The organism is Chloroflexota bacterium, assembly GCA_040902225.1.
Classification (GTDB): domain Bacteria; phylum Chloroflexota; class Limnocylindria; order QHBO01; family QHBO01; genus CF-167.
Window position 1 is genome coordinate 795,763 of sequence record JBBDXT010000004.1, and the last position, 56,504, is coordinate 852,266.

At 69.2% G+C, this 56,504-nt stretch carries 52 protein-coding genes, 4 tRNA genes and 1 pseudogene (2 of these 57 only partly in view); 19 read left to right on the top strand and 38 right to left on the bottom strand.

The genetic code is table 11. The annotated features are described in order from the left end of the window. The 20 genes from WEB29_06290 to WEB29_06385 form a co-directional block, all read right to left on the bottom strand. Positions 1-92, bottom strand: partial view of a LemA family protein gene (locus tag WEB29_06290; protein MEX2136555.1) — the beginning only. It extends 520 nt beyond the left edge of the window; 92 of the gene's 612 nt are visible here — the first part of the coding sequence; it begins with the start codon at positions 90-92; its stop codon lies beyond the left edge, outside the window. Positions 93-165: 73 nt separating this feature from the next. Then, complete coding sequence (locus WEB29_06295; protein MEX2136556.1) at positions 166-942, bottom strand: hypothetical protein; 777 nt, start codon at positions 940-942, stop codon at positions 166-168. Between the two features lie 244 nt (positions 943-1,186). Further along, a tRNA-Val gene (locus tag WEB29_06300) sits at positions 1,187-1,263 on the bottom strand. Positions 1,264-1,324: 61 nt separating this feature from the next. Next, a tRNA-Leu gene (locus WEB29_06305) sits at positions 1,325-1,409 on the bottom strand. Between the two features lie 10 nt (positions 1,410-1,419). Continuing rightward, positions 1,420-1,507, bottom strand: a tRNA-Leu gene (locus WEB29_06310). An 81-nt stretch (positions 1,508-1,588) separates the two neighbouring features. Continuing rightward, entirely contained in the window at positions 1,589-1,810 is a 222-nt protein-coding gene (secG, locus tag WEB29_06315) for a preprotein translocase subunit SecG (GenBank protein MEX2136557.1), read from the bottom strand. A gap of 44 nt (positions 1,811-1,854) precedes the next feature. After that, entirely contained in the window at positions 1,855-3,399 is a 1,545-nt protein-coding gene (gene gpmI / locus WEB29_06320; protein ID MEX2136558.1) for a 2,3-bisphosphoglycerate-independent phosphoglycerate mutase, read from the bottom strand. Next, a complete protein-coding gene (tpiA, locus tag WEB29_06325; protein ID MEX2136559.1) occupies positions 3,396-4,181 on the bottom strand; it encodes a triose-phosphate isomerase in 786 nt (261 codons plus the stop codon). The genes gpmI and tpiA overlap by 4 nt, the downstream gene beginning before the upstream one ends. Next, the gene (gene whiA / locus WEB29_06330) at positions 4,178-5,059 is read right to left on the bottom strand and encodes a DNA-binding protein WhiA (protein ID MEX2136560.1); all 882 of its coding nucleotides are present in this window, start codon (positions 5,057-5,059) and stop codon (positions 4,178-4,180) included. The genes tpiA and whiA overlap by 4 nt, the downstream gene beginning before the upstream one ends. Before the next feature lie 12 nt (positions 5,060-5,071). Then, entirely contained in the window at positions 5,072-6,391 is a 1,320-nt protein-coding gene (locus tag WEB29_06335; protein ID MEX2136561.1) for a gluconeogenesis factor YvcK family protein, read from the bottom strand. Then, positions 6,388-7,335, bottom strand: a complete 948-nt coding sequence (gene rapZ, locus WEB29_06340; GenBank protein MEX2136562.1) for an RNase adapter RapZ — start codon at positions 7,333-7,335, stop codon at positions 6,388-6,390. Before rapZ ends, WEB29_06335 begins: the two co-directional genes overlap by 4 nt. A gap of 39 nt (positions 7,336-7,374) precedes the next feature. After that, positions 7,375-8,349, bottom strand: a complete 975-nt coding sequence (locus WEB29_06345) for a histone deacetylase (GenBank protein ID MEX2136563.1) — start codon at positions 8,347-8,349, stop codon at positions 7,375-7,377. 5 nt (positions 8,350-8,354) lie between these two features. Continuing rightward, positions 8,355-9,065 (bottom strand): twin-arginine translocase subunit TatC, encoded by a 711-nt coding sequence (tatC, locus tag WEB29_06350; GenBank protein MEX2136564.1) that lies wholly within the window; start codon positions 9,063-9,065, stop codon positions 8,355-8,357. 55 nt (positions 9,066-9,120) lie between these two features. Further along, positions 9,121-9,339, bottom strand: coding sequence for a twin-arginine translocase TatA/TatE family subunit (locus WEB29_06355; GenBank protein ID MEX2136565.1), 219 nt, complete (start codon positions 9,337-9,339; stop codon positions 9,121-9,123). Between the two features lie 51 nt (positions 9,340-9,390). Then, positions 9,391-10,221, bottom strand: coding sequence for an orotidine-5'-phosphate decarboxylase (gene pyrF, locus WEB29_06360; protein MEX2136566.1), 831 nt, complete (start codon positions 10,219-10,221; stop codon positions 9,391-9,393). After that, positions 10,218-12,002 carry a single-stranded-DNA-specific exonuclease RecJ gene (gene recJ / locus WEB29_06365; GenBank protein MEX2136567.1) on the bottom strand — a complete coding sequence of 595 codons (1,785 nt, stop codon included), beginning with the start codon at positions 12,000-12,002 and terminating at the stop codon, positions 10,218-10,220. Before recJ ends, pyrF begins: the two co-directional genes overlap by 4 nt. Positions 12,003-12,073: 71 nt before the next feature. Beyond that, positions 12,074-13,165, bottom strand: a complete 1,092-nt coding sequence (gene secF / locus WEB29_06370; GenBank protein MEX2136568.1) for a protein translocase subunit SecF — start codon at positions 13,163-13,165, stop codon at positions 12,074-12,076. Between the two features lie 4 nt (positions 13,166-13,169). Continuing rightward, positions 13,170-14,504, bottom strand: a complete 1,335-nt coding sequence (secD, locus tag WEB29_06375; protein ID MEX2136569.1) for a protein translocase subunit SecD — start codon at positions 14,502-14,504, stop codon at positions 13,170-13,172. A 115-nt stretch (positions 14,505-14,619) separates the two neighbouring features. Beyond that, positions 14,620-16,599 (bottom strand): excinuclease ABC subunit UvrC, encoded by a 1,980-nt coding sequence (gene uvrC, locus WEB29_06380; protein ID MEX2136570.1) that lies wholly within the window; start codon positions 16,597-16,599, stop codon positions 14,620-14,622. Beyond that, positions 16,596-17,774: an LCP family protein gene (locus WEB29_06385; protein ID MEX2136571.1), complete on the bottom strand. Its 1,179-nt coding sequence runs from the start codon at positions 17,772-17,774 to the stop codon at positions 16,596-16,598. The genes uvrC and WEB29_06385 overlap by 4 nt, the downstream gene beginning before the upstream one ends. Positions 17,775-17,886: 112 nt before the next feature. On the opposite strand from WEB29_06385, the gene WEB29_06390 reads away from it, so the two are divergent. From WEB29_06390 to WEB29_06415, 6 genes are all read left to right on the top strand, one after another. Further along, complete coding sequence (locus WEB29_06390; protein ID MEX2136572.1) at positions 17,887-18,708, top strand: UvrD-helicase domain-containing protein; 822 nt, start codon at positions 17,887-17,889, stop codon at positions 18,706-18,708. Positions 18,709-18,922: 214 nt separating this feature from the next. After that, positions 18,923-19,426, top strand: coding sequence for a cupin domain-containing protein (locus WEB29_06395; GenBank protein ID MEX2136573.1), 504 nt, complete (start codon positions 18,923-18,925; stop codon positions 19,424-19,426). 128 nt (positions 19,427-19,554) lie between these two features. Then, on the top strand, positions 19,555-20,262 hold the full coding sequence (locus tag WEB29_06400) for a hypothetical protein (protein MEX2136574.1): 708 nt from the start codon (positions 19,555-19,557) through the stop codon (positions 20,260-20,262). A gap of 65 nt (positions 20,263-20,327) precedes the next feature. After that, a complete protein-coding gene (locus WEB29_06405) occupies positions 20,328-21,968 on the top strand; it encodes a phosphotransferase (GenBank protein MEX2136575.1) in 1,641 nt (546 codons plus the stop codon). A 1-nt stretch (position 21,969) separates the two neighbouring features. Next, entirely contained in the window at positions 21,970-22,452 is a 483-nt protein-coding gene (locus WEB29_06410) for an isochorismatase (protein MEX2136576.1), read from the top strand. A 100-nt stretch (positions 22,453-22,552) separates the two neighbouring features. Continuing rightward, positions 22,553-23,356, top strand: a complete 804-nt coding sequence (locus WEB29_06415; GenBank protein ID MEX2136577.1) for an MOSC domain-containing protein — start codon at positions 22,553-22,555, stop codon at positions 23,354-23,356. Between the two features lie 436 nt (positions 23,357-23,792). On the opposite strand, the gene WEB29_06420 is transcribed toward WEB29_06415, so the two are convergent. After that, positions 23,793-25,175, bottom strand: coding sequence for an FAD-binding oxidoreductase (locus WEB29_06420; GenBank protein MEX2136578.1), 1,383 nt, complete (start codon positions 25,173-25,175; stop codon positions 23,793-23,795). 539 nt (positions 25,176-25,714) lie between these two features. Next, the gene (locus WEB29_06425) at positions 25,715-26,131 is read right to left on the bottom strand and encodes an SRPBCC family protein (protein MEX2136579.1); all 417 of its coding nucleotides are present in this window, start codon (positions 26,129-26,131) and stop codon (positions 25,715-25,717) included. A 124-nt stretch (positions 26,132-26,255) separates the two neighbouring features. Here WEB29_06425 and WEB29_06430 point away from each other — a divergent pair, with 124 nt between their 5' ends. Beyond that, positions 26,256-26,378, top strand: coding sequence for a hypothetical protein (locus WEB29_06430; protein ID MEX2136580.1), 123 nt, complete (start codon positions 26,256-26,258; stop codon positions 26,376-26,378). A 53-nt stretch (positions 26,379-26,431) separates the two neighbouring features. Further along, positions 26,432-27,520: a UvrD-helicase domain-containing protein gene (locus WEB29_06435; GenBank protein ID MEX2136581.1), complete on the top strand. Its 1,089-nt coding sequence runs from the start codon at positions 26,432-26,434 to the stop codon at positions 27,518-27,520. A gap of 462 nt (positions 27,521-27,982) precedes the next feature. Here WEB29_06435 and WEB29_06440 read toward each other — a convergent pair whose 3' ends face one another. Further along, a complete protein-coding gene (locus WEB29_06440; protein MEX2136582.1) occupies positions 27,983-28,831 on the bottom strand; it encodes an alpha/beta hydrolase in 849 nt (282 codons plus the stop codon). Between the two features lie 228 nt (positions 28,832-29,059). Here WEB29_06440 and WEB29_06445 point away from each other — a divergent pair, with 228 nt between their 5' ends. Further along, positions 29,060-30,745, top strand: coding sequence for an ATP-dependent helicase (locus WEB29_06445; protein ID MEX2136583.1), 1,686 nt, complete (start codon positions 29,060-29,062; stop codon positions 30,743-30,745). Here WEB29_06445 and WEB29_06450 read toward each other — a convergent pair. The 9 genes and pseudogenes from WEB29_06450 to polA form a co-directional block, all read right to left on the bottom strand. Beyond that, complete coding sequence (locus WEB29_06450) at positions 30,709-31,272, bottom strand: HD domain-containing protein (GenBank protein ID MEX2136584.1); 564 nt, start codon at positions 31,270-31,272, stop codon at positions 30,709-30,711. The genes WEB29_06445 and WEB29_06450 overlap by 37 nt on opposite strands. Before the next feature lie 8 nt (positions 31,273-31,280). After that, the gene (uvrA, locus tag WEB29_06455) at positions 31,281-34,208 is read right to left on the bottom strand and encodes an excinuclease ABC subunit UvrA (protein ID MEX2136585.1); all 2,928 of its coding nucleotides are present in this window, start codon (positions 34,206-34,208) and stop codon (positions 31,281-31,283) included. 46 nt (positions 34,209-34,254) lie between these two features. Further along, entirely contained in the window at positions 34,255-34,782 is a 528-nt protein-coding gene (locus tag WEB29_06460; protein MEX2136586.1) for a hypothetical protein, read from the bottom strand. Then, positions 34,779-35,339, bottom strand: coding sequence for a uracil-DNA glycosylase family protein (locus tag WEB29_06465; protein ID MEX2136587.1), 561 nt, complete (start codon positions 35,337-35,339; stop codon positions 34,779-34,781). Before WEB29_06465 ends, WEB29_06460 begins: the two co-directional genes overlap by 4 nt. Positions 35,340-35,443: 104 nt before the next feature. Next, positions 35,444-36,052 carry a hypothetical protein gene (locus WEB29_06470; protein MEX2136588.1) on the bottom strand — a complete coding sequence of 203 codons (609 nt, stop codon included), beginning with the start codon at positions 36,050-36,052 and terminating at the stop codon, positions 35,444-35,446. Positions 36,053-36,249: 197 nt separating this feature from the next. Then, positions 36,250-38,202 (bottom strand): annotated as a pseudogene (gene uvrB / locus WEB29_06475) (excinuclease ABC subunit UvrB). Positions 38,203-38,247: 45 nt separating this feature from the next. Beyond that, entirely contained in the window at positions 38,248-38,820 is a 573-nt protein-coding gene (gene coaE / locus WEB29_06480) for a dephospho-CoA kinase (GenBank protein ID MEX2136589.1), read from the bottom strand. Continuing rightward, the gene (gene mutM, locus WEB29_06485) at positions 38,817-39,728 is read right to left on the bottom strand and encodes a bifunctional DNA-formamidopyrimidine glycosylase/DNA-(apurinic or apyrimidinic site) lyase (GenBank protein ID MEX2136590.1); all 912 of its coding nucleotides are present in this window, start codon (positions 39,726-39,728) and stop codon (positions 38,817-38,819) included. Before mutM ends, coaE begins: the two co-directional genes overlap by 4 nt. 3 nt (positions 39,729-39,731) lie before the next feature. Continuing rightward, the gene (polA, locus tag WEB29_06490; GenBank protein MEX2136591.1) at positions 39,732-42,626 is read right to left on the bottom strand and encodes a DNA polymerase I; all 2,895 of its coding nucleotides are present in this window, start codon (positions 42,624-42,626) and stop codon (positions 39,732-39,734) included. A gap of 43 nt (positions 42,627-42,669) precedes the next feature. Between polA and WEB29_06495 the strand changes: the two genes are divergently transcribed. Then, positions 42,670-43,182 (top strand): J domain-containing protein, encoded by a 513-nt coding sequence (locus WEB29_06495; protein ID MEX2136592.1) that lies wholly within the window; start codon positions 42,670-42,672, stop codon positions 43,180-43,182. Here WEB29_06495 and WEB29_06500 read toward each other — a convergent pair. Both WEB29_06500 and WEB29_06505 read right to left on the bottom strand, forming a co-directional pair. Further along, positions 43,179-43,874 carry a hypothetical protein gene (locus WEB29_06500; protein MEX2136593.1) on the bottom strand — a complete coding sequence of 232 codons (696 nt, stop codon included), beginning with the start codon at positions 43,872-43,874 and terminating at the stop codon, positions 43,179-43,181. The genes WEB29_06495 and WEB29_06500 overlap by 4 nt on opposite strands. Beyond that, entirely contained in the window at positions 43,871-44,500 is a 630-nt protein-coding gene (locus WEB29_06505; protein ID MEX2136594.1) for a sigma-70 family RNA polymerase sigma factor, read from the bottom strand. The genes WEB29_06500 and WEB29_06505 overlap by 4 nt, the downstream gene beginning before the upstream one ends. 176 nt (positions 44,501-44,676) lie before the next feature. Here WEB29_06505 and WEB29_06510 point away from each other — a divergent pair, with 176 nt between their 5' ends. From WEB29_06510 to WEB29_06535, 6 genes are all read left to right on the top strand, one after another. Then, positions 44,677-45,852, top strand: coding sequence for an NEW3 domain-containing protein (locus WEB29_06510; GenBank protein MEX2136595.1), 1,176 nt, complete (start codon positions 44,677-44,679; stop codon positions 45,850-45,852). Continuing rightward, positions 45,849-46,880 carry an ABC transporter ATP-binding protein gene (locus tag WEB29_06515; protein ID MEX2136596.1) on the top strand — a complete coding sequence of 344 codons (1,032 nt, stop codon included), beginning with the start codon at positions 45,849-45,851 and terminating at the stop codon, positions 46,878-46,880. The genes WEB29_06510 and WEB29_06515 overlap by 4 nt, the downstream gene beginning before the upstream one ends. Beyond that, positions 46,877-47,896, top strand: a complete 1,020-nt coding sequence (locus WEB29_06520) for an ABC transporter permease subunit (GenBank protein ID MEX2136597.1) — start codon at positions 46,877-46,879, stop codon at positions 47,894-47,896. Before WEB29_06515 ends, WEB29_06520 begins: the two co-directional genes overlap by 4 nt. A 52-nt stretch (positions 47,897-47,948) precedes the next feature. Next, positions 47,949-48,035: transfer RNA gene (locus tag WEB29_06525), tRNA-Leu, on the top strand. A 15-nt stretch (positions 48,036-48,050) separates the two neighbouring features. Continuing rightward, positions 48,051-49,079, top strand: coding sequence for a class I SAM-dependent methyltransferase (locus WEB29_06530; GenBank protein ID MEX2136598.1), 1,029 nt, complete (start codon positions 48,051-48,053; stop codon positions 49,077-49,079). 350 nt (positions 49,080-49,429) lie between these two features. Further along, positions 49,430-50,125, top strand: a complete 696-nt coding sequence (locus tag WEB29_06535) for a zinc ribbon domain-containing protein (protein MEX2136599.1) — start codon at positions 49,430-49,432, stop codon at positions 50,123-50,125. Between the two features lie 6 nt (positions 50,126-50,131). Here the strand turns inward: WEB29_06535 and WEB29_06540 are convergent, their stop codons facing one another. Together WEB29_06540 and WEB29_06545 are read right to left on the bottom strand one after the other, a co-directional pair. Then, positions 50,132-50,986 (bottom strand): carbon-nitrogen hydrolase family protein, encoded by an 855-nt coding sequence (locus tag WEB29_06540; GenBank protein MEX2136600.1) that lies wholly within the window; start codon positions 50,984-50,986, stop codon positions 50,132-50,134. 75 nt (positions 50,987-51,061) lie between these two features. After that, on the bottom strand, positions 51,062-52,132 hold the full coding sequence (locus WEB29_06545; GenBank protein MEX2136601.1) for an aromatic ring-hydroxylating dioxygenase subunit alpha: 1,071 nt from the start codon (positions 52,130-52,132) through the stop codon (positions 51,062-51,064). Between the two features lie 115 nt (positions 52,133-52,247). Between WEB29_06545 and WEB29_06550 the strand changes: the two genes are divergently transcribed. The 3 genes from WEB29_06550 to WEB29_06560 all read left to right on the top strand — a co-directional run bounded on the left by WEB29_06550 (position 52,248) and on the right by WEB29_06560 (position 54,898). After that, positions 52,248-53,183, top strand: a complete 936-nt coding sequence (locus tag WEB29_06550; GenBank protein ID MEX2136602.1) for a transporter substrate-binding domain-containing protein — start codon at positions 52,248-52,250, stop codon at positions 53,181-53,183. A gap of 72 nt (positions 53,184-53,255) precedes the next feature. Continuing rightward, positions 53,256-54,062, top strand: a complete 807-nt coding sequence (locus WEB29_06555) for an amino acid ABC transporter permease (GenBank protein ID MEX2136603.1) — start codon at positions 53,256-53,258, stop codon at positions 54,060-54,062. Further along, on the top strand, positions 54,059-54,898 hold the full coding sequence (locus WEB29_06560) for an amino acid ABC transporter ATP-binding protein (GenBank protein ID MEX2136604.1): 840 nt from the start codon (positions 54,059-54,061) through the stop codon (positions 54,896-54,898). The genes WEB29_06555 and WEB29_06560 overlap by 4 nt, the downstream gene beginning before the upstream one ends. A gap of 4 nt (positions 54,899-54,902) precedes the next feature. Here WEB29_06560 and WEB29_06565 read toward each other — a convergent pair whose 3' ends face one another. Continuing rightward, entirely contained in the window at positions 54,903-55,373 is a 471-nt protein-coding gene (locus tag WEB29_06565; GenBank protein ID MEX2136605.1) for a hypothetical protein, read from the bottom strand. Positions 55,374-55,395: 22 nt separating this feature from the next. Continuing rightward, positions 55,396-56,504 carry the 3' portion of a DNA polymerase III subunit alpha gene (locus WEB29_06570; protein ID MEX2136606.1) on the bottom strand. 2,689 nt of this gene lie beyond the right edge of the window, so 1,109 of the gene's 3,798 nt are visible here — the last part of the coding sequence; its start codon lies beyond the right edge, outside the window; it ends in the stop codon at positions 55,396-55,398.

Genomic DNA, 56,504 nt, shown 5'->3' on the forward strand with positions numbered 1-56,504 from the left:
CCGTTGCGGCGCTGGATCAGCCCGTTGTAGATGAAGACGACGAAGGCGGCGAGGACGACCAGGACGATCAGGACGATCCAAATGGGGTCCATGTCAGGTCATTCTCCAGATGCAATGGTTGGTTCGGCCATCGTAGCAGCCCTCCCTCTGGACCGAGACGTATCCTCATGCCTGCTCATGTTCTCGAAGACGGTGATCGCCATGACGGGCGGTCAGTTCACCGACTTCTCCCCGTACGTCGCCTCGATCAACGAGGCTGGCATGGTCGCGTTCCAGGCGGCATTGCACGATGGCTCCATGGGAGTCTTCATCGGGAGTGGCGCTCCCGAAGCGGAGCCTGCAGGGCCGTCGCTGGCCAGGGTGTCGAGCCATCCTGACCTCAACGATGCCGGCGACACGGCCTTCTACGGGGGTGACGAGGATGGCGTCGATGGCGTTTACCTGCTCCGCGCGAAGGCCCTCCATCGCCTCGCCGCGCCCGACGGCGAGCTCTCGGCGATCGGCCCACTGGGCCCGACGATCGACGAGGCAGGCCGGGTAGCCTTCCGCGCCCATCGCATCGGTGGCGTCAGCGGCATCTTCACCGCGGACGACACTGCCGTCACGACCGTCGCCGACACCAGCGAAGGGTGGAGCCGATTTCATGGGCTGCCCGTGATCGCCCCTGACGGAAGCGTGGTGTTCCGTGCGGATCGCAAGGGCGGCGTGGAGGGCATTTACGCTGCGGACGGCCCATCGACCCACGCCATCGTTGAGACCGGGCGATTGTTCAGCAGGCTGGCGCGCTTTCCCTCCGCCACCGATGACGGGACCGTGGCGTTCGCCGCGACGCTCCGCGCTGGCGGCGAGGGAATCTTCTCCGCCGACGGAAGGCGGATCACCCAGGTCCTCGGGCCTGATGGCGCCTTTGAGAGCTGTCGCGGCGCCCTGCTGGCCGACCACGGTGTCCTGGTCGCGATCGCCAGGCCGCGCGGCGCTGGCCTGGGCCTCTTCGCCGGGCCGGATCCAGAGTTTGACCGGATCATCTCCATCGGCGACGAGCTGCTCGATTCAGAGGTTTCCGATCTCGCCGCGAACCCGGTGTCGCTCAACAGCAGCGGCCAGGTGGCAATTCGCATCCGGCTGGCGGATGAACGACAGCTCATCCTGCGAGCGGATCCTGTCGGCAATTGGGTGGATCGCTGGGTGGTGGGCGGTGAGGGACTCGAACCCCCGACCCCCTCGGTGTAAGCGAGGTGCTCTGACCAGCTGAGCTAACCGCCCGTCGGGATGGTACATGCGAGACGCCGCCTCTTCGGCGGCGTCATCGGTCTCGTCAGGGAATTGGTGCCCAGGCCGGGACTTGAACCCGGATGAGTTGCCTCATACGCCCCTCAAACGTACGCGTATACCAATTCCGCCACCTGGGCATCGGAAGGGTGGTACCGAGGGAGGGACTTGAACCCACACGACCGTAATGGTCACTAGGTCCTGAACCTAGCGCGTCTGCCTATTCCGCCACCTCGGCACGTGTTCTCGCGGGTCGTTTCCAGCGAGGCGGCCGATGATAGCACAGGGCTCCGGGCTCCCCGGAGCAGGGTCTGCCGCCTCAGGTGGTCTGCGGCAGCAGGTTCAGCAGGCTGAAGATGACGAACAGGGCCGCCAGCAGGATGGTCAGCCGAAAGAGCGTCCGCTCGATGCCACGCCGGCTGCGGTAGGCGGTCACTTCGCCGCCGAATGCGCCACCCAGCCCGGTTCCGCGCTGCTGCAGCAGGATCGCGGCGATGAGGGCCACGGCCAGGATTCCCTGGGCGACGACAAGTGGATTCATGGGTCGGGAGTGTATCAAACGGCGCCGCGTTGGGCTCCGGCGCCTCAGTCGACGACGAGGCTGCGTCCGGTCATCGACCCGGGTGCGGGAACTCCCATCAGCTCGCAGATGGTCGGCGCGACGTCGGCCAGGGTGCCGTCCCGAAGGCGGACCGATTGGCGCTGCGGATCGACCAGCACGAACGGGACGGGGGCGGTGGTGTGCTTCGTCTGAGGCGCGCCGGACGGGTCGCGCATCTCCTCGATGTTCCCGTGGTCGGCGGTCACGATGAGCGCTCCACCGGCGCCCAGGCACGCTTCCACGAGGCGCGCGAGGCAGCCGTCGATGAACTCGGCGGCCCGCACGGCCGCGTCCCAGACCCCGGTATGCGCAACCATGTCGGGGTTGGCGTAATTGACCAGGACAAAGTCGAACGCGCCGGAGCCGATGGCGGACACGACCTCGTCGGTGATCGGCTCCGCGCTCATCTCCGGAGCCAGGTCATAGGTCGGGACATCGCGCCGCGACGGAACGAGCAGGCGCTCCTCGCCTGGGAACGCGGCCTCCACGCCGCCATTGAAGAAGTAGGTCACGTGGGCGTACTTCTCGGTCTCGGCGACGTGCAGCTGGCGCAGGTGGAGCCGCGACAGGAGGCTTGCCAGCGAATCGATCACGACCGGCGGAAAGGCCACTGCCACCGGCAGGTCGTCGGCAGTCTGATACTCGGTCAGGGTGGCCACCGCCAGCCCAACCGGTCGGCGGCCGCGATCGAACGCATCGAAGTCCTTGAGGACGAGTGCGCGGGTGAGCTGCCGGGCGCGATCGGCTCGGAAATTCAGGTACACGACCGAGTCGTGGTCCCCCATCCCCTGGTACCCCGCCACCACGGCGGGCCGGATGAATTCGTCGCTCTCGCCCCGGGCATGGGGAAGCTCGACCGCCTCGACCGGGGTGGCCGCGGTCTCGCCATGCCCGTGCACGATCGCCTCCCAGGCCGATGCGATCCGGTCCCAGCGGCCGTCCCGATCCATGGCGTAGAAGCGGCCGCTGACCGTGGCAATGGTGGCGTGACCGGCGATGTGACGCATCAGTGCCGGCATGAGCTCCGCGGCTGAGCGCGGCGCCGTGTCCCGCCCGTCAGTGATGGCATGCAGCAGTACCTGCTCGGCTGGGAGGCCGGCGCGCTTCGCCAGCTCGACCATTGCCAGCACGTGCTCGTCGACGGCATGCACGCCGCCCGGGCCGATCAGCGCCAGCAGGTGCATTCGCGTTCGGTGCTCGAGCGCATGGCGCGTCGCTGCGAGGAGCACCGGGTTGCTGAAGAAGCTGCTGTCGGCGATCGCCCCATTGATGCGCGGCAGGTCCTGCAGCACGGGGAAGCCGGCGCCGAGGTTCAGGTGACCGACCTCCGAGTTGCCCATCTGCCCCGCTGGCAGGCCGACCGCCTCGCCCGACGCCTCCAGCCGAGCCGTCGGCCAATCAGATGTGAGGCTGTCCCAGGTCGGCATGCGCGCCGACAGGAGAGCATTTCGCGCCGGGTCGTCGGAGAGGCCGAAGCCGTCGAGCACGCACAGGACGACGGGGCGTGGCGGCGTGATGGCCTCGCTCACCCCCGCGCCTCGACGGCCAATCGCACGATCTGCGCGAAGCTGCCGGCGTTCAGCGAAGCGCCGCCGACCAGCGCCCCGTCGACGTCGGGCTCGCCGAGGAACTCCGCGGCGTTGTCCGGCGTACAGCTGCCCCCGTAGAGGATCGCGACCTCGTCCGCGCCCGCCGGATCGGACTCGGCCAGGATGGAGCGGATCTGCGCGGCCGCCGCCTGCGCATCCTCACCCGACGCGGCATCGCCGGTCCCGATCGCCCAGACCGGCTCGTAGGCGACCACCAGGCGGCTGCCGGCTATCCGGGGCAGGAGCGAGATGGCGGCGCGCAGCTGTCGTTCGATGACCGTGGCGGTCAGACCGGCCCGCCGCTCCTCGGCGCGCTCGCCGATCGCCGCGATCGGCACCAGCCCGTGGGCGACCGCGGACGCGACCTTGGCTGCCACCGCCACATCGGTCTCGTTGTCGTACTGCCTCCGCTCGGAGTGCCCCAGGATCACGTACTGGGCCACCTCGGCCACCATCAGCGGGGAGGTCTCACCGGTGAATGCGCCAGCCTCCTCGGCGTGCATCGTCTGTGCCCCGATGCCGAGCCGCCCTGGCTCGGTCGATCCCCCACCGAGCGCGGCGGCGACCGCGGAGAGCCAGATCGTCGGCGGGCAGATCACCGACCGAGCGGCGAGGCCAGCGACGGCGTCGCGCACGTCGAGCGCCAGGGCCACTGCGAGGTCAGTGGAGGCGGGGTGCATCTTCCAGTTGCCGGCAATCAGGGGCGGGCGGGATGCGTTCACCTCAGCTCCTGTCTGCTCGTGCCCCGTCGCGTGCCGGCCGCATCGGCGGCCAGTTCGACCAGCCGTCGCAGCCGATGGTTCATCGCCGAGCGGCTGATGCCGAGGCTCGACGCAAGCGTATCGAGATCGGCGTCAGGCTGGCGCCGTCGTTGCGCGGCCGCTTCGCGCAGCCCATCGGCCAGGCGCTCGAGCTCGCCGACGGCCTCCAGGCGGCCGATCGCCTGTAGCTGCCGGTCGGCCGCCCGCACCGTGCGCGCCAGGTTCGCCTCCTCGGCATTCAGCAGGCGGTTGAGCCGATTGCGCACGTCCCGGCTGACGCGGCTCGTCTCGAAGTCGAGCAGGGCGCGGTTGGCGCCGACCAGGCGCAGGAGTCCGGCGATCTCCTCCTGGCCCTTGAGGTAGACCACCTGCCGTCCACGGCGCTCCATGCGGGAGCTGCGCACCTCACTCGCCTCCAGCAGGCGCTGCAGCTGAACCGCGCTGCGGCGGTCCCGGAGCACGAATTCGACGTGCGGGCCGCCGGGTCCGCCACTGACCGAGCCGGCGCTGAGCAGCAGGCCTCGGAGGAAGGCCCGGCGATCGCAGGCCCTAGCCGTCACCGGCTCCCACGACGAGGGCAGCGCGCCCTCGAGTTCGACCCGCAGGTGGTGCCGGCCCGGGCCGTGAGGGGCGGTCGCGGCGGCGCCTGGCGCGGTTGCGGCGACGCCGATCGAGGCCGCCAGCCGGACCGCGATGCGCGCGGTCGCGTGGTCCAGGGTGCGAACTCCGCCATCGGCGCCGGCCGACTGCAGGAGGCCGACCAGCTCGGCTCGCCGGCAGCAGGCACGAGCGGGACGGATGCGGGCCAGCTCCCCACGCAGCTCGCTGGCGACCAGCATGCGGTGGCCGCGTCAGCCGGCGGAGGCGGTCGGCTGGGAGACCGTTCGCCGCTGGCGTGGCCGCTCGGCGCGATCCTGCTGCTGGATCCGCATCAGCGCCGCGGCCAGCTTCGCCGGATCGTGCCGGTGCGCATTGTTGACGTCGACGAGGTCCTCCTCGACGATGGTGACCTCGAACCCCTCGAGGCGCCGTACGTCGACCTGCACCGGCTGCCCCAGCCAGCCGTCGGGGCGCCGCGCCTCGTGGTTGTCATTCAGCAGGACGTAGTCAAACAGGCCGTCCCCGACGTGCTCGATGAGCGCCTCGAGGTGCTGCGCGGCGGAGTAGAAGCCGGTCTCTCCGGGCTGCGTCGCGACGTTGCAGACGTAGGCGCGGATCCCGTTCGCCGCCGATACCGCATCGCGAATGTCGCTGATCAGAAGGTTCGGCAGCACGGAGGAATAGAGGCTGCCGGGGCCGACCACCACCAGGTCCGCCTCGAGGATCCGCTCGATCGCCTCGGGATTGGCGCGCACGTCGGCAGGCTCGATCGAGACCGTCGCGATCGGCTCATCGGCGGCGCTGATGGAGGCCTGCCCCAACAGGCGACGGCCCGACTCGAGGGTCGCGGCCAGGTTGAGCGGCACGCTGGTGGCCGGCAGCACCTGGCCCCGAACCGCCAGGACGCGGTTCGACTCGCGCACCGCCTCCTCGAAGTCGCCGGTCACCGCAGTCATGGCGGCGATGAACAGGTTCCCGAAGGCGTGGTCGTCGAGCCCGGAGCCCGGCGGGAATCGGTACTGCATGAGCTGTGTCATGAGCGGCTCGGCATCGGCCAGGGCGGCGATGCAGTTGCGGATGTCGCCGGGCGGCGCGATCCCCAGCTGCTGGCGCAGGCGGCCGCTGCTTCCGCCGTCATCGGCAAGGGTCACGATGGCGGTGATGTTGGCGGAGTAGCCCTTCAGGCCACGCAGCAGCGTGGAGAGCCCCGTCCCCCCACCGAGCGCCACGATCCGCGGCCCGCGCGCCAGGTAGCGCTTCGTGTAGAGCACCTCCAGCACCGAGTCGCCGCGAGTGACGAAGGGCGAGACGATGCTGCGCATCAGCCCCCACACGCCGACCGAGGTGAGCAGAATCCCGCCGAGGGCCACGAGCAAGGCGCGAACTGGGCGGTCGAGGCCTGCGCCGGTGAGCGTGACGATGAACGAGTCATCGGGCAGGCCGCGATAGAACTCGACCAGCATGATGGCGGCGCCAAGGCCAAGAACCGTGATCCCGAAGAAGAGGACCAGCAGCCAGCGCTTGAGGTGCATCCCCGGGTAGAGCCAGCGAGGGAGGCGCGGCCGCTTCATCGTTCGAGCTCGCGGTGGAAGACGGCGACGGAGACGCCACCGAGGCTCCCCAGCCGCTCGGCCAGCTCCTCGGCCAGCGCGATCGAGCGGTGGTAGCCGCCGGTGCAGCCGAGCGCCACCGTCAGCCGGGTCTTGCCCTCCGACCGGTAGGCCGGCACGGTCAGCTGGAGCAGCTCGACAACCAGCTCGATGAATCGGCCGGCGGCCGGCTGACCGAGCACGTAGTCACGTACCGGGGTCTGGAGCCCCGACAGCGGCTTCAGGTCGGGGACGTAATATGGGTTGGTCAGGAAGCGGACGTCGAAGACGAGGTCGGCGTCGATCGGGATGCCGAACTTGAAGCCGAAGGTCAGGATGTCGATCAGCAGCTCGTCGGCGGCGCTCTCACGCGGCACGTGGCGGAAGAGCTGCTCCTTCAGCTGGCCGATCGAGAGGCCGCTGGTATCGATCACCTGGTCGGCGAGCTGCCGGGCGCGGGCGAGGCGCTCCCGCTCCAGCAGAATCCCCGCCTGCACGCCGCTCCGCGTCTCGAGCGGATGGCGGTGGCGCGTCTCACTGAAGCGGCTGACCAGGACCGCGTCGCTCGCCTCCAGGTAGAGGACCTGCATCGGAACGCCCCGTTCGGCGAGCGCGGCGCGCGCCGCCTCGATGGCCGGGGCCGGATCGCCGGCCCGGATGTCGAGCACCAGGGCCACGTTGCGAAACCGGGCCGGGTCCTCGTCGCGCAGGGCCAGGAAGCGATCCAGCAGGTCGGGCGGAAGGTTGTCGACGCAGTAGTAGCCGAGATCCTCGAACAGCTTGCTGGCCTGGCTCTTGCCAGCACCCGACAGCCCGCTGATGACCACCACCTGACCATCGCTGCCTGCCCGGGTGGCGCGTCCGGTCGCCTCGGCGCGAGTCCGCGGGACGGTCGCCGGGGCGGCGGGACCTGCTGCTCGTGCCATGCGCCCTCCTCGTCGCCGGGATCGAGGTCGAGTATAGCCTCAGCCAGCCTCGAGACCGGAGAGGCCGGCCAGCAGTCCGGCGACCGTAGCCGCCGCGCTGTCATGCAGCGCGTCGAGGTCGTAGCCGCCTTCGAGGGTGAGCGCAATGCCCCCAACCCCACCGGCTCGCGCCATGCGCCCGACCGCCTCGGCCACGCTCCGGTAGCCGGCCGCCGTCACCTCGAGCTGGGCCAGCGGGTCAAGCCGATGGGCGTCGTAGCCGGCCGAGACCAGGATCGCGGCGGGGGCGAATGCCTCGACCGCGGGCAGGAGCCGCGTCAGCCAGGCCTCGGTGAAGGCATCGTCGCCGCTCCCTGGGGCGAGTGGAACGTTATGCTTGCTGCCGAGCCCCGGACCCGTCCCCCGCTCCGCGGCTTCGCCGCTCCCTGGGTAGAGCGGCATCTGGTGGGTCGAGGCGTAGCACAGGTCGGGATCGCCATCGAAGATCGACTGCGTGCCGTCGCCGTGATGCACGTCCCAGTCGAGGATCGCGATCCGTTGGGCGAGGCCGGAGGCTCGCAGGGCGAGTGCCGCCACGGACACGTTGTTCAGCAGGCAGAAGCCGGCTGCCCGATTGCGGCGGGCATGGTGCCCGGGCGGACGCACCGCGGCGAAGGCCACGTCAACATCCCCCGCCGCGGCAGCGCGCGCCGCCTGGATCGTGACTCCCGCGGCCAGGCGCGCGGCCACCATCGAGTCCGGGCCGATGAACGTATCCGGGTCGATCCAGCCGCCACCCTCACGTGCCACTTCGTCGAGCAGCGCGAGGAACGGCGCAGGGTGCACTCGCTCCAGATCGGCCGCCTCTGCGGGCTCGACCGCAGGTCGCCCGAGGCTCGCCCCTGCAGAGGCGGCGCCATCGGCGACTCCCGACGCTGCGGCCGACAGGCGTTCCGGTCGCTCGGGATGGGCCGGCGGACGGTGCCCCGCCATCGCCTCGTCGGTGAGCAGCAGCACGCGACCGCCGGTGGCCATCGGTCCTAGCGCCGGATCATGCGGATGATCAGCAGCGACCCCTCGAACAGCAGGAACATCACGCCCGACAGGATGAGCGGCGAGATCGGGTCGCTGCCGGGGGTCAGCACGATGGCGAAGAGGACGATCGCGAGGATCGCCCATCGGCGTCGTGAGGCAAGGCGGCGGTGGTTCAGGATCCCCACCCGCGCCAGGCCGATGAGCACGATCGGGAACTCCAGGACCAGGCCGAAGGCCAGCATCATGGTCGTCACGAAGCCGACGTAGGCGTCGATGGTCAGGTTCGGGCTGGCGAGCCCCACGGAGAAGTCGAGCAGGAAGCGCAACGTGTACGGGATGACGAGATAGCCGACCACCACCCCGACCACGAAGAGCGCCATGGCGGCGATGATCACGGGCCAGATGAAGCGACGCTCGCGCTTGGTGAGGCCCGGCGCCACGAAGCGCCAGAGCTGGAACAGGATCACCGGCATGGCGATCCCGATGCCCAGGAAGCCGGCGATCTTCAGCTGGGCGGAGAGTGGTTCCGCCGGACTCAGGAAGAAGAGCTCGCGGTAGCCGTCCGGCAGCTGGTCGCGCAGGATGATCAGTACCTGGCGCGAGATGACGAAGCCGCCGATCGCGGCGACCAGGATCGATGCCACGATGATGATCAGGCGGCGGCGCAGCTCGCCGAGATGCTCGATGAGGCTCATCGTCGGGCCTTCGTCGGTCACGCGTGCCTCATCTGCAGGTCATCGCCTCCCCCACCCGCTCAGACCCGGGGCTGGGTCAGGCCTGTGGCTTGTCGTCCGTGGTCGACGGCTCGGGGGGCGGGGCCGACTTGTTCGGCTCGCCGCGAATCGAGCTCTCGAGGTCGTTCGACGCCTTGCGGAACTCGCGCACGCCGCGGCCGATGGCGTTGCCGATGTCCGGCAGCTTGCCCGGGCCGAAGACGATCAGCACGACCACGAGCAGGATGATGAGCTCAGGCCAACCGATGGGTCCCATGTGCTTGGCGGTTCCTCGTTGGCGGCGCGAGTCGCGCCGGGTGGCGTGGCGCTAGGCCGGCAGTGTAGCACCGGCCTCCTGCATGCGGCCGAGCCACGACTGGGCCGATGAGGCCGCGGCGGAGCGCCATCCATCGCCGCGCGATGCAGCCGCGATGCCGCGCGAGATGCTGACCAGCCCGGGCGCCGCTGTGCCGCGGCAATGTGCCAGTGCGGCCGCCAGATCGCCATCCTGGGCGCCGACACCGGGGACAAGGAAGCCGAGCGCGGGAACGAGCCGCCGAAGCCGCGCCAGCTCGGCCGGCGCGGTGGCCCCGACGACGAGCCCAACCCGTCCATCGGTCCACCTGCCGGCGGCCCAGGCCGCCACGTGCTCATGCAGCGGAGCACTGCCGATCAGCATGTCCTGCAGCGTGCCGGCACTCGGGTTGGTCGTGCGCGTGACGAGGTAGACGACCCGCCCCGGATAGGCCAGGAACGGCTCGACGGTGTCCTCGCCGAGGTACGGCGACAGCGTCACCGCGTCCGCCCCGAGCAGGCCGAAGAGGGAGGCTGCGTAGCGTTCGGCTGTCGAGCCGATGTCCCCGCGTTTGGCGTCGAGCACCAGGAAATGGTCGGCTGGCAGGTCGGCGACGAGGCGTTCGAGCGCAGCCCAGCCGGACGAGCCGAAGGCCTCGAAGAAGGCGACGTTGACCTTCACCGCCACCGCGTATTCGGACGCGGCCTCGACCAGGCCGCGCGCGAAGCGCTCAATCCCTGAAACGTCGCGCGGCAGCTCGTCGGGCAATGTATCCGGATGGGGATCGATCCCCAGGCAGAGGGGCGCGCCGAGCCGGGCAATTCGTGCACGAAGCCGGTCGAGGGGATCCGGTCGATCGCTCATCTGGCAGACGACACCTCGAGCGGTGCTGCCTCTCCCACCGGGATGGGCGCGGTGCTGGCGGCGATGCGCCGCGCGGCGAGCGGGCTGACCGTCGCCTCGGCGTAGTCGACCACACGGATGCGCAGGCGAGGCAGTCCCTGGAAGAGGTCCCGCTCCAGGGTCCCGACCAGGTCGAGCGCGACACCGGGCTCCGGCAGGGCCCGATCCGGCGGAGTCCCGAAGGCGATCGCATCGAACACCTCCGCGCCACGGCGCATCCGCAGAGCGACGTGATCTCCGGTGGCGCCGACGCGCCGCGCATCGGCGACCTGGAGTCCGGTCACTGCCAGCAGCGGTTCGACATGGCCTGGCCCGAACGGCGCCAGCCGGGCAATCTCCTCGGCGAGCGGCCAGCCGAGGTGCATCGCGGGCAGCACCAGGTCGACCATCAGCGCGGTGGCCCGCTCGGCGGGTCGCTCGGGATCGGGCGGGAACGGGCGCGGCAGGGCAGCAAAGGCGGCGACGAACTCGGCCCAGCCGTCGATCCGCAGGCTGAAGCCCCCTGCTGACGGATGGCCGCCGCGCTTGAGAAGCAGCGGAGCACAGGCCTCCAGCGCGAGGGCAACGTGAAAGTCGACGGGGGCCCGGACCGATCCCCGCAGCTCGTCCTCCACCGCTGCGGCCACGGCCACCGGCCGTCCGAGCGTCTCGACCAGCTGATTCGCCACCAGCCCGAGCACGCCGGGCGCCCAGCCATCTCCGCGCAGAGCGAGCGGCCCGTGGCCAGGTTGCGTGGCGGCCAGTGCCACGGCCGCCTCGATGGTCGCGGCCGTGATGGCGCGCCTCTCAGCGTTCACCGCCTCGAGTGCCTCCGCGATCCGCTCCGCGGCGACTGGGTCCTCCTCGAGCATCAGTGACATGGCGAGCTCCGCGTCAGCGATGCGGCCGGCGGCGTTGATCCGCGGCGCGACCCCGAAGGCGAGATCCCGCGCGGTCGGCTCGGTGGGGATCTCCGCCGACCGGGCCAGCAGGGCACGAAGACCCGGTCGCGAGGTCACGGCCAGCTCGTCGAGGCCCAGCCGCACGATGGCACGACTCTCGCCCGTCATGGGAGCCATGTCGGCGATCGTGCCAATGGCCGCCACGCCCGCAAGGTCCGCGGCGGCCTGGCCGCGGCGCGTCAGCAGCGCCGACGCCAGCTTGAAGGCGAGGCCGGCGCCGGTCAGGTCGGGATCGGGATACGCGCAGTCCGGGCGGTGCGGGTCGACCACGGCGACCGCTCGCGGCAGGGGGCCAGATGGGAGATGGTGATCCGTCACGATCACCTCCATGCCCAGCCCGCGCGCTTCCTCGACCTCCGTCGCGCTGGTCACGCCACAGTCACAGGTGATGAGCAGGGTGACCCCCGCCGCCGCCAGGCGCTCGAGGCCAACACGCGAGAGCCCGTACCCCTCGGCCAGGCGGGACGGCACGTGGCGCAGCGGCTCGACTCCCAGGGCCCGCAGAGCGAGCACCCAGACCACCACCGCCGTCATCCCATCGGCGTCATAGTCACCCCAGATCGCGATCCGCTCCCCCGCCTCGATGGCCCGCTCGATACGATCGAGCGCCACATCGGCATCGGCCATCAGCGAGATGTCATGCAGCGATGCCTCGCCCGCATGCAGGAAGCGGCCAAGCTGTTCGTCGTCGCGGAAGCCGCGACGGGCCAGCAGGGTCGCCAGTGGGCGCCCGAAGCCGGCGAACGGCGGAGGCTCCGGAAACGGCTCCGGCAGCAGCCATTCGAGGCGCGGGACGATCACCCGGTCATGGTAGCCGCGACGGGCTTACCCGGGACGGATCGGCCGGTTATCGCCCGTCGTCAGCGGGCGAGTCAGCGAGCGGCCGGGCGTGCCTTGCGAGCGGCGTCGAGCGCGCGTGCCTTGCGTCGCGAGTCCCACTCGTACCAGGCTGCGAGCAGCTGGCTGGCGTTGAAGATGGACGAGTAGGTGCCGCTGATGACGCCGATCAGCAGCGCCAGCGTGAAGGTTCGAATCGTGGCCGGACCGAGCAGCAGCAGGGCGGAGAGCGTCACCACCACGGTCAGACTGGTGTTGATGGAGCGACCCAGCGTCTGCAGGATCGAGTGGTTGACGATGGCGCCGAACGGCTCGCCGGCATGACGCACCCGGTTCTCCCGGATGCGGTCGAAGACCACGATCGTGTCGTGGACCGAGAAGCCGATGATGGTCAGCAGGGCGGTGACGAAGAGCGCGTCGAACTCGAGGCCGAAGAAGTAGCCGAGCATCGCGAAGATGCCGACCACCACGATCACGTCGTGCAGCAGCGCGATGATTGCGGCGGTGCCGTAACGGAACCCGAAGCGGACCCACAGATATCCCAGGATGAAGAGCTCGCCGATCACGATCAGGATGATCGAGCTCCGGATCAGCTCCGATCCGACCGTCGGTCCAACGGTGATGACGCTGCGCGGCTCCCCTTCGCCGAATCGGGCGATCAACTGCTTCTCGAGGTCATCGAACGGGGTCCCGGGGATCACCGGCACGGGGGTCGCGCTGGGCGTCGGGCTGGGCGATGGCGAGGGCGTCTCCGTGCCGCTCGGCTCGGGTGTCGGGCTTGGGGATGGCGAGGGCGTCTCTCCCGAGGGGAGAGGCGTCGGGGTGGGTGCCTGCGACACGCTGGGGATCGGTGTCGAGGGCGGCAGCAGGTCGATCGGGTCGGTCCGGATCTCGAGGAAGCCGTCACCGGCGTCGCGGACGATCGCCTCTGGATGGCCGAGTTCGACAAGGGCGGCCTGCACCTCGACCGCCGTTGGCCGCTCGGCGTAGCGAACCTGCCAGACCGTCCCGCCGGTGTAGTCGATCGACGGCTTCAGGCCGCCGAGCAGGATGAAGATCAGCCCGGGGATGGTGATCAGCGCGCTGAAGGCGAAGTACCAGTTGCGCTTGCCGACGATGTCATACATGTCGTCAGCGCTCCACGTGATACAGCTCGATGCGCCGGCCCCAATCGGTGCGTACCACCATCCGCAGAATCGTCCGGGTGACGGTCACTGCGCTGAACATCGAGATCAGCACGCCGACGATCAGCACCAGCGCGAAGCCGCGCACAACCGTGGTCCCCTGCCAGTAGAGCCAGGAGGCGACCAGCAGCGAGCTGACGTTCGAGTCCAGGATGCTCGACCAAGCCCGGTTGAACCCAGCCTCGATCGCCGGCCCCAGCGTCTTGCCGAGCCGGATCTCCTCCTTCATGCGCTCGAAGATGAGGATGTTGGCGTCCACCGCCATGCCGATCGACAGGATGAAGGCAGCAACCCCGGCCAGCGTCAGCGTGACGCCGATCAGTCGGAAGACCGCGTACGTCACGAGCGAGTAGAAGATCAGCGCTCCGGCCGCCAGGACGCCGGGCAGCCGGTAGTGGGCGATCATGAAGAGGAGCACCAGCGTGAGGCCGATCGCCCCCGCGACGAGCGCCTGGGCGAGGAAGTCCGCCCCGAGCGTTGGGGCGACGGTCTCGACGCCCTGCTCGCTCAGCGAGACCGGCAGCGCGCCGAAGCGCAGCGTGTTGTACAAGTTGGTGCGCTCGATCTCGTTCGCCTGGCCGGGCGGTCCGACGGTGATGATGGTCTGGCCACCGCAGATCGCGCCGTTGATGGTCGGCGTGGTGATGACGCGCCCGTCGAGAGCGATGGGCCCCGGGTTATTGACGTTGGCCGTGGTGAATTGGCACCACGCTTCGGACGCTGGGCTGGCCAGCGTGAAGCCGACACCGATCTGGCCGCTGTTCGTGCCCGGGTTCACGCTCCCAGGATCAATCCTGCTGCCGTCGAAGAGGACCGCCACGGACCCGTCGGCGATGAGGGGACGGATGTCCTGGTCGACCGTCAGCGCCTGGCCCTTGGGATCGATGAACTGCAGCTGCCCGGTCGAGCCGACCAGGCTGCGAACCTGGTCCTCGTCGCCGCTGGAGAGGCCCGGTATCTCGACCACGATGCGCCGCTGGTTGCCACTCACCTCGGTCCGGACCTGCGGCTCGGAGACGCCGAGGCCGCCAACACGGCGCTCGATGATGTTGCGCGCGGTCTCGATCTGCTCGTCCGTGACCGCCTGGCCCGACTGGGGAGTCACCGCCAGCGTGACCCGGATCCCGCCCTGCAGGTCCAGGCCCAGCACGGTCTTCAGCTCGTGGCCGAAGATGTTGGAGGGCAGCCACGTCAAACCGAGCGTCTGTCGGGGGAGGTCGATGAAGATCGCCAGCAGGAGGGTGACGAGGATCACCCACGGGGCGGTGCGGCGCCAGGTCATGTGTGAGCCAGGTGAACCTCTCGCTCCGGTCGTCGCGGCTGCCGCAGACACCAAACGCGCCGCACACTTGCGGCGGGCCGCGCCAGTATAGGCACGCTCAGATGGGCCCGCAATCTCAGGCCAGCATCCCTTCGCGGGCCAGGTGGCGCTTCAGGCGATCGGCCAGCTCGCGAGGAATTCCGGGCGTCTCCGCGAGCTCATCGACCGACGCCTCCCAGATCCGGCGCACGCTGCCGAACCGCTTGAGGAGCGCCTTCTGGCGCACCGGGCCGATCCCCTCCACCTCGTCGAAGACGCTGGCCAGCGCGCTGCGGCTTCGGACGGAGCGGTGATAGGTGATGGCGAACCGGTGCGCTTCGTCGCGGATGCGCTGCACCAGGTACAGCCCCTGGCTCTTGGGGGGGAGGATGATCGGCTCCGGTCGGCCGGGCAGGTACAGCTCCTCGAAGCGCTTCGCCAGCCCCGCCACCGGCACCTCGCCGAGGTCCAGCTCGCGCAGCACGCCCACGGCGGCGGAGAGCTGCCCCTTGCCCCCGTCCACGATCACGAGGTCCGGCAGGGCCCAGCCGGCATCGCGCGCCGCCGACGGACGCGCGGCAGGATCGACGTCACGCTCATCGGCCTCCTCTCCGAGCCCCTCGACCGCCGGGTCGGCCCCCACCGCCGCCAGCGAGAGGGCCCCGGTCTCCGCGCGCAGGCGCGACGCGCGCGAGAAGCGGCGACGGATCACCTCGGCCATCATGCGGAAGTCGTCGGGGGTGTCGCCGGATCGGATCCGGAAGCGTCGGTACTCCCGCGGCTCGGGGCGACCGGTGACGAAGACGACCATGCTGCCGACCGCGCTCGTGCCCTGGATATTGCTCATGTCGTAGCACTCGATCCGCTCGGGTGCCCGTCCCAGTCCGAGCGCGGTGGCCAGCGCCTCCAGCGCTTCGTCGCGCTTGCCGGCGTCCGCGAGCCACTCGGCCCGCTCGCGCGACAGGGCCTCGACCGCGTTCTGGGTGGCGAGCGCCACCAGCCGGCGCTTGTCCCCTCGCTCGGGGACGGTCAACGCGACCCGCGACCCGCGGCGGTCCGCAAGGAAAGCGGCCAGGGCATCGGCATCCGACGGTGCGAACGGCAGGACCACCTCGCGTGGCGGCCGTTCGGTCGCCAGGTAGTACTGGGGCAGGAAGGAGCCGAGCACATCGGCATCGGTGACGTCGCGTGCTCCCTCCACGATGAAGTGCTCGCGGCCGATCATCTTCCCGTTGCGGATGACGAAGAGCTGGAGGCAGGCCTCTCCCTCCTCCCGCGCGATCCCGATCACGTCCTGCTCGGCGCGGCTGTAGGCGGCGACCTTCTGCTGCTCGATCGTGCGCTCGACGGCGCGCAGCTTGTCGCGGGCGACGGCGGCCTGCTCGTAGCGGAGTGCGAGTGAGTGGTCCTGCATCTCGCCGCGCAGCTCATCGGCGATCCCCTCCTGGCGTCCCTCCAGGAAGTCGACCACGCGGTCGATGGTGGCCCGGTATTCAGCCTTCTCGATCGCCTGGATGCACGGCCCCTGGCATCGGTTGATGTAGTAGAGGAGGCACGGGCGCTCGAGGACCCGCTTCCCGTCGGGGATCTCCAGGTTGCAGGTCCGGAACGGAAAGATCTTGCGCAGCAGCTTCAGCGTCTCGTCGACGCTCGAGGCTGATGCGTACGGGCCGAAGTAGCGGCTGCCGTCACGGCTCAGCTTCCGCGTGCGCACGATCCGGGGAAAGTCCTCGCCCAGCGTGATCTTCACGAACGGGTAGCTCTTGTCGTCTCGGAGACGGATGTTGAAGCGGGGCCGATGCTCCTTGATCAGGTTGGACTCGAGCAGGTAGGCCTCGCTGACCGTGTCGGTGACGATGTATTCGATATCCGCCACCTCGGCGACCATGCGCAGGATCCGCGAGTCGAGGCCCGCCTTGGATCCGAAGTACGAACGGACCCGATGACGCAGCACGTCAGCCTTGCCGACGTAGAGGACGCGGCCGTGCGGCCCCTTCATCAGGTACACGCCAGGGGCCAGCGGGAGCTGGCGCAGGACCGTGCGCAGGTGCCCCTCGTTGTGCCCGTTGAGGGTCATGGCTGGCTGGGCGAAGGGCTCGGGGACGGGCTCTCCAGGGGCCGAGCCAGCTCGCTCTGGATGAACGCCTGCAGCGGCCCGTAGTCGCTTCCCGAGCTGCGCCCGATGACGACCAGGATGTACTGGCCGATGCTGTTGGTGGTCGCCTCCAGGATCACTCCCTCGCTCAGTTCGATGCGCCGATCGGCACGGAGATGACCGGAGATCAGGTAGAGGTCGATCGCCGACAGGTCGGTGGCCATCTGGCCCTTGAGCGCGTCCATGAGCGCCAGCCCAGGGCCGAGCGCGCCGATGCCGCCGCCCAGCTTGCCACGAATGGCGGTGAGCACCCGCTGCTGGCGAACGGATCGGGCGAAGTCGTTCGATTCAGCCTGCGCGCTCGTGTACCGGGTGCGCGAGTAGTCCAGCGAGCGCGTGCCGTCGAGGAAGATCGGTCCGGACTCGAAGGACCCGCCGTCCCAGTTGCCGGCGTTGTACTTGTTCTCGTTCCAGGTGTAGGCGAACGCGATCGGATTGTCGACCGTCACGCCGCCAACGCTGTCGACCATTGCCTTGAACCCGGCGAAGTCCAGCGCGATCCAGTGTTCGATGCTGAGCCCCGTCACCTTGGACAGGACCGCGGTGGCAGACGTCCCGGCCTCGTAGGCGCCGCCGCGCACGTACCCATCGGCGAAGGCTTCGTTGATCCTGGCGTTGTCGGGGATCTCGGGGAGGCCCTCGATCCACAGGTCGCGGGGGATCGGGATCATGGTGGTCGTATCGGTCTTCGGATCGATCGAGAGGATGTTGATCGAGTCGGCCAGGTAGATACCGCCCGTGTGCCCGGGCCCGCCATACCCGTAGATGGCGACGTTCACGCGCTCGCTGCCCATCAGGGGGAAGAGGAGCGAGGAGGACAGGGAGCCGGCCGAGCTGACCTCGTCATTGAATGCCGCGACGCGCTGCCAGAGGAGCCACCCGCCGGTGCATCCGCTCAGCAGCACGATCACCAGGAGCAGGAGCAGGTTGCGCTTCCAGCGACGCGGGCGGGGTGCCGCGGCCCGCGATCGCCGCGGGGGGCTCAGGGGATCGATGCCGCGCGCGCGAAGCACCTGCTCGCGTTCGATTGCCTCACGGATCCTGCGCGCGCGGGGACTCTCGGTGGCGTGGCGGGGCCGGCGGTCGCGCCGGTTCATTGGCAGCTCATCGGTTCGGCAGAGTCTTCTCATGCGGGATCGGGCGGACGACAGGATATCCTGATAAGCCGGCGATCATGCGCCGGTAAGGCTGCCCGCCGATCCTGACGGCATGGCGCTGGCCCAGGCCGTCACCCCGCCCGTGGCACGGTTGCTCGACGCGCTGGATGCCGAGCAGCGAGCCGCGGCGACCCTGCCGGATGGGCCGGCGCAGATCATCGCTCCGGCCGGCAGCGGAAAGACCACGACGCTCATCGCCCGGCTCGGCGTGCTCCTGACCCGCGGCGTGGCAGCCGAGCGGGTCGAGGTGCGGACCCTCCACGCCCTCGCGCGCCAGGTGCTCCTCGACGCGGGTGAGCCGGTCCATCTGCTGGCGGACCGCATGCCACTGCTGCGCGCGGCGCGGAGGCGCGTGGTCGCCGGGCGAGCCCCAGACGACCCGCCGGTCCCTGAGCCCGCCGCTCTCGACACGCTGCTGTCGGCCTGGAAGGTCGAGGGGAGGCCCCCGCCCGAGGCCGCGCTGCCGGCCCTCTCCATCTTCAGCGACCTCCTGGCCGCGCGGGGTGCGCTCGGTTTCGACGACCTCGTGGTTCGGGCGGTCGACCTCCTCGAGCGCGACCCCGCACTCCGGCAACGATGGCAGAGCCGCTTCAGCCACCTGGCGGTCGACGAGTTCCAGGACGTCGATGCGGCTCAGCTGCGCATGGTCCGTATCCTCGCCGAGCCGGAGCAGAACCTGTTCGTGGTCGGTGACGACGACCAGACGATCGTCAGAACTCGCACATATAGCGGCCTTAGCGAGCGAGGTGGCCGGAGACGCGACCGCGCTGCTACTCCGAGTGGTCGAGCTCGATGTCGGCCGGAGCACCGACGAGGTGAAGAGGCTTGTTGCCTAAGCTTAGATCGGAAGATGAAGCCTGGAGTGCGCGGGTGACCCGGGCAACGATCAGGAGTCCGATCACGAGCGCCTCGCCGTCGGGCGAGACCGAGGTGAGCCGCATCTGCAGGGAGCTCGGCAAGCCGGGCGGCGCCTTCCGCCGCCCGACGGCTTGCGCTCCGCGGCCGGGAGGTGGCCCAGCTGGGGCCGCGAACTCCCGCATCCCTTGTTAATCTCGGTAACGCCTGCCCGAATCGGTGACGTCTGTCGCATGCCCGACCTCGCCAAAGATCGCTCGTTCCTGATCCGCCCGGACCGGGAGCAAGAGCCGCCGCAAGGAATCGCGAACCTGCTTCGGATCGAGGGCAGTCGGATGGCGGGTCGTGTGGCAGTCATCGAACATCCGATCGCGCCTGGCGTCCTGGTGCCGCCGCACACCCACACTCGCGAAGACGAGGTGAGCTACGTCGTACGTGGCACGATCGGGGCACGAGTGGGCGACGAGTTCATCACGGCGGCGCCAGGGGCGTACGTGATGAAGCCGCGCGGGATTCCCCACGCGTTCTGGAACGCCGGGCCGGAGCCGGCCAGGATCGTCGAGATCATCGTCCCCGCCGGGTTCGAACGGTTCTTCGCCGAACTCGACGAGCTCGCACGACAGGGACCGCTTGACTCGCGTGCGCACGCGGCGCTCGGACAACGATATGGCGTGCGCTACCACGACGAATGGATCGCAGAGCTCGCTGAGCGCTTCGGTGTGCGCATACCGACCTGATGGTGTCGGCTACCCCTTCGGCCGGGATGCGTCGCGCATCCCTGATCCTCTCGGCGCGGGCCGGTGAGGCGCCGCTCAAATCCCTGCGATGCGGCGCTACGATTCCGCCAGAATGCTTGGGGACCACCATGCCGAGCGATGCCCAGCAAATGCCCGAGGCAGCCGATGTCCCCGGCCTCGACCAGGCCGTGGAGACCTTGACCCGCGGCGCCGAGATCCTGCGATCCCTGAGCCTGCACGAAGAGGCCGGCGAGGTGATCGCGATCCTCGAGCGGCTGGGGCCGGGTCCTGCGGGCATCGGTCATAACGTCTTCCGGCGGGAGGGTGAGTACCGTCTCATCCTGTACGGGTCGGACGTCTTCCGGCTGAAGGAGACGCTCGGGCTGTCGTACCTGGCAACGCTGCTGGCGCACCCGGGCCGCGAGATCCACGTGCTCGAGCTCGTCGGCAGCGACACGGCCCTGGCATCGCACGCCGGCCCGCTGCTCGACCCCGAGGCGCGGCGCGCCTATCGCGAGCGGATCGAGGAGCTCACAGCCGAGCTGGCTGAGGCGGAACGCTTCACCGATCCGGAGCGGGCGGCGCGACACCGCCAGGAGCTCAAGCTGCTGCGAGCGGAGCTCGCGCGGGGCGAGGGGCTCGGTGGGCGGGCGCGCGCCACGGGCTCGAACTCCGAACGCGCTCGGCAAGCGGCCACGAAGGCCCTGAAGAGCGCGCTGGCTCGCATCGCCGCCGAAAGCCCCTCCCTCAGCCGGCACCTCGCCAGCACCGTCCGCACGGGCACCTATTGCCGATACGACCCCGACCCCAGGCTGCCCATCTCCTGGCGTGTCTGAGGGCGCGACGCCGCTGTTCACCGTTGTGACGCCGTCCTTCACGCCTCAGGGATAAAGGAGGCGTCATGGCCACCATGCTCTCGGTCGATCCCGCCGCCGCCGGTGAGCGGTCGCCCATCGGTCCCGAGACCGTTGCCGAGCTCGAGCGCTTGATCGCGGCGACCGGTCTGGAGGCTTCACTTCGCGGTCGCTACTCCGTCGTCTTCGCCTTCCCAGGCATGGGCGTCGGGCAGCACTACCCCGAGCTGGCCGGCTGCACGCTGGAGGTCTGCACGTTCATCGACGAAGCCGGCGTCTTCGCGAAGCACGGCATCGAGGTAACCGGCCTCTCGGGCGAGCGGAGCGAACCACCTGCCGGCTGCCTGGCGATCCCGTTCCCGGTCGGCGTCATCGAGCAGTCCGACTTCGGTGGACCGATCGGCTTCGTCGAGCAGGACGGCCGCCGCTACGCGCAGCGTGCGACGCTCGTGATCTTCCCCGATGGCACCGGTGTCCGCCTCACGGGAATCGCGGACATCGTCGGGCACGTGCGGGCATGCCTCGACCTCGTGCTCGGCCACCGGCTCGAGCGCTTCCGACAGGCTGCGGTCGCGAGTGACGTCAGCCGCCTCCGCTCCACGGCGCAGCTCGGTCCGCTGCTGCCGAACGGGGCCGATTCGGTGGCCATCACCCGCGTCGATGTAACGATCCCGCTCGTGGTCAAGATGGCCGCGCCGGCCATCGTGCGCGAGGAGGCCGGCTACATGCGCCGCGTCAACGGCCTGCTGGAGCAGGCCGGTCGTCCGCGCCTCTTCCCGGCAGTCGTCGCCATCGGCGCCGACGAGGATCCGGCCTGGTATCTCATGGAGGCGGCCGATCCGGTGCCGCTCGACCGCCTCCTATTCGCGGACGAGGCGCGGACCGTCGTGGACTCGGCTCGGCGGCCACTGCTCACCGCGGGCATCGACCATCTCTCGGACCTCTATGAGCTCACTTTCCGGCGTGAGGTCTCGCCTGTGGCGCGGTACCACTACCGAGATCGATTCGCGGTCATCCCCGGGCGAGCCGACACGCGGCTCACCCACCAGCTGCTCGTCGGTGGCGGAGATCTCGACGAGCTGCTGAATCGGCCGATCGTCATCGATGGCTTCGCCTGCCACCCATATCGCCAACAGCTCGCCTTCCTGGAGCAGCATGTCGCCGATCTCGCTCAGCCCGTCGGTGCGTACCTCCACGGCGATGCCCACCTGCCGAACATGCTCCTTGCTGGCGACGAGTCGATCGTGTTCGTCGACCCCCGCGTGGTGTGGGACGGGAACGACGTCGGAGATCCAGGCTTCGGCGACCCGCTCTACGACTTCGCCACGCTGCTCCATAGCCTCCACGTGATGTCGGCCATCCTGCACGCCATCGAGGTGGAGGAGACAGTGGCGCTCCTGGCCTTCGAGGTGACGCCGGCGGGGATCCACGTGAGCTCGGGTACCCTCCGGATCCACGGCAACCCCGTGGTCGGGTCGTTCACGGCCACCGTCGCCGGCCGCCTGCCGCCTGACATCGCCGGCGCGAACTGGCAGGCGCGGCTCCATATCGGCACGGCCAACGCCCTCCTCGGCTGGCTCAAGTACGCGCGCTCGGTCCAGACCCGCGAGGCCTGGCTGGCCATCTTCGTCTCGGTGCTCTACCACCTGGAAGTCGGGCGCCGACTGGTCATTGGAGAGGAGATCTGACATGACTGCACGGATCGACCTGGTCGCGCCGACGACGCCATCCATCTCTCCCTATGTCGCCCGCCCAATCGCCTTCCATGAGCTGTGGCAGCCCGGCGGCTGGCGGCTCAAGGTCTACGGCATCGAGTACGAGCGCCCAGCTCCTCGACCGGAGCTCGTTGATGCCGCCAAGCGGCTGGCGCTCGAGGTGCTGCCGCCGGAGCCCGCCTACGCGGTCGGATTCATCGGCGCTCACGACGCGCGGGGTGGCTGCTACGTCTTCGTCGACTGGTGGGCCGATGAGAATGAGCTGCACCACAAGAACTTCCTCGGACCGTCACCCGACGACCTTCGATCAGCCGGACCCGACGACTCGGTGGCGTGTGTCTGGGACCTGGCAGTCATCGACTTCGAGCGACGCGCCTGGCACGAGCTCGTGGTCAAGCAGGCAGGCGCTCCTGATCTCGGGGCGTACCTCGCGCGCCGGTTCGAGGAGACGGTCTAGCGTCGCTTCCCGTCCCGAGAATCAAGTGTCGTGTGCAGTTGCAGGAGAGGAGGTCTGGGAAGTGACATCGGTTGAGACAGCGGGCGCCCTTGGGAGGGTGGTGGCACTTTGGCGTTACCCGGTCAAGTCAATGATGGGCGAGGAACTGAATGCGGCAGATTTGACCGAGCGCGGGATCCATGGCGACCGCGCCTACGCCCTCATTGACAGCGAAACCGGCAAGGTGGCGAGCGCGAAGAACCCACGTAAGTGGCCGAATCTGTTCGACCATCGTGCCAGCTTCGTGGAGCCACCGAACAGAAACAACGCGTTCCCGCCAGTCCGCATCACGCTCCCCGACGGAAGCATGCTCACCAGCGATCAGCCTGACATCAATCGCCGACTTTCGGCGGAGCTGGGGCGAGAAGTGACGCTGACGGCGGCAGCGCCGAACGAGCCCGAGCTTGAGGAGTACTGGCCGAACATCGAAGGCCTGGCTCACAACGACCTCGTGACCGATGAGGCGATGCCCCACGGAACGTTTTTCGACCTATCGGTGCTCCACATCCTGACGACGGCGACCCTTGACCGGCTCCGCGAGCTCTACCCCCAGGGACGCTTTGAGCCACGGCGCTTCCGTCCGAATATCATCATCGATCCCAACCCGGCGGAGGGCTTTGCGGAGAACGAATGGATCGGAACGGCGTTACGCATCGGGGCCGATGTTCGGGTGCAGATCACCGGTGGTTGCCCGCGGTGCGTCATGACGACCCTGCCCCAGGTGGACCTGCCGAAGGATCCCGGTATCCTGCGAGCAGCGGCCCAGCACAACGACGTACACGTCGGGGTGTACGCGAAGGTGATCCAAGGTGGCAGAGTGCAGCGGGGCGACCGCGTCGCACTGCGAGTCCCGATGCCAGCGTAACTTGTCTGGGCTCCCAGACCGGAGCGAGCATCGTTGGAGTGAAACCCGTTGAAACCCGCGACACGACTCTTTCCCGCCAATCATTTGTCAACGTACGAATAGGTGCTGCCATTTGCCGCAGGGTCAGGGCCCGTGGGAAGGAAGCGACCTGCATTCAAGTGGCTAACAGCCAGCCGTAGTTCAGGGCTCGCACATATGCATCCGGACCGCGAGCCGTCCAGTCACTACGAGCCCGACGTGCCGCACGGCGCAGCTTGGCCCGTCCCCTAGGGGCTTGGGTGGACCGACGCCGCCCGAGCTGAACGAAGGCGCGGCCGATCGTCTGCTCGCCTACCGCCACGCTCTACTCCTCGATCCCCTCGAGCCGAACGATGTCGTCGGGCGAACGCAAACGCTTATCTGCCGGTTTCCCATGCCACGACCGCGCTCGTTGCGGTCACGCCGCAGCCGGCTTGATGTTCTGGTTCATCCGGAATAGGTTGCCCGGATCGTACGTGCGCTTGATCTGTGCCAGCCGCTGGTAGTTGTGGCGGTAACTCGCCGCCACGCGATCTTCGCCTTCGTCCATCATGAAGTTCACATACGCGCCGCCGGCAGAATACGGATGCAGCGCGTTCCAGTAGTCGCGTACCCAGGCCGTGTGCGTTTCCATCGCGGCCGGGTCCGAATCGACGGCATAGATGACGTGTGAGAAGTTCGCGTCTCGGTAGCTCCAGGCCGAATCGCGCTCTCCGACGCGGTGCGCCGCGCCATCGACCGAGAAGGTGATCGCACCCGAGAGTGGGTTGGGAACGCTGGGTCCGTACTTCTGGTGCGCCGAGATCAGCTCATCACTCAGCTCCGTCACAAAGTCGGCCTTCCAGTAGTTGAGGAAGCCCGGCGGGGAGACGGAGTCGAACACGGTCTGGAGCACCGGGAACGGCATCGGACCCAGGCCCACCAGCTCGGGCGCGCCGAACTCCGCCAGCGGCCGGACGACCTCTTCGGCCTGCTCCAGCGGGCCGACGTAGCAGAGGACGGCACCGCACACGTTCTGGTTGTGCAGATGCTCCGGGAATGGAGGCTCCGGCTCGACGACCAAGAAGGCGAAGATGCCGTTCAGCTCCTCCGGCGCGTTGGCGATGAACTCGCGGTAGAACCTCATCACCTCTGTGGCCTTGTCCAGCGACCAGATGATCGGCCCCGCGTAGACGGTGCTGACCGGGTGCAGCCTGAGCTCGAACGAGGTGACGATGCCGAAGTTGCCACCGCCGCCGCGCAGCGCCCAGAAGAGGTCCGCGTTCTCCTGCTCGCTCGCCACGACGAACTGCCCGTCGGCGGTCACCACGTCGGCGGAGATCAGGTTGTCGCAGGCCAGGCCGAACGGCCGCGTGAGGTGGCCGATGCCACCGCCCAGCGTGAGGCCGGCGATGCCGGTGGTCGAGATGGCGCCGCCCGGCGTGGCGAGACCGAAGGCGTGGGTGGCGTGGTCGAGGTCGCCCCAGGTACAGCCGCCCTGGGCGCGGACCGTGCGCCTCCCCGGGTCCACCTGAATGCCCTTCATCGGCGACAGGTCGATGACCAGGCCGTCGTCGTTCGTGGCGAAGCCGGCCACATTGTGGCCGCCGCCACGGACCGAGAGGACGAGGCCCTCTTGCCGCGCGTAGTTGACGCAGGCCATCACGTCGGCCACGTCGGTGCAGCGGACGATGAACCGCGGGCGGCGGTCGATCATGGCATTGAAGACACGGCGCGCCCCCTCGTACTCCGCGTCGCCCGGCTGGATGAGCTGGCCCCGCAGGCTGCCCGCGAGTACCTCGACACCGGCTGCAATGGTCATCGCTGTCTCCTCCTTCTCGTCGAGGTCGCAGCTGGACCGCCGCCCGTATTGCTCGGGCGGTTACCGCTCGGGGGGCCAGCCCGAGAGGCCCTCCAGCGCGCGCGGCGCGATCCTCGAATACAAGCCCCGGCTCCCGACGCCAGATGATACGTGGTTCGCGTCCAGATTCTCGTTCTGGGCACCACCCATCGCTCGACCTCAATGCGATTCTCCCGCGTCTCAGACGAGAGAACAAGGCCTGACCAGCAAGGGGCAACGCAAGGGTGGCGACGACGATCAGCCGTAATTCAGAACTCGCACATATAGCGGGCTTAGCGAGCGAGGTGGCCGGAGGCCTGAGCGGGCGGTGCCTTGGGACATTGAGGTCGGACGCTCAAGAGGGCTTGCCCCTCCACGGGTCGGATGACCTCGATACCTCGCTCAGCCAGCCACTCGGTCAGTTGCTCGCCCTTGAGGTGATCCCGATCGCCGGTCGCGATCACCGGCGCGTCCCCGCAAGGGCAGCCGCGATCACCGGCGCATCTGACGGATCACGTCGCCTACGTGGTCTCGGATTCGATCAGCTCCTTCATGCGGCGCATGCTCTGCTGGATCGGGCCGGGATCCATCGGTTCCGTCATGGACGGCACATCAATGCTACCGGTGAGCTTGGTGCGATTGTCGCCTTCGGGTTCGAAGACCATCCGGGTGTGCATCTCGATGGGACCGTCGCGAATGACCATGCCGAACGCGTGACCTTGTACGAATTCGACGATCTCCATCGTCCCTTCCACGGGGGCTCCCGTATGGGTGTGACGGCGCCGGATCACCCTTCCGAGCCCGATGGGTCCGTCGGTCAGCTGCTCGAGCTCCATCTCCGGGTCCCAGCGAGGGTGATTGCGGACGTGGTCGACAGCGAAGAACTTGAACACCACGCTCGGCGGCCGATCAATCGTTGTTTCGAACTCAGTCCTCATGGTTCCGTACCCCAGCAGGCATTTTTCAGGTGACGCAGACGGTAGTGCATCGGGGAGAAGGCATGGCGATGAGCAGCTCATGAGTTCGCGGTACCCGCGCCACATACCCTTTCCCGTGGACGCGATGAACCGAATGAGGTTCGTGCCGGGCATGATCGTGGAGCGAGTTCGCGGCGGCGGCCCGCGAGCTGGCGAGCTGGGCACCGAAGGGTTCGAGTTCCACGCTGCCCACGGGAACCACACGTAGCTCCGGTAAGCCATCGTTGATCGCCCAGTAACCGGTTACGTCATCCTCGACCGATGACGATCGCGCCATCCACAGCCGCACGGGCGGCTGACGGCCTACTTGCGTCTCTCGACCCTGAGCAGCGCGCGGCCGCGATGCTGCCCGATGGGCCAGCCCTCATCATTGCCCCGGCCGGGAGCGGCAAGACGACGACCCTGATCGCGCGTCTCGGCGTCCTCGTTGACCGCCGGGTTGCCGCCGACCGGATCGGGGTGGTCACCTTCAACCGTGACGCCGCGGCCGAGCTGGCGGCCCGCGTCGCCGGACGGCTGGCGCCCTACGTGCCAGGCGCCGCGGCGATCGAGGTCCGGACCCTGCACGCCATGGCCCGCCAGGTGCTGCTCGATGCCGGGCGCCCAGTCCGGCTGCTCCCCGACCGTCTCTACCTGCTGCGGGCCGCTCGTGGCCGCCATGGTCTGGCTCGGCGGCGGGCTGATGCTCGCCCTTGTCGCCCGCCGCGCGCGGTAGAGTCCGGGGTTGGTGTGCTCGTCTTCGGCGCGTGGCTGGTCCTCGTCGCAATCCTCGAGCCCGCGGTCCATCCACCGGCTGGCATCATTCTGCGTCACCAGATGAGAGGAGGCAGACCGATGGGCGGTGCGGGCATACGCAGGGCAATCGACGCGGCCAGCGCATATCTCCGAGAGCATCCGGAGGAGGCGCGATCGACCGACAGCGCCGCGACCGCCAGGCTCGTCGAGGGCCTCGTCGTTCGCGTTACTGGCCCCGGCGATGCGAGCATCACGACGGACATGGTTCGATCGGTGGGCGGCACGGCCACGGCGCCGTCGCCCGGCTGGCTGCTGCGGGCGGCCGAGGCGAGCTGCGTGGTCACGCTGATCGCGATGCGCGCGGCGGTGCTCGGTCTTGCTCTCGACAAGGTCGAGGTGACCGTAGACTCGGAGTCGGACGATCGAGGTCTCCTCGGTCTTGACGAAACGGTACCCGCCGGCCCGCTCAGCGGTCGTGTCTCCGTCGCGTTGGCGGCCGCCGGTGTCGATCCCGACACGCTGGAGGAGATCGCTCGCTGGGGTGTGAAGCACTGTCCGGTCTGCGACGCGCTGGAGCGGACCGTGCCAGTCCTAACCGAGGTCTCGACCAGCTGACCGCGGAACGGCTCAGTCGAGCGCTGCGCTCGGAACGTGGGATAGTGAGCAAATCGGCCCAGTTGTACGGTCACGAGTTCGAGTGGGCCGTCGCCGGCTTCAGGCTCAGATTGATAGGTTCAACAGTGCGCGAGCGGGGTGCGTGCCCGCTCGTGAGGACTCGAAACGGCGGATCGTCCCCGTACGATCAATGGCGTCATCAAAGGAGACGTCCTCAATGCCCATCCGCTCGGCGCTGGCCCACGCGGGAAGCGTCGGCGATGTCCAACCGATGCGTCTCGTAGGCAGTCAAGAAGCGCTGTGCTCGGCGGATCGTTCCGGAATGGGCGATCGAATAGCGGAGCCGAGCACCGAATCGGTGGATGGTGGGCGACATTGGACTCGAACCAGTGACCATTTGCATGTCAAGCATTTCCGCCTGAGCGCTGTGCTCTGAAGGCTGGGGCACAGGCGAAATCCGGTTCAGGTTGTCCGGTCACGCCTCCAGCGGGCCTCGGTGCTCGATGGCACCGGCGCCGCAACACTAGCCCGACGAATGGGCAGGATGGTCTGCGGAGCGCCTGCTTCCCCCAGGAAGTCCAGGATGATGCCGTTCAGCAGCTGCGGCTTCTCCATGAACGAGGCATGCGACGTTCCGGGGATCACGGCGAGCTGTCCCTGGGGCAGCGCCTCGTACAGAGCGATGGTGTGGGCCGGGATCACGATGTCGTCGTCGCCGGCCATAACGAGGACCGGGATCTGGATCCTCGCCAGCTCGGCTGCCGCCAGAGCCGGCTCCTCACGCCACATCCGCTGGAGCTTGCCGAAGATGACCGGGAAGTGATTCTGCCCGTCGGGTGAGACGGCCGCATAGCGCTCCCGAGGCGCGGCCCAGGCCTCATCGTCGGGCGTGGCGTCGGTCCACATGTCGGCGCCAATCAAGCCTTCGCGGTGGAAGTTGGCCCCGATCGTGACCAGCTTGCGGAGCAGTACCGGACGTTGGATCGCGATGAGGAAGCCGATGATCCCTCCATCGCTGACGCCCACCAGATGCGCCGGCTCCCCGATGGTCTGCTCCAGGAAGCCGATGGTGTCATCCGCCAGGATCTGGTAACTGATCGGGCCTTCGACGTCCGGCGTATGCCCCCGGCCCCGCTGCTCAGGAACGAAGACCCGATACCGCTCAGCTAGCGCGCGCACCTGCGCCGCGAACGTGTGCACTCCTCCGAACCCGCCATGGAGAAGCACGAGTGGCTTGCCGGCGCCGCTCACCTCGTAGTACGTGTGGACGCCATTCACGTCCGCGTACCTACCGTCGCCCTTCCATGGCACTCTGCGTCGCTCCTGTTTGCCGTGGCCCAGTGGCGTGGGCCCCATCCTACGACGGACGACGGTACCGCCCCTTCAGCGCCGCTGACGCCGCCCGTGAGCATGCTCCGGGGTCAGGTTCCGTTCGACGTTGACGCGGTCTAGCTCTGAACGACCGCGCCGCGCAACGGACGCAGTCCCCGGTAAGCGATCGTTGATCGCCCAGTAAGCGGCGTTCGCGATCATCGGCCGATGACGATCGCGCCATCCGCCGCCGCGTCGGCAACTGGGGCCCTGCTCGGGTCGCTCGATCCCGAGCAGCGGGCAGCCGCCATGCTGCCCGACGGGCCGGCCCAGGTCATCGCCCCGGCCGGCAGCGGCAAGACGACCACCCTGATCGCGCGTCTCGGCGTGCTCCTCGGCCGCGGGGTGGCCGCCGATCGGATCGGGGTCGTCACCTTCAACCGCGACGCTGCCGCCGAGCTGTCGGCGCGCATCGCCAGCCGGCTCGCCCCGGAGGTGCCCGGCGCCGAGGCGATCGAGGTCCGGACGCTCCACGCCCTGGCGCGGCAGGTGTTGCTGGATGCCGGGCGCCCGGTCCGGCTGCTCCCCGACCGTCTCCCGCTGCTGCGCGCCGCGCGTCGGCGGGCGCTCGCCGAGCTGCGCGTCGCCCCGGACGGCGACGATTCCCCACCCGAGCCTCCCGATCCGGCGGCGCTCGACACCATCGTCTCGGCCTGGAAGGTCGAGGGCCGAACGCCGCCGCCCGAGGCGGCGGCCACGGTGGACGCCTTCGCGGCGCTGATGGCGATCCGAGGCCAGATCGACTTCGACGACCTGGTGGTGGGTGCGGTGGCGGCGCTCGAGGGCGATCCGCGGCTTCGCCGCCGGTGGCAGGCCCGCTTCAGCCACCTGTGCGTCGACGAGTTCCAGGACGTGGATGCCGCCCAGCTCCGGCTCGTGCGCCTCCTGGCCGCTCCCGAGGACAACCTGTTTGTGGTTGGTGATGATGATCAGACGATCTACGCCTGGCGCCTCGCGGACGTGCGTCGCATCCTTGGCTTCTCCGAGCTCTACCCGCGCGCCCGGCGTGTCCAGCTCGCCACCAACTACCGATGCCCGCCATCGGTCGTGGCAGCCTCGCGACGGCTGATCGCCGCCAACGCCGAGCGGTTCGAGAAGCGCATCGATGCGACTCCCGGTCGCCGCACCGAGCCGACGGCGATCGTGATGGTGGCATCGGTGGGCCATGACTGGCCTGACCGGCTGGCGGCGCTCGCCGCCGCCGAGTCGTCAAACGGCGGCGGGTGCTGCATCCTCGCTCGGACCCGCGCCGAGCTGACTCCCGTGGCCCTCGCGCTGCTGCGGGCAGGCCAGCCGCACGCGACCACCCTGCCAACGCCGCTCGAGGCCGAACCGGTCCGCGCGCTGCTCAACGCCGTACGCCGCCTGCCACCGGCCGATCCCCCGTTTCCGGAGTTGCTTCGCGAGCGGGCCACGCGCGGGTGGCGACGCGGGGACGGCGACGACGCGCTGGGCGACGACGACCATGCCGCCATCGATGCCCTCCTCGGCTGGGCCGCGGCCTTCGCGCGACTGGATCGTTTCCTGGCGGCCGGCGACGAGGTCCTCGCCCGCCTGACCCGGCTGCGCGACCCGGCTGCGCCGATCGAGCTGGTGACCGTGCACGGCGCCAAGGGACAGGAGTGGCCCACTGTCGTGGTCATCGGGTTCGAGGAGGAGCGCTTCCCCAACCGGCGAGCGCTCCTTGGGGCGCTGGACCCGCGGCGAGCCCTGGAGGAGGAACGGCGCCTCGGCTACGTCGCGCTCACCCGGGCAACGCGGAGGCTGGTACTCGCCTTCGACCCCGCGCGCCCATCACGCTTCCTGGAGGAGATGGGCTACAGCCCGACCTCGGGTGCGATCGCCGAGAGGTAGCGGACCATGCGAGCCACGTGCTCGTCGAAGTCGAGGCCGATCTCCTCGGCGCCGGCCATCAGCATCTCGCGCGGGACGGCGCGCGCAAAGGCCTTGTCCTTCATCCGCTTGCGAACGTTGGCCGGCTCGACGTCCTCGAGCTTGCGAGTGGGACGCATCAGCGCGACCGCGACCAGGAAGCCGGCCAGCTCGTCGCAGGCATAGACCAGGTGGTCAAGTCGGCTTTCACGTGGGATTCCCAGGGCGTCGTTGTGCGAGCGCACGGCGTGGACCACCTCGTCGGGGTAGCCGAGCTCGACCAGCTCATCGGTACCCATCGCACCGTGCGTGGCAGCCTCGGGAAAGCGCTCGTAGTCGAGATCGTGCAGCAGGCCCGCGATCCCCCACATCTCGACGGTGGCGTTGTCGAGCCCGTCGTCGACGGCGTATCCACCCACGCCGGCCTCGACCAGCAGTCCGTGCTTGCGCAGCGACGGATTGACATTCCACTCGTAGAGCAGCGCAAGCGCCTCCGCCCGAGTCGGCATCAGGGCACCTAGCCAGCGACCGCGGCAGGCTCGCGACGGCGGGCGCGCCGCGCGGGAGCCTCCTCGCCCATCCCAAGGGCATGGCGCAGGTACCGCCCGGTGTGCGAGGCGCGCGTTCGCGCGATCTGCTCCGGCGTTCCGGCCGCGACGAGGTCGCCCCCGGCGGCGCCACCCTCCGGGCCGAGGTCGATGACCCAGTCGGCGCTCTTGATCACGTCGAGGTTGTGCTCGATCACCACCACCGTGTTGCCGGTCTCCACCAGGCGCCCCAGCACCTGCAGGAGGCGGGCCACGTCGTCGAAGTGCAGCCCGGTGGTCGGCTCATCGAGGATGTAGAGGGTCTGGCCGGTGGCGCGCTTCGAGAGCTCGGTCGACAGCTTCACCCGCTGCGCCTCGCCGCCGGAGAGGGTCGTCGCCGGCTGGCCGAGGTGGATATAGCCCATCCCCACGTCGTGCAGCGTCTGCAGCTTGTTGCGGATCGACGGGACGGCGCTGAAGAAGGCGAGGGCCTCGTCGACCGTCATCTCCAGGATCTCGGCGACGTTGTGCCCCTTGTAATGGATCTCGAGCGTCTCGCGGTTGTAGCGCTTCCCCTTGCACACCTCGCACTGCACGTACACATCGGGCAGGAAGTGCATCTCGATCTGCACGATCCCCGCCCCCTCGCAGGCTTCGCAGCGCCCGCCCTTGACGTTGAAGCTGAAGCGTCCCGGCCGATACCCCCGCAGCCGCGACTCGGGAACTGCGGCCAGCAGCTCGCGCAGCGGTGCCCACAGCCCCGTGTAGGTCGCGGGGTTCGAGCGCGGGGTTCGCCCGATCGGGCTCTGGTCGATCTCGATCACCTTGTCGATGCGGTCGATCCCCTCGATCGCGTCGTGGGCGCCGGGACGCTCGCGGGAGCCCCAGATCCGCGCGGCCAGCGCTGGATACAGGATCTGCGTCACGAGGCTCGACTTGCCCGAACCGCTCACCCCGGTGACGGCCACGAACCGGCCCAGCGGGAAGGCGATATCGACTCCGCGCAGGTTGTTCTCGCGCGCGCCGCGCACGGTCAGCCACTCCCCGCTGCCCCGGCGCCGCGTCGCCGGCACCGGCACTGCCCGGTCGCCGCGCAGGTAGGCCGCCGTGATCGAGCGCTGGCTGGCCAGCAGCTCCGGCAGCGGCCCGGAGTGGATCAGCTCCCCGCCGTGCTCCCCCGCCCCAGGCCCGATGTCGATCACCCAGTCGGCGGCCCGGATCGTCTCCTCGTCGTGCTCGACCACGATCAGGGTGTTGCCGAGGTCACGCAGCCGCATCAGGGTCGCGATCAACCGGTCGTTGTCCCGCTGGTGCAGGCCGATCGACGGCTCGTCGAGGATGTAGAGGCACCCCATCAGGCTCGATCCGATCTGTGTCGCCAGCCGGATCCGCTGCGCCTCACCTCCGGAGAGCGAGCCGCTCGCCCGGTCGAGGGTCAGGTAGTCGAGCCCGACGTCGACCAGGAAGCCGAGCCGCGCGCGAATCTCCTTGAGCACCTGCCGCGCGATCTGGTTCTCGCGATCGGTGAGCAGGTCGGACAGGCCGGCATACCAGGCCAGCGCATCGGTCACCGCCAGCCGGGTCGTCTCGATGATGTTCCGATCGCCGACCGTCACGGAGAGCGATTCGGGCTTGAGGCGCATGCCGCCGCAGGTCGGGCACGGCCGCTGCGTCATGTAGCGCTCGATCTCGGTCTTGGTCGCCTCCGAGCTGGTCTCGCGATAGCGGCGCTCGAGGTTGGGCAGGACCCCTTCGAACGTGGTCGAGTAGGAGTGCTCCTGCCCCTGGCGCGACTTGTATCGGACCGTGACCCGCTCCCCGTGGTTGCCGCGGAGCAGGATCTCGCGCGCCTCGTCGGTGAGCTCGCCGATCGGCGTGTCCGTCCGGAACCCATACCGGTCCGCGACCGCCTCCAGGATGGTGGCGAACCACGATGCGGTCGCCACCATGCGGCGCCACGGCAGGACCGCCCCTTCGGCGAGGGACAGCGACGGGTTGGGCAGGACCCGGTCGGGGTCGATCTCGAGCCGATTGCCGAGCCCCGTGCAGGCCGGGCATGCCCCGTGCGGCGAGTTGAAGCTGAAGTTGCGGGGCGCCGGCTCCTCGAAGCTGCCCCCGTGCACGGGGCAGGCGTAGCGCTCGCTGTAGAGCCGGTCGCTTCCCTTCGGCCCGTCGTCAGGAAGGTGGACCAGGAGCGTTCCATCCGAGAGTCGCAGGGCGGTCTCGATCGAGTCCGCCATGCGGGAGGCATCGGGCCGGGGAGCGCCGTCGTCATCGGTCCGTCGCACGACCAGTCGGTCGACCACGATCTCGATCGAATGCTTGAACTTCTTGTCGAGGTCGATCTGCTCGTCAAGGTCACGCAGCTCCCCGTCGACCCGAACCCGCACGAAGCCGCCCTGCTTGGCGCCGGCCAGGAGCTTCTCGTGCTCGCCCTTGCGGTCGCGCACCAGCGGGGCCAGCAGCATCAGTCGCGTCCCCTCGGGGAGCTCGTAGAGCTGGTCGATGATCTGCTCCACCGTCTGGCGCGCGATCTCGCGTCCGCAGATCGGGCAGTGCATGCGGCCGATCCGGGCAAACAGGAGGCGCAGGTAGTCGTACACCTCCGTCACGGTGCCGACCGTCGAGCGCGGGTTCCGGCTGGAGCCCTTCTGGTCGATGCTGATCGCCGGGCTGAGGCCGTCGATCTGGTCGACGTCCGGCTTCTCAATCTGGCCAAGGAACTGCCGCGCATAGGCGCTCAGCGACTCGACGTAGCGACGCTGTCCCTCGGCGTAGATGGTGTCGAAGGCAAGGCTGCTCTTGCCGCTTCCCGAGAGGCCGGTGATCACGATCAGCCGGTCGCGCGGCATCTCCACGTCGAGGTTCTTGAGGTTGTGCTCGCGCGCGCCGCGCACGACGATCCGGTCGGAGGGCATCGGGTCGATGATATCAGACCGATGTGAACGCCTGTTCTGTTCTGGGCTACCGCAGCAGGCCGTCGTAGGTGCTCACCACGAAGGTATTGCGGCAGCGAATGACCCGATCCGGGACGCAGCGCTCCGCCGACGGGTCGTCGAAATGACCGGTGAAGATGAGCTGCTGGAGCCGCAGGTTCGCCCCGCCTGGCTGCGCCCGCGACGGGAAGGGCCGTCCGTCGGGGGCCGCCAGTCGCAGCCCGTCGCGCTCCAGCTCCGCCTGGGTCACGTCGTCGCTCGGCTGTTGTCTCAGGAGGACCCGCAAGGGGCATTCACGCTGGAGCCAGGCGACGGAGGGGTCCACTCCCCCGTCGTCCCCGACGCAATCACCTGCGAGCTCGGCGTACCAGCCCACGATCCGCAGCTCAGCGCTGCCGTAGCGCGCCGCCGGATCCTGCTGCGCCAGGATCTCCCCGACCGGGTACTCCGTCAGCTCCGGCCGCGGCTCACCCAGCGAGCCCACCACCAGCATCGTGAAGACGAACACGCCGAGCGCAGCCACCAGCGCAGCGCCGATCCGGGTCTCACGATTCATGGGGCCGCGCCGAGCGCCTGCCAGCGAGCCGCCAGCAGGTCGATCCCGCGTCGCCAGAGCTCGACTCGCGCCGGGTCATTCAGCCAGGTTGACGCCCCCGATGGATGTGGCAGCGCGATCACCGATGCGCCCGGTGCTGCCTCCCAGGCAAGCTCCTGGCCGACCAGGTCGTCGAGACGGGCGCTCGCGCCGAACGCGTGCCGATGCGCCAGCCCGCCGACCAGCGCAATCAGGCGCGGGGCGAGGAGACGCAGCTCACTCTCGAGGTAGGGCGCCCAGCGCAGCACCTCCGCCCGCGACGGCGGCGAATCCACCGAGGCTCCCGGTCGACGCCCCGGATAGCACTTCGCGACCGAGGTCACGTACCAGCGCGAGCGGAAGTCGTCGACGCTGACCCCGGCGAGGCCGAGCCAGCCGAGGAGCCGCTTGCCAGCGTCGTGCGCGAACGGCAGGCCGGTCTCGATCTCGCGCCAGCCAGGAGCCTGCCCGATGAGCATCGCCAGCTCGCGTCCGTCGCCCGAGAGGACCGGCGCCGACCCGCCCTCGCAGCGTGGCATCGAGTCCTGCAGGGCGCGCAGCGCGGTCCCCGGCGGGGCGCGCCGCGGCTCCGGGATCGGCCAGTCGCCCGCGTGACGTACCCGTTTGGGGCTCGGGGATGCGATCAGCCGGCCGCTCCCCGCAGCTGGTCGGCGAGGCGCAGGTCGTCGGCGATCGCGAGCCGCACTGCGCGCCGCACGCCGTCCCCCATGGCGCCCGCGCTCTCCAGCGCGACGGTCAGGGCATCCCGAGCCTGGTACAGGCGATCGATCGGCGCACCGCTGAGCTTCGTTGGCGCGGCGCCAAGCTGGGAAGCCAGCAGGACGTCCTGCTCTGCGATCTGGTCGAGGGCGTCGGTGGGTGCCTCCTCCCCGGCCGCGTCGAGGCGGTCTGCAAGCAGCTCGCGAGCCAGCTCGAGCCAGTGCAGGTAGCGGCCGAACTCGTCGTCGCCGGGCGGCAGGTCATCAAGGCTAAAGGCCGCACGGCTGCCATCCGCGACCGCGGCGCGCTCCACCTCGTACCAGTTGTCGCCCAAGAAGGTGGGGGCCTCCTCGCCGCCGGCGCGGAGCCAGTCCACGAAGCGCGCCACCCGGCGAGGCATCTCATTGGTTGCCTCGGTGTCGGACGCAGCGAAGACGGCGCAACCGGGCAGCTCCGCGGCGTAGGCGGCCACCGTCGCGCCGTCGTCGATCCCCGTCTCGACAAAGATGGCGTGCGGCATCGTGCCGGCCATGGCTTCGGCTACGGCCGGCGACGGCGGGGTGGCCGGCGGCGCGATCCGGCCGCCACGATGTTCGGCCGTGCCGCCGTGCTGAAGACCTCGCGCGGCGCCCGTCGCGCCTCGCCGCCGAATTCCCCCGCCTCGGCTGCCGCCGCGTAGACGTCGGCGGGGATGCTCCCCGGGGCCGCGGCCAGCTCCTCGCGCAGGCGGCGCAGCTGCAGGATCTCGTCGCGCAGCGCCGCGGCGCGTTCGAACTCCAGGTTGCGCGCCGCCTCCTTCATCTGCGCCTCGAGCCGGCCCATCATCGCAGCCAGCTCTTCCGGCTCCTTGCCGGCCACGTCGAGCTCGGTGCGCTCCTCGGCGACGCGGCGCAGGCCGGAGTTGATGTCGCGGATCTCCTTGATGATCGTCTCGGGCGTGATCCCGTGCTCGAGGTTGTAGGCGACCTGTCGCTCGCGGCGACGGCTCGTCTCCTCGATCGCCGCACGCATCGAATCGGTCTCGCGATCGGCGTACATGATCACGCGTCCCCCGATGTTTCGAGCCGCGCGGCCGATCACCTGGATCAACGAGCCGCCCGAGCGCAGGAAGCCCTCCTTGTCGGCGTCCAGGATCGCGACCAGCGTCACCTCCGGCAGGTCGAGCCCCTCGCGCAGCAGGTTGATGCCGACCAGGACGTCGTACACCCCCAGCCGCAGGTCGCGCAGGATCTCGACCCGCTCCAGGGTGTCGACCTCGCTGTGCAGCCACTGCACCTTGATGCCCAGCTCGGCCAGGTAGTCGGCCAGGTCCTCGGCCATCTTCTTGGTGAGGGTGGTGACCAGTGCCCGCTCGCCGCGCGCCACCGTGTCGCGGATCTCGGCCAGCAGGTCGTCGATCTGGCCGGACGTCGGTCGCACCGTGATCTGGGGATCGATCACGCCGGTCGGTCGGATGAACTGCTCGGCGACGCGCTCGGCTCGCTCCCTCTCATACGGCCCCGGCGTGGCGCTCATGTAGATCACCTGGTTCAGGTGGTCCTCCCATTCCTCGAAGGTGAGTGGCCGGTTGTCGAGCGCGGACGGCAGGCGGAACCCGAAGTCGACCAGGATCTCCTTGCGGGTCCGATCGTTCTTGTACATGCCATGCACCTGCGGCACCGAGATATGGCTCTCGTCCACGATCAACAGGAAGTCGGTCGGGAAGTAGTCGATCAGGGTCCACGGCCGGCTCCCCGCCTCGCGCCCGGCCAGGTGGCGGCTGTAGTTCTCGATCCCGGAGCAGTAGCCGACCTCGCGCATCATCTCCAGGTCGAAGTCGGTCCGTTGCTTGAGGCGGGCAGCCTCCAGGTCGCGTCCCTCTCTGGCGAGCCCCGCCACCCGCTCCTCCATCTCGGCCTCGATCTTGGTGATCGCCACCAGCAGCTTGTCGCGCGGCGTGACGTAGTGCGAGGCGGGGTAGAAGTTCACCTCGCGGCGCTCGGCCAGCACCTCGCCGGTCAACGAGTCGACCTCGACGATCTTCTCCACCTCGTCGCCGAACATGTCCACGCGGACCAGGTACTCACCGTGCGGTGGCTGCACCTCGAGCACGTCGCCGCGGACTCGGAAGCGTGCGCGTGCCATGGCCGCGTCATTGCGCTGGTACTGCAGGTCGACCAGGTGCCGCAGGATCCCGTCGCGCCGGTAGTGCCCGCCCACCTTGAGGTTGATCACGGTCGCCCCGTAGTCGACCGGCGCCCCCAGCCCGTAGATGCACGATACCGAGGCAACGATGATCACGTCGCGCCGCTCGAAGAGGGCGCGGGTGGCGTTGTGCCGCAGCCGGTCGATCTCGTCGTTGCGCGACGAGTCCTTCTCGATGTAGGTATCCGACCGCGGCAGGTAGGCCTCCGGCTGGAAGTAGTCGTAGTAGCTGACGAAGTACTCGACCGCGTTATCGGGGAAGAACTCGCGGAACTCCTGGTACAGCTGCGCGGCCAGCGTCTTGTTGTGTGCCATCACCAGCGTCGGCTTGCCAACCGCCTCGATGACCTTGGCAACGACGAAGGTTTTTCCCGTTCCCGTGGCTCCCAGCAGGACCTGGTGCTTCAGCCCGGTCTGCACCCCGTCGACCAGCGCCCCGATGGCGGCCGGCTGATCGCCGGTCGCCTCGAATGGCGCGTGGACCTTGAGATCGGGCATGAAGGAGGGGCCTCGTGGCAAGGGACGGAGGGGCGGGACTGAATTCTAGCGAACCGCCATCAATGCCCGATAGGCGGCCTCGACCTGGCGTCGCGTCTCGTCGATCGAGGCCGAGCCATCGATCACCCGGTCGGCCGCCGCGACCTTGTCCTCCTGCGACGTCTGGTTCGCGAGTCGCGCTCGTGCGGCCCCCTCGTCGACGCCCCGCTCGGCGAGGCGCGCGAGCGCTTCGGCCTCGTCGCAACGCACCACCCAGATCTCATCGCACCGATCCAGAAGCGGCGACTCGAGCAGCTTGATCGCCTCGATGCAGGCCGCCTCGGCGCCGGCAGCCATCAGCTCCGCCAGCCGGGACCGCACCTCGTCGCGGACCGGGGGATGGAGGATCGCCTCCAGGTCGGCGAGCGCCCCCGCGTCGGTGAACACGATCTCTGCCAGCTCCCCGGCATCCGACGTGCCGAAGCGCTGCTCGATGCGCCGCCGAGCGACTCCGTCGTTGTTGCGAACCTGGCGGGCCACCTCGTCGGCGTCAATGGTGGCGACCCCCAGGTCGCGCAGCATGCCGGCGACCGTGCTCTTGCCGCAGCCGATGTTGCCGGTCAGCCCGATGACCTTCATGCCGGCCCTCTTTCGCCGGGCAGCACCTGGCAGTGCGGGCAGAAGTGCGTGCTGCGCTGCCCCACCACGATGCGCGAGATCGGGCGCCCGCAGCGAAGGCAGGGCTGGCCGGTGCGCCGATAGACCACAAGCCGTTCCGCGTTGTCGCCCGGCTCGCCGTCCGCCCCCACGTAGTCCGCGAAGCTCGCGCCCCGGTTCACGATCCCCTGGCGCAGGACGGCTCGCACTGCCCGGTGGAGGCGCCGCACCTCCTTGGGCGTGAACGTGTCGGCGGCGCGCAACGGGTGGAGCCGCGCGCGCCACAGAGCTTCGTCCGCGTAGATGTTGCCGACCCCGGCGATGAAGGTCTGGTCGAGGAGCAGCGTCTTGAGGCGGGCTGATCGTCCCTGCAGCCGGGCGGCGAGTCGGGCCGAGCTGAACGAGCGGGCCAGGGGCTCCGGCCCGTGACGCGCGAACACGTCACCGACTCGATACGGCTCACGTGCCTCCGCGACGCGGCGCCCGGTGCTTCCCCGCCGGCCGGTCCTCGGCACACCTCCGCGCTCCCAGAGCCCGATCCTTCCGAACTTGCGCACGTCCCGGTAGCGCAGCTCACGGCCATCGGCCAGGCGGAAGACGACGCGGGCGTAGCGGTCGTCCGGGGTCCCCGGCGGGGCGACGATCAGCGCACCGGTCATCCGCAGCGCGACGGTCATCACCCGACCGTCGTCGAGGTGCAGCAGGACGCTCTTGGCCCGCCGCCCGACGCGGCGGATGGTCGCGCCGCGCAGCTCCGCGGCGAACCGCTCACCCGGCTGTGGGTGGCGGATCGTCCGCTCCCAGCGCACCTCGGCTTCCGCGATCGTGGCGCCCGCCACCCAGTGCTGCAGATCGCGCGCCACGGTCTCGACCTCGGGGAGCTCGGGCATCGGTCAGCCGACCACTTCGGCGAGGACCGGCTCCTCCGGCTCTGCCTCACCCGCCGGCGGCGCCACCCGACGCCAGCCACCGTCGGCAATCGGCTCGAGGCGGTCCATTCGATCCCAGTCCGCGCCCACCTTGAGGTCGACCGTGAGCGGGACGTCGAGCGGCAGGGCAGCCTCCATCACCTCCCGGGCGAGCGTTGCCAGGACCGGCATCTCGGCCTCATCGGTCTCAAAGACGAGCTCGTCGTGGACCTGCAGCAGCATCTGCGACTGGAGGCCGCGCTCCTGCATCGCCGCGGCCAGCCGGACCATGGCGATCTTGATGCCGTCTGCGGCCGTGCCCTGGATCGGCATGTTGATCGCCATCCGCTCGCCAGCCTGGCGCAGCGATGGATTACGGGCGGAAAGCTCGGGGATGTAGCGCCGCCGGCCGAGCAGGGTCGAGACGAAACCCTGGTCGCGGGCGAGGATCTTCACCTCGATGATGTAGCGCCGGATCCCCTCGTAGGCGGCGAAGTAGTCGGCGATGAAGGCGTGGGCCTCCTCGCGCGGGATGCGCAGCCGATCCGCCAGGCCGAAGTCGCTCATCCCGTAGGCGACCCCGAAATTCACCATCTTGGCCATGCTGCGCTGCTCGAAGGTGACCTCCTCCGGCTTGAGCTTCAGCACGCGCGCGGCGGTGGAGCGGTGGATATCCTCGTGCGCGGCGAAGGCGGCCTTGAGCCCCGGGTCGCCGGAGACGTGCGCCAGGATGCGGAGCTCGACCTGCGAGTAGTCCGCCGCCAGCAGGAGCTTGCCGGGAGGGGCGACGAAGGCGCGACGGATGCGCCGGCCCAGGGCGGTCCGGATCGGGATGTTCTGGAGGTTGGGGTCGGTGCTCGACAGTCGACCGGTGGCCGCCACCGCCTGCGAGTACGTGGTGTGCACGCGGCCGTTCGCGTCCATCAGCAGCGGCAGCGCGTCGACGTAGGTCGACTTGAGCTTTGCGACCTGGCGGTGCTCCAAGATCAGCGCCACCACCTCGTGCTTGTCCTTCAGCTCCTCCAGGACCGATGCATCGGTCGAGTAGCCGGTACGCGTCCGCTTGGTGGCGGGCAGTTCCAGCTCGTGGAACAGGATCTGCTCGAGCTGCTTGGGCGAGCCGATGTTGAAGGGATGGCCGACCAGCTCGTAGATGCGCGACTCGAGCGATGCCAGCTGCTCGCCGAACTCGGCCGCCATGGCCGCCAGCACGGCCCCGTCGATCTGGACGCCGGCCAGCTCCATGCCGGCGAGAACGGGCAGCAGGGGCATCTCCACCTCGCCGAAGAGGGCCGACAGCCCAGCCTCGGCCATCTCGGCCTCGAGAGCCGGCTTGACGAGCAGCGAGATGAGGGCCTCGGCCGCCGCTCGGCGAGCGACCACCGACTCTTCCGCCCCGGACTCGCCGCTGACCGGCGGAGGCGGCAGCTCGGCGCCGTAGCGGTTGGCGGCGAGGTCGTCCAGGGTCTGGGCGCGCAGCGCCGGATTGAGCATGTAGGACGCCACCAGCGTGTCGACCGCGGGCCCTTGCAGCGGGGTCCCCAGCCGTGCCAGGAGCACGATCATCTGCTTGAGGTCGTGCCCGATCAGCGTCCGATCGTCGCGGGCGAACCACCGGGGAAGCCACGGCGTGCCATCTCCGACATCCAGCGGCAGGTACCAGCACGAGCCATCGGCTCCGGCCATCGCGATCCCCAGCAGCGCCCGGCCGTGGATGCGCCCAGGACCCGCCGCCCAGCCCAGCCCAACCGCGTCCCCGTGTGCCGCCAGCCAGGCCTCCAGCTCCACCAGATCTGCCTCGCTGCGCGGAATGCGCGGATCGACGTGCTCGATGGCGCCGCCGGGATCGACGAGCGGGTCCGGCGCGGCGCGGGAGGACGCCCCATCGGCTGCGCCGCCGCCTGCCGCCTGCGACGCCCCGCTCCCCCCGAGCAGGTCGAGCGACAGCTGGAGGCCGCCCTTCGTGTCGCGCTCCGGCGCATCGTGCCCGGTCGGGGCGATGCTCGAGGGCGGCAGCCGATCGATCAGGGAGCGGAACTCGAGCTCGCGCAGGCGCTGCGCCACTGCGCGGCGGTCGTAGCGGCTCGTGCGCGCCGTCTCGAGCTCGAGAGCAACCGGCAGGTCGGTCACGATGCGCCCCACCCGACGCGACAGGAAGGCCGACTCCCGGTGCTCTGCCAGCCTTTCGCGGAGCTTGCCCTTCACCTCGTCGAGGTGCTCGTACAGGGCGTCGAGCGAGCCGAACTGCTGGAGGAGGGCGACGGCCGTCTTCTCCCCCACCCCCGGCACGCCGGGGATGTTGTCGGAGGTGTCGCCCTTGAGCGCCTTGTAGTCGAGCATCTGGTCGGGACGCAGGCCGTAGCGCTCGGCCACCTTGGCCTCGTCGTAGACGACCGTGTTGGCGACCCCCATCCGGGTCGTGAAGAGCCGGATGTGGTCGTTGACCAGCTGCAGGCCGTCCAGGTCGCCCGACACGATGTAGGTGTCCACCCCGGCGGCCGCGGCCTCGAGAGCCAGGGTGCCGATCACGTCATCGGCCTCGTAGCCCGCCAGCTCGCGGATCGGCATGCCCATCATCGTCACCAGCTCGCGGACGATCGGGAACTGGGCGCGCAGGTCATCGGGCATCGAAGGCCGGCCGGCCTTGTAGTCCGGATAGGCATCGAAGCGGAACTGCGGCCTGCCGAGGTCGAAGCTGACGATGGCGTAGTCCGGCTTCAGGTCCTGCATCCCGCGCAGGACGATGTTGAGGAAGCCGAAGATCCCGGTCACGAGCATGCCGTCCGACGTGGTGAGCGGCGTCTGCATCATCGCGAAATAGGCCCGATACACGATGCTCGGTCCGTCGATGAGCATCAGGATCGGTCGGCGGTCTGCCATCATCGGAGTCTAGACCCGCTCGCCCGCCCTAGAATCCGCGGCAGTGCCAAGCGACGCTCTTCACGATCCCTACGCCGTGCTCGGGATCGCCCGCGATGCCACGCCGCAGCAGGTCGCCGGTGCCCATCGGCGGCTGGCAAAACGCTTCCATCCCGACCTGCATCCGGACGAGGAGACGGCGACGCACATGCGGCAGGTCAACGAGGCGTGGCGCATCCTCTCGACGAGCGCACGCCGAGCTGAGTACGACGCGGGACACCCCACCGCCGGCACGCCGAGCAGCGGGCATTGGGCCGCATCGCGGCGGCCGATCCGTCCGTCGCAGCCGACGACCACGCGGACCTGGGCGACCTGGCGCGCCACCAATGCGGAGACCCGCGCCGCGCCTCGGACGATTCGTCAGCCTGGCGAGGTCCAGCTGCCGCCGACGCGTCGACCGACACCGCTGGAGACCGGGCCGCGCACGTTCCGCGACTCCGGCTGGGCGGCGTTGATCGTGGCCGCGGTATTCCTGACGCTGCTGGCGATCGCGGTGGTGGTGGGAAAGCTCGCCTAGCCGGCGCGCGGGGAGAGCGAGAAGCGCAGGGCGGTCGATATCCCGAACAGGCCGACACCGGCGATGAGCAGGGTCAGCCACGGCTGCTCGGGTGACGAATTGCCCGTCACCTGTTCAGTGGGCGCGGCCTCGTCGACACTGGGCGGGGGCGAGGCTGGCGCGGGCGAGGCTGATGTGGGCGACGCGGGCTCGCCCGACCGCATGCTTCGGGGCGAGCTCTCGGAGCCGGCGTTGCCGGTCGTGTCACCCGGCGCAAGCGACGGCGCCGCGCTCGGGAAGGCCCCAAATTGGCGATCCGACGCACTGGCCTCCTGGGCACCAGGGGCGCTGGCGGCACGGCCGAAGAGATCGCCGACGGCGCCGGACGCTCCAAATCCGACGGCTCCGACCAGGACCAGTCCGACCCCGGCGGCCATCGCAGGGGCGGTGAGGCGGCGCAGCCAGGAACGCCGGCCGCCGGCAGGAGCCGGAGACGGCACGGGAGGGATGAGGCGCAACGGGCGCGACGGCGCGAGGTCTGGAAGCTCGGCGAGGGCGCCACGCAGGAGCGACAGCTCGTCGACCAGCGGCCGGCAGCGATCGCAGGCCGTGAGGTGCGCGACGAGCGACGAGTCGGCGAGGGCGTCGGAATCGCCGCCGGCAAAGGCGGCGAGGCGCTCGTCGTCAGGATGAGGCGTGTTCTGCATGGTCATCGGTCCAGACGCGCCTCGTTCAGGAACAGTTCCCGGTGCTCGGCCATCAGCTCGCGGAGGCGGAGGCGGCCACGGTGGATGCGCGACTTGACGGTCCCGAGGGCGGACTCGGTCGCGTCGGCCACCTCGCCGTAGTCCATCCCGTACACGTCGCACAGCACGACCGCCGTGCGCTGGTCCTGCGGCAGCAGCCGCAGGGCGGCGTCAAGGTAGCGGTACAGCTCCGAGCGGCCGGCCTCCGCCTCGGGATCGGCGGCCGAGCGGTCCGGCAGCTCCGCCTCCCCCTCCTCGGCGTCCGGCAGCGTGGTGGTCGGCTTGCGCTGGGCCCGCCGCAGGATGTCGTAGCTGGCATTGGCCGTGATCCGCAGCAGCCATGATCGGAAGAGCCCGCCGCGGTACTTGGCGATGGCGTCATAGGCATGCACGAACGCGTCCTGGGCGGCATCGGCGGCCTGGTCGGGATCACCCAGCAGCCGCCAGGCCAGGCCATAGCAGGCCGATTGGTAGTGCTCGATGAGCTGCGTGAAGGCGTTGCGATCCCCCGCCGCCGCACGGGCGATCACCGCTGCCTCGTCGGAGAGGGGCGCGGTGCGCGACGCGGGCCGGGCGGGGTCGCGAGGAAGCATCGGACACCTATGATCACATTCCGCGGCGCCGAGAAGTATTGCGGGGTCTCAACCTTTCATTGACCGCGAATTGGTTGCGCATTCCCGCATTTCTTGTCACCTTGCATCCTGCGCCGAGCCGCTGCGAGCACACGCCGAGGTGCTCCCGGCTTCGGGTGATGCGTGGAGGAGAGCGAGTGCCGACCGTACCGATCCATGGGCGCAGGCGAGGCGCCCCGCTGGCCGCCATCGGCCTGTTCCTGAGCAGCACCCTTGCGCTCGCCCCAGCCGCCATGGCCGCCGGTGCGACGCTCACGACACCCTACCCGTCCATCGTCGTGGCGCCCGGTTCCACGGTGGGCTTCGACATCGCGGTGACGGGCACCGCGAACCAGCAGGTCGCCCTCTCCGTCTCGGGTCTGCCGGCTGGCTGGGTCGCCACCCTGCGTGGCGGCGGATACGTGGTCAGCGGCGTCCAGACCGATGTCGACGGCATTGCCACCGTCCGGCTCGAGATTGACATTCCCGCCACCGCGACCGATGGAGCGTCAACGGTGACCGTGGCAGCCGTGGCTGGCGGAGTGCGCAGCACGCTGCCGCTGAGCATTCAGGTCAGCACCGCGGCCTCTGGAGAGGTGACCCTGGCCAGCGACTACCCCTCGCTGCAGGGCGCGTCCGGCACGACCTTCACCTTCAACCTCACCCTGCGCAACGAGAGCTCGGAGGACCTGACCTTCGCCGTCACCGCCGTGGGGTCCGAGGGCTGGGAGGTCAACGCCACGCTGACCGGACAGACGCAGGCGGCAAGCGCCGTGGTCAAGGCGAGCGACAGCGCGGCGGTCTCGGTATCGGCCACGCCACCGACCGACGTCGCGCCGGACACCTATCCCATCAACGTGCGAGCCACTGTCGGCGACCGGACGATCGATGCGGAGCTGTCGGTGGTGGTGACCGGCACCACCGCCCTGACCCTGACCACCCCTGACCAGCGGCTCAGCAACTCCGGCGCCGCCGGCAGCTCGATCACGCAGCAGCTGCTGGTCCACAACGACGGGACCCAGCCTCTCGAAGCGGTCGTCGTCTCCGCAACCGCGCCAACCGACTGGACGGTCACCTTCAGCCCGTCCGACACGATCGACAGCATCGCCGCTGACGATGACGCGACCATCACCGCCACGATCGTGCCGTCCAACGACGCGATCGCCGGCGACTACGTGGTCACCTATCGAGCCCAGAGCCCCGATGCGGATGGCTCCGTCGAGATCCGCATGACGATCGAGACCTCGCCGCTCTTCGGGTTCGTCGGGCTGGCACTCATCGCTCTGGTCCTGTTCGGCCTGTGGTGGGTCTTCCAGCGGTACGGACGGCGGTGACCGGGAGCGGCGAACCGCCCATCGTCGCGGCCGGGCTGACCAAGCGCTACGGCGACCTGGTCGCGGTCGACGGCCTCGACCTGGAGCTGCGCCGCGGGGAGATCTTCGGCCTGCTGGGGCAGAACGGGGCGGGCAAGACGACCACCATCCTGATGCTGCTGGGGCTGACCGAGCCGAGCGGCGGGACGGCGCGAGTGATGGGCCTCGACCCGGCGCGGGACGCTCTGCGCGTCAAGCGCATGGTGGGCTACCTGCCGGACAGCGTCGGCTTCTACGGCGACCTTACCGGGCGCCAGAACCTGCGCTACACGGCGCGGCTGAACGGGATGCGTGGTGAGGAGGCGGAGGGACGGATCGAGGCGGCACTGGCCCAGGTGGGGCTCAGCGATCGCGGCAACGGCCGGGCCGACACCTACTCACGCGGAATGCTCCAGCGTCTCGGCATCGCCGATGCCCTGATCAAGGACCCCGACATCCTGATCCTCGACGAGCCGACCGCGGCGATCGACCCGATCGGGGTGGTCGAGATCCTCCAGCTGCTGCGTGACCTCGTTCGCGAGCGCCGGGTGACGGTGCTCCTCTCGAGCCACCTGCTCACGCAGGTCCAGTCCGTCTGCGATCGGGTGGGCATCTTCGCCGCCGGCCGGCTCATCGGCCTGGGCACGGTCTCCGAGCTGGCAGCTCGATTCGGCAACGACACCGGCCAGGTCGAAGTCACGTTCGAGGGCGAGCAGGCGGCCGGCGCCGCCGAGCGCATCGGGCCGTTCCTGGGCGGCATCCCCCAGGTCGAGCACGTCGATCCGGCCGATGGCGCAGGAGCGCCGTGGCGACTGCACGTGCGACCGGCCAGCGCCGGGCGGCAGGTCCGCGAGGCGGTCCTTGCCGGCGCCGCGCGCGACGGGCTGGGGCTCACGGCCATTCGCTCGGCCGATCCCTCGCTCGACGACATCTATCGGGCGGCACTGCGCGAGGCGGGCCTGCATCGGGCAGCGGTCGAGCCTGGTGATCCGGTCGGAGCGGTCGCATGACCACCGTCGAGACGGCCGCGACCGCGCCGGCGCGGAGCGTTCCACGCTCGGGATGGCTGGTCGTGGCCGGCAAGGAGTTCGCCGATCACGTGCTGAGCCTGCGGTTCTTCGTCCTGCTCATCGTGCTCGGCCTGGCGGCGGGGATCCCGCTCTTCCTTGCGACCGAGCGGATCCACGAGCTGGCATCGGAGGTCAGCGGGGCACAGGCGGTCTTCCTGGCGCTCTTCATCATCGGGCCGCAGGACGTCTCGATCTTCGGGCTCGACGTGAGCGTGCAGGGCTTCATCGGCCTCGCCGCACCGCTGCTGGGGATCGCCTTCGCCTTCGACGCGGTCAATGGCGAGCGGGCGCAGGGGACGCTGCCGCGCCTCGTCGCGCAGCCGATCCATCGCGACGACGTGATCAACGGCAAGTTCGTCGCGTCCCTGGCGGCGATCACGCTGGTGCTGCTGTCGGTGGTGCTGCTGATCTCCGGTTTCGGTCTGCTGCGGCTCGGAATCGTGCCGGCCTGGTCCGAGGTTTTCCGCCTGCTCGTATGGTTCGTGGTGACGATCGCATATGTCGCGGTCTGGCTCGCGTTCGGGCTGCTGCTCTCGGTGGTGGTGCACCGCGCGGCAACGGCCGCGCTGATCGGGTTCGGCGTCTGGATGGGGATCGCCATGTTCGGCCGCTTCGTGCTGAACCTATTGCTGGGCGCCATCGCCCCGGTGACCGACAGCACCGCCATCGACCGGGCGCTCGGCCTCTACCAGCTGCACGCCTTCGTGCTGCGACTGCTGCCGACGACGCTGTATTCGGAGGCGTCATCGGTGCTGCTCAACCCCTCGCTGACCGGGACCAACACCCCGGCCACGCTCGGCGAGCTGACGCAGGCGCAGCAGCAGATCCCCAGCCTCCTGTCGCTCGACCAGAGCCTGCTGCTGGTGTGGCCGCACGTCGTCGCGCTGGTGGCGCTGACCGTGATCTGCTTCGCGATCGGCTACATCCAGTTCATGCGCCAGGAGGTCCGCGCCTAGGCACCGCCGCCTAGCCACGCCGCGCGCGTCGCGGGTACCATGCCTCCCCCGCGCCGGAGTGGCGGAATCGGCAGACGCGTCGGTCTCAAACACCGATGAGTGCAAGCTCGTGTGGGTTCGAATCCCACCTCCGGCACCACCTACACTGAGGCGAATGGTCGAGGCACCGCATCGGGCCACCTTCCGACTCAGCTCCGTTCAGCGGGAATATCGAACGAAGCTGCTGACAAAGCTGGCGAGCGGCCAGTACCACCTGGAGGATGTCCTCGGGTGTCCATGCGGATCAACGGACGCGAAGCCGATCGCGTCGCACGACCGCTTCGGGCTGCCGATCGGCGTCGTCCTGTGTGGCAGCTGCGGCCTGGCCCGGTCCTCCCCGCGCCTCTCCACCGCCGACCTCCCGGATTTTTATCAGCATGACTACCACGGGCTGCACATGAGCCTTCCCGCTCCGGACCCCTCGACCGCGCTCTTTCGCCGCGGGCAGGGCGCGGCCATCGTCTCGCTGATGCGGGACCAGCTGCCTGACGGGCCGCTGCGCGTCGCCGAGATCGGGGCTGCCACAGGCCAGGTGCTGCGCGAGTTCGCGGAGGCGGCTGGCAGAGACGTGACGACGGCTGGCTGCGAGTACGCGTCAGCCTACGTTGAGGCGGGTCGGTCGGTGGGCACTGACATGCGACAGGGTGGGCCAGAAACGTTGCAGGATCTGGCTCCCTTCGATGTCGTGATTCTCAGTCACGTCGTCGAACACCTGCCCGACCTGACCGCCGGGCTCGCCGATGTCCGAGCCCTTGGCGACGAGGCCACCCTCTTCTATGTTGAGGTCCCTGGTCTGCTCACGATCGACCGCAAGCGGGAGTACGCGTTCCGCTTCGATCGGTACCTGACCGTGGCGCATACGTTCCACTTCACCCTGACGACGCTGACCGAGACGATGGCACGCGCTGGATTCCGCCTCATCTCGGGGGACGAGGAGATCCGGAGCATATTCAGCCAGGGTGAGCGGCAGGAGCCGAAGCCTGAACCCGCGAATGCGAGGGCGGTCATGGATGGCCTTCGAGCCCTCGAGTCGTGGTCGAATCGGTCACGACAGGCAAAGCTGTTCCTTGCTCTGCGCTCGAATGGCATCCGGCGCCGCCTGAAACTGCTGAGAAAGGGTCGCCTTAGGGAGGCTGTCAGCTGACGCTCCGCCAGACCGAAACTCAGAGGTTGCCGGTCAACCAGAGGATGAGCAGGATCAGCAGGATGAGGCCGAGGATTCCACCACCGATGTACATGGTCGCTCTCCTTGCTTCTGCCAGACGGCCACCCGTGCCCTAGCTGAGCTCAGGCTCGTCGCCTAGGTATAGCCGTCCGAGGTTGCTGGAACCTTGCACGGCAACCGGCACGACGATCGGATATGTGTCATTCGCGGGTTTGGCACGACGCGACCGGTCGGCTAGCATCCCCGGCGGATGGCCCGTTGCGGGGTCCTCCAACGGGCCGTCGGCGTTCTCACCGCCGGCGGCCACCTGCGTGCTAGGCTCTGGCCCGATGACCGGCGACACCGTTGAATGCTTCAACTGCGGCCACGAGAACCCGTCGTGGGCGCAGGTCTGCCGCTCATGTGGATACGCCATCCAGCCAGCCGCCCCAATATCCAGCGGCCCAGCCGGCCTCTTCCCCACCGATCAGGCCTCGCTCACCTCGATCGGCGGCACCCTCGGGGCCATCGTGGCTGCAATCGCCCTGGGGCTGATCCTGTCAGGCCTCATCCCTCCCGCGCCGAACGTCGCGGAGCAGACACCCTCCCCCACGCCGTCGCCGAGCGCCTCAGCCTCTGAGCTTCCGAGCGCCATCGAGAGCCCGAGCGTCCTGCCATCGCCGACGCTGCCAGGGACGATCAAATTTGGAACGGGATGGAACAACAATACGCGCCAGCTCACCGGCGAGACCACGACGTTCACAGCGGATAGCCCCGGCTTCGCCCACTCCATCACCCTGAAGGAGCCGATCGGAGTCGATCGGCTCATCGAAGAGGTGGTCCGCGTCGCGGCGGATGGCACCGAGACGGTCGTCCAGACCCGCGAAGAGGGCGTCGTGATCGTCGACAAGACCTTGTCGACCGAAGGCCTCAGGTCCCCAGCAACGGTGGCGCAACTGATCAACGCCTGGGGAAAGGGCACCCACATCCTTCGCATCTTCCGAGGCGGAGAGCTCCTTGCCGAGGGTACCTTCACCTTCTCCTGAGCGCCCTCAGCTCGGCTCGCCGTCCCTCCCCGCGATCTCGCCCCAGGCATCGGCGTAGAGCCGGGCGCGCACAGGCAGATACCCCGGGTAGGCGATCCGGGCGGCGCTGACCACGCGCGACTCAAGGGTCACGATCGCGATCTGGTCGGTCGTCTCCAGGAGCACGTTGCCCTTGGGATCGACCGCAATCGAGGGGCCACCCAGCAGCACTCCCGCCTCTGGATCGGGCCGATTGACGGAGAGGACGTAGCTGGAGCTGGTGAGCGCATTGGCGCGGAAGACGATCTTCCAGCGCTGGTAGGTCCGCTCCTCGCTGGCACGCGGGATCAGGATCGCCTCGGCCCCCTGCCCCCCAAGCAGGTGCGAGCCCTCCGGGCGGTTGGTATCGCTGCAGATCTGGACGCCCACCGGCAGCCCAAAGGCGTCGATGCGTCGCGGCGACTCGGTCCCGGGCTCATAGTGGCTCGTCTCCCAGAAGCCCGGTTCCTCCGGGAGGTGCAGCTTCTCGTAAGTGGCCACCAGGTCACCAGACCGATCGAACACGAGCGCACGGCTGGTCCGTCGTCCGGTCTCGGGATCCGCGTGGATGATCCCTCCCACCAGGCCGATCCCCGCCTCGCGCGCAGCCGTCGCCAATGCTCGGGCGCGAGGCCCGTCCATCGGCTCAGAGTCGTCGTCGACCGCCTCCTTGGTCGCGGGCCGCCATGGGTGCAGCGCGAGCTCTGGCAGAAGGGCCACGTCGGCGCCGCGCCGGACGCACTGGTCGAGCCGCTCTGCAAGTCGGCCGAGTCCGTCCGGCTCCCAGAAGACCTCAGAGACGAGAGCCACGGTGAGGCGCCCATCGGCCCGGGCGGCGGTCACAGGAGCCTGCCCAAGGGCATTGGCTTACCAGCCATATTGGTACACCGTGACGTTACCGGCCACTCGGGTGCAGTCTCACCCGCCACACTGGTGCCAACGCGCGTGACGTGGCCAATACGCGGTCCAGAGTCGACCAACGGCGTTGATGCACCAGTATGTTTGGTAAACGCCGGCAGGCCGGTCCAGCCTCGGCATCAGGTCCCCTCCCCCAGGAACTCGCGGACCAGGTTCTGGAAGTGGTAGACGCCGTTCTCGCGCTTGGCCGAGAAGCGGCCTGAGTCGTAGGAGCGGGAGCGGAGCCCACGCTGGACCTGCTCGCAGATGACGATGTCCTCCTGCTGGATCTCGTCGCTGAAGGCGATCGTCTGCTGCATCGACTCCCAGCCCGGCCCGGTGCCCGGATCGGCGAAGAACCACTCGAAGATCGTCAGCGTACGGTCCACGCTCAGCGGCAGGATCACGTTCGAGGACATGTTGTCCTGGTAGGAACTCCTCCACCCGGTAGGCGTCGTAGTCGAGCTCGCGGAACAGCTGCGGGTGCGCAATCGGCAGGTGGTAGCCCTCCAGGTAGTTGTCGACGTAGACCTTCCAGTTGCACTCGACCAGGTATTCGCGCCGCTCGACCAGCCGCATCCGATCCATGTCGAATCCGGCCCTGGCGACCTCGTCGGGTATTGCGCCCATGACCTCGGGGAGTGGCGGTGCGTCGGCGGAGAGACAGGCGAAGACGAACGGGCCCCATCGGTCAACCCGCACGGGCATCAGGCCGAAGTCCTCCTTGCGGAAGTCCTCGGTCTCCTCCATCTCGGGGCAGGCGCGCAGCGTGCCGTCCAACCCGTAGGTCCAGCCGTGATAGCGGCACTGCAGCGACTTGCGGTTGCCGCGCGTGAGGGCGACCTGCCCGGCCCGATGCCGGCACACGTTGTAAAACCCGCGCAGCTCCCCATCGAGGCCGTGGGTGATCACGATCGGCTCGTCGAGGATGGTGACCGGCACGAAGTCGCCAACCCGCTGCAGCTCCTCAGCGCGCGCGACGAGCTGCCAGGTGCGGCCGAAGACGAGTTCTTTCTCGCGCTCAAGGTTGGCCGGCTCGAGGTAGTAGCGAGATGGCAACGTCGCGGCACGCGAAAGCGGGGTCGTCGTCATGAGGCGAGTGTACCGATGAGGCAATCCTTGCCGCACCGCCCCCCGCGTGGTAAACCACGCTACACACTGCGCGAGACTGAGCATGGTGCGCGGTCCGCGTGACGGAGGACCAATGATGAACCATCTTCGGCGCGGAGCCACCTTGCTGGCTTCACTGATGCTGGTGGCGGCCTGCACCCCGGCGGGCAACGGCTCGGCCTCGCCAAGCAGCGCAGCGGCCAGCGATTCGGCGGCGCCAAGCGTCACGACGGTCGACATTCCGGCCGCCGTGTGCGTTGGGGCGGGAACCACATACCTCTCGTGGCTTAGCGGCGCCGAGAACGCACCCACCGACCAGGATCCGATCACGGAGCCGGCCAGCGCCACCGGGGACCTTCTGGAGACGATCAAGGCCAACGGCAAGGTTCGCATCTCGACCGATGCGAACTACAAGCCGCAGTCGTTCCGTGAGCCCGACGGCTCGTGGGTCGGCTTCGACATCGACGTCGGCACCGAGATCGCGAAGCGCCTCGGAGTCACGGCCGAGTTCCAGCATGTGGACTTTGACATCATCACGGCCGGCAGCTGGGCCAGCCGCTGGGATATCAGCGTGGGATCGATGACGATCACCACCGACCGCAAGACGCTCTTCAGCTTTACCCAGCCGTACTACTACACCCCGGCATTCATGGCGGCCAGCACTCGATCCGGGGTGACCAGTGTCGACCAGATCCCGTTTGAGCTGCCGAGCGGAGCCGAGGCTTTGACTCGGCCCACGGACTCGAACTGCATCGAGGACATCGCGGCAAACCGGCCGGAGTTCGACCTCCTGATCACGTCAGGCACGGTGATCGACGCCGCCGTTGATGCGGATCAGCCGATCGTGAAGATCGGCGAGCCGATCTTCCTGGAGAACCTCGCGGTGGCCATCGACAAGAGCGGGCCGGCACACGCGGCGCTCCTGTTCGAGATCGACAAGGCCATCGGCGAGATGCACGCGGACGGGACGCTCACGACCCTAAGCGAGAAATGGTTCGAAGGGGAAGACCTCACGGTTCCACCCGGCGGCTGAACGAGCCACAGCGAATATCAGGACGGGGACTCCGGGTGGGTCCCCGTCCTTCTTCTTTTGCGGAGGTGATCCGTGATCGCAGCTGACGCTCCCCAGCCCGGTTCAATCCTCTCCCAGGTCGAGGCCAGCCAGGCCAGATCACGCGTCTTGTTCCGCCTGAAGTCAGGCGCCACCTGGCTGGTCCTGATCGGCATCGTGCTGGTGGGCCTGTATGCCACGGGCAACATCGACACCGCGTTCATCGGCCTATGGGGGCCGTTCATCATCGGCGGGGCCGGACTGACGCTCCTCGTCTCCGTCGTGTCGATCTTCTTCGCCACCATCCTGGCGCTCATCAGCGCGATGGGACGGCTCTCGCGCAACCCGTACCTCAGCGGGGTCGCAGCGCTCTACGTCTCCCTCGTCCGCGGCACGCCGCTCATCGTCCAGATCTACTTCATCTACCTGGCACTTCCCCAGGTGGGGATCGTCCTGCCGGCGATTCCGTCGGGGATCATCGCGCTCAGCTTCAACTACGGCGCATACCTGACCGAGATCTTCCGCGCCGGGATCCAGGCCGTGCCCAAGGGCCAGCGCGAGGCGGCCGAGTCGCTCGGCATGCCGGAGCGGCTGGTGATGCGCCGGATCGTGCTGCCGCAGGCCCTGCGGATCGTGATCCCCGCGATCGGCAACGAGTTCGTGGCCATGCTCAAGGACTCGTCGCTCGTGTCCATCCTCGCCGTGGAGGAGCTGCTCTTCCGCGCCCAGCTGGTCGGGAGACAGAACTTCCGCAGTCTCGAGACCCTGCTCATCGCGGCGGCCGTGTATTGGCTCCTTACGATCACATTCAGCTACTTCCAGGAGCGCCTGGAGCGACGGATGGCGCGCGGCGACCGATGATCATCGAGCCGTCAGACGCCCCGCACCTTGGCGAGGTGATCGTCGATGCCCGCGGCATCGAGAAGTACTTCGGGACCAACCACGTCCTCAAGGGGATCGATCTCAAGGTGCGCCGCCGGCAGGCGGTGATGCTCATCGGCCGGTCGGGCTCCGGCAAGACAACCTTGATCCGCTGCCTGAACTTCCTGGAGGAGCCGACAGTCGGCAGCGTGGAGATCGACGGCCTGCAGGTGGAGGCCGACCCGCTCCACGCCAACACGCGGGAACGGCGCGAGCAGATCCGGCAGATTCGCCTCCGCACCGGGATGCTCTTCCAGGAGTTCAACCTCTTCCCGCACATGAGCGCCCTGGCCAACTGCATCGAGGCGCCGATGCGGGTCCGGAAGATCCCCCAGGACGAGGCCGTGGCGACCGCGGAGCGACTCCTGGAAAAGGTTGGCCTCGCCGACAAGCGGGACGAGTATCCCGACCGCCTGTCGGGTGGACAGAAGCAGCGGGTCGCCATTGCTCGGGCGATGTGCATGGAGCCCAAGGTGCTGATGTTCGACGAGCCGACCAGCGCGCTCGACCCGGAGCTCGTGGGCGAGGTGCTGACGGTCATGGAGGAGCTGGCGCACGAGGGGACGACCATGATCGTGGTGACCCACGAGATGCATTTCGCGCGCGAGGCGGCTGACACCGTCGTCTACCTGGACGAAGGACAGATCATCGAGGCCGGTCCGCCGGAGCAGGTCCTGGGAGACCCCGAGGACGAGCGAACCAAGACCTTCCTGCACCGATTCCTCTCGTCGTTCGCCGATCGCGAACACCTTCACAACCCGGAATCGGGGGCGTAGCGGTCTAGCGGTTCACTCCGTAGACCTGGGCGCGAGGCAGACGAGCCGCCTCGTCCTGGGCGCGGACGCGTGCCTTGGCCGGATTGAAGGCGACCGGGACATCCTTCGGCTTGCCGCCCTCGCGGGCGATCAGCCACCGCAGCCCGACATTGGTGAGCTCCGCCCCACCGGCGCGTCCGGGCTCGATGAACGGCGCGACCACCATCCGTCGCGCGTGGAGGCGCTCCACTGCGAGCTGCATAGCGACCGGATCGGCGCCGAGCCGCTGTGCCAGTGGGGTGAGATCCACCGCCTCGTTAGGGGTGGCCCGCAGGAAGCGCAGGATCGCAGCGTCCAGGTCCTCGCCAGTCGGCGGGCCGGACTTGCGAGAGCCGGCCTTGCGGGATGTCGTGCGCGGCGACCGATGCGGCGTGGCGCTCTTCGGGACCGGGGGCGCGAGGTTCGAAGTGTCCTCGATCGGCTTGGCGGTGGTCACGGCCGGCAGGATAGCAGCCGGGTCAGGGCTCGACCGCGACGGCCAGCAGGCTGACCGCCAGCGGCAGGCCCGCGGCACGGGTGAGCAGGTCGCCGAGCCGCTCGTCCCACTCGGCGTGAAGCGGGAGGCGCACCTGCCGCGTGGCGCCGGCGACGGGGATGTTGATGACCACCGGCAGCGAGCCCGGCCGGCCGCGGATGGCGGCGGTCAGCGCCTCGATCGCCGGCAGCAGCTGTTCGAGGTCCACCTCACTGGCAAAGCCGATTGAGATCGTGCCGGCGCCACGCGGCGGCACCTCGCCCTCCGAGGCAGCCGCGCGGACCGGGACGGCGTCGCTGGGCGCGGGCGATTCCTCTGCGGGCTCCACCGGTCGGACCGGGATCGCGGCGACCGATGCCGCGACCGGCACCGCGACCGTCGCCTCGGTGGATTCGACACCGCGCGGCAGCGCAACCGGTGGCGCATCGGCTCCCCCACCGCTGCCGTTGGCAGGCGGGGACCAGGAGCCCGGGCGCGCACGGGCTCGCGCAAGGCGGTCCCGCTCGGCGCCGAAGGCCAGCGGGCCCATCCGCACGGCATCGTCCCAGGCATGCACCGTCTCGCACAGGAGCTGCGCCGCATCGTCGCGTCGATCGACGCGACCGGTGATCAGCACCACGGCGTCATCGGCCCAGGCGTTGGCAGTCTCGCTGAATACCTTCGGGAAGACGACCACCTCCACGCTCCCCGTCAGGTCCTCGAGGGTCGCGACGAGCATGGTCGAGCCGGCGCGCGTGATGACGCGGCGCGTTGACTGGATGATGCCGCCCAGCGTCACCTTGGCCTGGTCGCTCTCCTCGGCCAGGTCGCCGGTGTAAGCCGTCACGTAATCGGGCAGCTGGTCCGCGATATCGCCCAGCGGGTGCTCCGAGAGGTAGAGGCCCAGCAGCTCCTTCTCCCAGCGCAGCCGCTCCTTGCGAGGTACCTCGTCCTCGTCAACCGCGGCCGCAACCGGCGGAACAGACCCCTCGACCGGCGCCGCGAAGAGGTCGAAGAGGGTCCCCTGCCCCGCCGCCACGTCTTGCTGATGGCGCGCGCCGGACTCCAGGGCAACATCCACTCGGGCCAATAGCGAGCTCAGCGACCCGAGCG

Excerpts from the sequence above, each read along its gene's own strand:
- WEB29_06560 (MEX2136604.1), top strand. The coding sequence starts at position 54,059 with ATGATCATCGAGCCGTCAGACGCCCCGCACCTTGGCGAGGTGATCGTC.
- polA (MEX2136591.1), bottom strand. The coding sequence starts at position 42,626 with ATGGCAGACCGCCGACCGATCCTGATGCTCATCGACGGACCGAGCATC.
- WEB29_06545 (MEX2136601.1), bottom strand. The coding sequence starts at position 52,132 with ATGACGACGACCCCGCTTTCGCGTGCCGCGACGTTGCCATCTCGCTAC.
- uvrC (MEX2136570.1), bottom strand. The coding sequence starts at position 16,599 with ATGACCCTCAACGGGCACAACGAGGGGCACCTGCGCACGGTCCTGCGC.
- whiA (MEX2136560.1), bottom strand. The coding sequence starts at position 5,059 with ATGCTGGTCGCCAGCGAGCTGCGTGGGGAGCTGGCCCGCATCCGTCCC.
- secG (MEX2136557.1), bottom strand. The coding sequence starts at position 1,810 with ATGAATCCACTTGTCGTCGCCCAGGGAATCCTGGCCGTGGCCCTCATC.
- WEB29_06505 (MEX2136594.1), bottom strand. The coding sequence starts at position 44,500 with ATGCTTCCTCGCGACCCCGCCCGGCCCGCGTCGCGCACCGCGCCCCTC.
- pyrF (MEX2136566.1), bottom strand. The coding sequence starts at position 10,221 with ATGAGCGATCGACCGGATCCCCTCGACCGGCTTCGTGCACGAATTGCC.
- WEB29_06460 (MEX2136586.1), bottom strand. The coding sequence starts at position 34,782 with ATGAATCGTGAGACCCGGATCGGCGCTGCGCTGGTGGCTGCGCTCGGC.
- secF (MEX2136568.1), bottom strand. The coding sequence starts at position 13,165 with ATGTATGACATCGTCGGCAAGCGCAACTGGTACTTCGCCTTCAGCGCG.
- uvrA (MEX2136585.1), bottom strand. The coding sequence starts at position 34,208 with ATGCCCTCCGACCGGATCGTCGTGCGCGGCGCGCGCGAGCACAACCTC.
- WEB29_06500 (MEX2136593.1), bottom strand. The coding sequence starts at position 43,874 with ATGACCATGCAGAACACGCCTCATCCTGACGACGAGCGCCTCGCCGCC.
- WEB29_06385 (MEX2136571.1), bottom strand. The coding sequence starts at position 17,774 with ATGAACCGGCGCGACCGCCGGCCCCGCCACGCCACCGAGAGTCCCCGC.
- WEB29_06420 (MEX2136578.1), bottom strand. The coding sequence starts at position 25,175 with ATGACCATTGCAGCCGGTGTCGAGGTACTCGCGGGCAGCCTGCGGGGC.
- WEB29_06520 (MEX2136597.1), top strand. The coding sequence starts at position 46,877 with ATGACCACCGTCGAGACGGCCGCGACCGCGCCGGCGCGGAGCGTTCCA.
- WEB29_06435 (MEX2136581.1), top strand. The coding sequence starts at position 26,432 with ATGACGATCGCGCCATCCACAGCCGCACGGGCGGCTGACGGCCTACTT.
- WEB29_06400 (MEX2136574.1), top strand. The coding sequence starts at position 19,555 with ATGCCGAGCGATGCCCAGCAAATGCCCGAGGCAGCCGATGTCCCCGGC.
- coaE (MEX2136589.1), bottom strand. The coding sequence starts at position 38,820 with ATGAAGGTCATCGGGCTGACCGGCAACATCGGCTGCGGCAAGAGCACG.
- mutM (MEX2136590.1), bottom strand. The coding sequence starts at position 39,728 with ATGCCCGAGCTCCCCGAGGTCGAGACCGTGGCGCGCGATCTGCAGCAC.
- WEB29_06395 (MEX2136573.1), top strand. The coding sequence starts at position 18,923 with ATGCCCGACCTCGCCAAAGATCGCTCGTTCCTGATCCGCCCGGACCGG.
- WEB29_06410 (MEX2136576.1), top strand. The coding sequence starts at position 21,970 with ATGACTGCACGGATCGACCTGGTCGCGCCGACGACGCCATCCATCTCT.
- WEB29_06390 (MEX2136572.1), top strand. The coding sequence starts at position 17,887 with ATGGCGCTGGCCCAGGCCGTCACCCCGCCCGTGGCACGGTTGCTCGAC.
- WEB29_06345 (MEX2136563.1), bottom strand. The coding sequence starts at position 8,349 with ATGGCCACCGGCGGTCGCGTGCTGCTGCTCACCGACGAGGCGATGGCG.
- WEB29_06530 (MEX2136598.1), top strand. The coding sequence starts at position 48,051 with ATGGTCGAGGCACCGCATCGGGCCACCTTCCGACTCAGCTCCGTTCAG.
- WEB29_06405 (MEX2136575.1), top strand. The coding sequence starts at position 20,328 with ATGGCCACCATGCTCTCGGTCGATCCCGCCGCCGCCGGTGAGCGGTCG.
- WEB29_06535 (MEX2136599.1), top strand. The coding sequence starts at position 49,430 with ATGACCGGCGACACCGTTGAATGCTTCAACTGCGGCCACGAGAACCCG.
- WEB29_06425 (MEX2136579.1), bottom strand. The coding sequence starts at position 26,131 with ATGAGGACTGAGTTCGAAACAACGATTGATCGGCCGCCGAGCGTGGTG.
- rapZ (MEX2136562.1), bottom strand. The coding sequence starts at position 7,335 with ATGGCACGAGCAGCAGGTCCCGCCGCCCCGGCGACCGTCCCGCGGACT.
- WEB29_06465 (MEX2136587.1), bottom strand. The coding sequence starts at position 35,339 with ATGCCACGCTGCGAGGGCGGGTCGGCGCCGGTCCTCTCGGGCGACGGA.
- secD (MEX2136569.1), bottom strand. The coding sequence starts at position 14,504 with ATGACCTGGCGCCGCACCGCCCCGTGGGTGATCCTCGTCACCCTCCTG.
- WEB29_06445 (MEX2136583.1), top strand. The coding sequence starts at position 29,060 with ATGACGATCGCGCCATCCGCCGCCGCGTCGGCAACTGGGGCCCTGCTC.
- WEB29_06355 (MEX2136565.1), bottom strand. The coding sequence starts at position 9,339 with ATGGGACCCATCGGTTGGCCTGAGCTCATCATCCTGCTCGTGGTCGTG.
- WEB29_06335 (MEX2136561.1), bottom strand. The coding sequence starts at position 6,391 with ATGAAGCGGCCGCGCCTCCCTCGCTGGCTCTACCCGGGGATGCACCTC.
- WEB29_06550 (MEX2136602.1), top strand. The coding sequence starts at position 52,248 with ATGAACCATCTTCGGCGCGGAGCCACCTTGCTGGCTTCACTGATGCTG.
- WEB29_06430 (MEX2136580.1), top strand. The coding sequence starts at position 26,256 with ATGAACCGAATGAGGTTCGTGCCGGGCATGATCGTGGAGCGAGTTCGC.
- WEB29_06450 (MEX2136584.1), bottom strand. The coding sequence starts at position 31,272 with ATGCCGACTCGGGCGGAGGCGCTTGCGCTGCTCTACGAGTGGAATGTC.
- WEB29_06470 (MEX2136588.1), bottom strand. The coding sequence starts at position 36,052 with ATGGCCGGCACGATGCCGCACGCCATCTTTGTCGAGACGGGGATCGAC.